The sequence below is a fragment of the Aeromonas sp. QDB20 genome (assembly GCF_027707805.1).
GTDB lineage: Bacteria > Pseudomonadota > Gammaproteobacteria > Enterobacterales > Aeromonadaceae > Aeromonas > Aeromonas dhakensis.
Genome location: NZ_JAPCJC010000011.1, coordinates 57,069 through 113,471, shown reverse-complemented (window position 1 = coordinate 113,471; position 56,403 = coordinate 57,069). Strand labels below are relative to the sequence as shown.

Genomic DNA, 56,403 nt, shown 5'->3' with positions numbered 1-56,403 from the left:
ACGTCTACACCAGCTGCCAGATCCAGACGCATCAGAGCGTCTACGGTCTTGTCAGTCGGCTCAACGATGTCTACCAGACGCTTGTGAGTGCGGATCTCGTACTGATCACGCGCGTCTTTGTTGACGTGCGGGGAGATCAGAACGGTGAAACGCTCTTTGCGAGTCGGCAGCGGGATAGGACCGCGAACCTGCGCGCCAGTGCGCTTAGCAGTTTCAACGATTTCCGCAGTGGATTGATCGATCAGGCGATGATCAAAAGCCTTCAGGCGGATACGGATTCTTTGGTTCTGCATTGACAGAGCTCCAATAGATAAAAGAACATAAATCAACACCGCCCGACCGAGATTACTCCCGCCAGAGGTGTGATTTTTCACGTTTCTCCCCATATCGGGGAGACTGTATGGCTGGCCTTCGCAAGCGAAAAACTCAGCAAGCAGACATATCGTCTGGCTTACCTCATGGGTAAGCGGAGGGGATTATACGGATTTTTTCAATTTGCGCAAGGGAAGGCGAACAGAATGTGCACAATTTTATGTGACGGATGGATCTCTGCCGCCGCCACATGATCCCCCGTCCGGCGCGGGTAACGACAATGTTGCAAACAGGCTGGTAGACTGTGCCACAGCCTTGATCACCGGAACGATTTCTCATGCTCAAAGATCAGAAAAAAGCCTATCAATATGGCCTCTGCGCCGTCGCCCTCTGGTCGACGGTGGCCAGCGCCTTCAAGATCTCTCTCACCTACTTCGAGCCGGTGCAGCTGTTGCTGGTCGCGGCCTGCACCTCGACCCTGACGCTGGGGGTGATCGTGGCCTGTCAGGGCAAGCTGCCGCTGCTGCTCAGCTACATCAAGGGCCGCCCCCTCTACTATCTGGCGCTGGGGGTGCTCAACCCCTTCCTCTATTACCTGCTGCTGTTCAAGGCGTATGATCTGCTGCCCGCCCAGCAGGCGCAGACCCTCAACTACACCTGGGCCATCACCCTCAGTCTGCTGGCCGTCCCCTTCCTCGGCCAGAAGCTGCGCCGCCGCGACGGGGTGGCCATCGTGCTGGGATACTTCGGTGCTCTGGTGATCGCGACCAGAGGGGATGTGTTCGGTCTGCAGTTCGACAGCCCCCTCGGCGTGACGCTGGCGCTGGTGTCAACCCTCATCTGGGCCGGCTACTGGATCCTCAACACCCGCAATCAGGGAGATCCCATCGTCAGCCTGCTGCTCGGCTTCATCATCAGCCTGCCGTTCATCGTCGTGGCGACCTGGCTGCTCTCCGATTTTGCCATGACCGCCTGGCAGGGGTGGGCCGGCGCCATCTACGTGGGGTTGTTCGAGATGGGCTTCGGCTTCGTGCTCTGGCTGATGGCGCTACGCCACGCCACCAACACGGCCCCCATCAGCAATCTAATCTTCATCTCGCCGTTTGCCTCGCTGGTGCTGCTCAACCTGTTGATCGGCGAGACAATTCACCCGGCCACCCCCATCGGGTTGGCGCTCATCGTCGCCGCCCTGCTGATCCAGCAGCTGAAATACGGCAAGCGTTACCGCAAGGCAACCGAGCCGCAGGCCTGACAATGCAGAAGGGCGCATCCACGGATGCGCCCTTCGTTCAATCAATCCACTCCAGCGGCTGGTTCTTGGGCAGCCGGATCTCCACCAGCAAGCCCCCCTGCTCGGCACGCCCCAGCCTGATGGTGCCGTGATGCTGGGAGACGATCTTGGCGACGATGGCCAGCCCCAGCCCACTGCCGCTGCCGGTACGCGCCTCGTTGCCCTGGGTGAAGGGCTTGAGTACCCGGTAATAATCCTGTTCCGGAATGCCGGGGCCGTCATCTGACAAGCGCAGCCGGACCCAGTGACCGTCATCCTTGAGCTCGGCCTGCAGCCGGCTCGCCCCGTAGCGCAACGAATTGCCCGACAGGTTGTTGAGGATGCGCCGGATACTGATGGGGTTGCAGGCGACCCGCACCGCCTCGGCTGGCAGCTCGAGCTCCACCTCCAGCCCCTGGTCGGTCTGCACCAGCAGCACATCGTGGATCAGCTGGGTCAGGTCCACCGGCTGGGTATCCAGCCCCTCGTCCGGGCGAATGTAATCGATGAACTGGTCGATGATGCCGTTCGATTCGTCGATGTCCGCGTTGATGCTCTCCTTGAGATACTCATCCCCTGAGGACATCATCTCGGTCGCCAGCCGGATACGGGTCAGCGGCGTACGCAGATCGTGGGAAACGCCCGCCATCATCATGTTTCGCTCTTCGATAAGGCTCTTGATGGAGCTCGACATGTGGTTGAAGGTGCGGGTCAGCCGGCGCACCTCCCGCGAGCCCTGCTCCCCCAGCGCATCGGGGAAGTTGCCGCGGGCAACCGCCACGGCCCCCGCCTCCAGCTCCTCCAGCGGCCGCACCAGCTGGCGGGCAAACCGCCAGGCCGCGAACAGGGTCACCACCAGCAGCACGCTCATGTAGAGGATCAGCGGCTCGATGTCGTCATCCTCGATCTCGGTCAGCGGGATGCGCACCCACACCTTGTTGGCCTGGGGCGGCTGGATCCAGATGATGTAGTGGTCCTGGATCTCGACCCGCACCTTGGTCTTGCCCCCCAGCTCGCGACTGATGCTCTCTTCCAGATAGGTGTAGGGTTTGGACTCCTTGAGCCCGTGCTGCTCCGCCTCGGTCTGGGTATAGATGTCGCTGCCGGTCGCCACGTAAACCAGCGCCTCGGCATCTTCACTGAGCGCCAGCTGGTTGCTCTCGACCGGGAAGATGAGCTTGACCTGATTGGCCAGCAGGTGGCTGATCTGTTTGACGGTCGGCGCCAGCAGATAGTTGTAGAAGGTGGCATAGGAGACAAACTGATAGACCACCAGCACGGCGGCCAAAAACCAGAGCATGCGGGAGAACATGCTGCTCACTTTCTTCATTCGCCGTCACCGTCCGGCACGAACACATAGCCCAGACCCCAGACGGTCTGCAGATAACGAGGCTGCGCCGGGTCCTGCTCCAGCAGGCGGCGCAGGCGGGAAACCTGCACATCGATGCTGCGCTCTGTGGCGGTATATTCGCGACCGCGGGCCAGGTTCATCAGCTTGTCGCGGGAGAGAGGCTCGCGCGGATGGCTCACCAGCACCTTGAGCACGGCGAATTCGCCGCTGGTCAGTGCCACCGGATCGCCATCGCGACTCAACTCACGGGTTGCCAGGTTGAGCTGGTAGCTGCCAAAGCTAACCACCTTCTCGGCGGTAGAGGGGGCGCCCGGCAACTCGACGGTGTGGCGGCGCAGCACGGCGCGGATCCGGGCCAGCAGCTCACGAGGATTGAACGGCTTGGGCAGGTAATCATCGGCTCCCATCTCGAGGCCGACGATGCGGTCCACCTCATCCCCCTTGGCGGTCAGCATCAGCACCGGGATCTGGTTGCCAGCCTCGCGCAGGCGGCGACAGATGGAGAGGCCGTCTTCCCCCGGCAGCATCAGGTCGAGCACCATCAGGCTGAAGTTCTCTCGGGTCAGCAGGCGGTCGGCCTGTTCGCCATTGGCGACGCCCCGAACCACGAACCCCTGTTCGGTCAGGTAGCGCTCCAGCAGGGAACGTAATTTCAAATCATCGTCGACGACCAGAACCTTGTATTGCTGACTCATTGCTTGCCTCTCCTCTCGATATGCTGCCAATACTAGAGCCCGGACTCGTAACGGCAAAGCATAAATATGTTACCGGTTATTGCCCGTGCTGCCGGCATGACGCCACTTTTCCCCTGCCCCCAGAGTCATCCGGCCCGCCAGTTTTTGCTCGACAGCAAGGCGACAGCGGATAAGATCTGCCGAGCCATAAGAGGCTCATCCGCCCCATCGACACAGGGACCCTCCATGAAGACCAAGTTGATCACCCGTGAAGGCTACAACAAGCTCAAGCAGGAGCTCGATTTCCTCTGGCGCGAGGAGCGCCCCGAGACCACCCGCAAAGTGGCCTGGGCGGCCAGCCTCGGCGATCGCAGCGAGAATGCGGATTACCAGTACAACAAGAAGCGGCTGCGGGAGATCGATCGGCGGGTCCGTTACCTGCGCAAGTGCCTCGAGGAGCTGGGGATCGTCGACTACTCCCCCGCCCAGGAGGGCAAGGTCTTCTTCGGCGCCTGGGTCGAGGTGGAAAACGAGGAGGGAGAGACCAAGCGTTTTCGCATCGTCGGCTATGACGAAATCTTCGAGCGCAAGGATTACATCTCCATCGACTCCCCCATGGCCCGCGCCCTGCTCAAGAAAGAGGTGGGTGACGAGGCCATAGTGCGTACGCCAGTCGGTGACGCCTGCTGGTACATCAATGAGATCAGCTATCCCAAATAAGCCGCTGTCACGCCACAGCCACCTGCCCTGCCAACCGGCTACCACAGCCAGCATGGGTTTGTTCCGCCTCTCATCCAGGGAGGACACCGCCCTCTCTACCAGGGCTGGCATCCCGCTGTCCTACCCCATATAGTGCTCACACCCGGCGCCTTGCGGCGCCAACCGGCCCGCGCGGCAGTGGCCTGGCTGATACCTTGAGTACCGCCCTGACAGCCTCTTGCCCGGCGACATCGCCCTCGCGCCAGCCCGTTGTTCTGGACCCGACCACAGAGACCCTCGATGCAAAGCCACGTAATAGAACATCAGATTGCCGGTGAGCTGAATGCCCGCCCGGAACAGGTGCAGGCCGCCGTTCGCCTGCTGGACGAAGGCGCCACCGTCCCCTTCATCGCCCGTTACCGCAAAGAGGTGACTGGCGGTCTGGACGACAGCCAGCTGCGCACCCTGGAGAGCCGGCTCGGTTACCTGCGCGAACTGGCGGATCGCCGCCAGGTGATCCTGCGCTCCATCGAAGAGCAGGGCAAGCTGACCCCCGAGCTGGCCCGCGAGCTGAACGAGGCCGACAGCAAGACCAGGCTGGAAGATCTCTACCTCCCCTACAAACCCAAGCGCCGCACCAAGGGGCAGATGGCCATCGAGGCGGGGCTGGAACCATTGGCAGACCTGCTGCTGAGCGACCCGATGAAAGATCCCGAACAGGAGGCGGCCCGTTTCCTCAACGCCGAGCAGGGGATCAGCGACAACAAGGCCGCCCTCGACGGTGCCCGCTACATCCTGATGGAGCGCTTCGCCGAGCAGGCGGATCTCCTTGAGAAGCTGCGGGACTATGTGTGGCAAAACGCCACCCTGCGCGCCCGCGTGGTGGCAGGCAAGGAGCAGGAAGGGGCCAAATTCAAGGACTACTTCGAGCACGACGAGCCGCTGCACAAGGCCCCCTCCCACCGGGTGCTGGCCATGCTGCGCGGCCGCAACGAGGGGATCCTCAACCTGGCGCTGGTCACCGGTGACGACGAGAGCGCCAGCCCCTGCGAGGGGATCATCGCCCATCACCTCAGACTGAACCTGCAGAGTCGCCCGGCCGACAAGTGGCTGCAGGGGGTGGTGAGCTGGACCTGGAAGATCAAGCTCTCCCTGCAGATGGAGACCGAGCTCATTGGCCGCATCCGCGAGTCGGCGGAAGAGGAGGCGATCAAGGTGTTCGCCATGAACCTCAAGGATCTGTTGATGGCGGCACCGGCGGGAATGCGATGCACTATGGGGCTGGATCCCGGCATCCGTACCGGGGTCAAGGTGGCCGTGGTGGATGCCACAGGCAAGCTGGTCGATACCGCGACCATCTATCCGTTCGAACCCAAGCGCCAGGTTGACCAGAGCCTCAAGACCCTGAGCGAGCTGTGCCAGAAGCACAAGGTCGAACTCATCAGCATCGGCAACGGCACCGCCTCGCGGGAAACCGACCGCCTGGTGAGCGATCTGTTCGAGCGCTACCCGGCCACCAAGGCCCAGAAGATCGTGGTGAGTGAAGCGGGGGCATCGGTCTACTCCGCTTCCGAGCTTGCCTCCCAGGAATTCCCGGATCTCGACGTCTCCCTGCGCGGCGCCGTCTCCATCGCCCGCCGCCTGCAGGATCCGCTGGCCGAGCTGGTCAAGATCGATCCCAAGAGCATCGGCGTCGGTCAGTATCAGCACGATGTCGGCCAGAGCCAGCTGGCCCGCCGGCTCGATGCGGTGGTCGAGGATTGCGTGAACGCGGTGGGGGTGGATGTGAATACCGCCTCGGTCGCCCTGCTCAACCGGGTCTCCGGCCTCTCCCAGACTCTGGCCCAGAACATCGTCGCCTACCGGGACGAACACGGCGCCTTCCAGCACCGCCAGCAACTGCTGAAAGTGAGCCGGCTCGGCCCCAAGGCATTCGAGCAGTGTGCCGGCTTCCTGCGCATTCGTGGCGGCAGCAACCCGCTGGACGGCTCGGCGGTACACCCGGAATCCTACCCTGTGGTGGAGCGGATCCTCGCCAAACTGGAGCAGACCGTGGACGGCCTGCTCGGCAACAGCAGCCTGCTGCGCACCCTCAAACCCGCCGACTACACCGATGAGCAGTTTGGCGTGCCCACCGTCACCGACATCATCGGCGAGCTGGACAAGCCGGGCCGCGACCCGCGCCCCGAGTTCAAGACCGCCACCTTCAAAGAAGGGGTGGAGAAAATCAGCGATCTGGTGCCCGAGATGGTGCTGGAAGGGGTGGTCACCAACGTCACCAACTTCGGTGCCTTCGTCGACATCGGCGTCCATCAGGACGGCCTGGTGCACATCTCCTCCTTGACCGATCGCTTCGTCAAGGATCCTCGCGAGGTGGTCAAGGCCGGCGACATCGTCCGGGTCAAGGTGCTGGAGGTGGACGTACCGCGCAAGCGCATCAGCCTGACCATGCGTCTGGATGAGAAGGCCGGCCAGCCGGCGCGCAAACCGGCCGAGCCGCGCCACCACACCGGCAACGCCAAGCCGAAACAGGCCGCCCGTCAGAGCGCCCCGACCGACGGCGCCATGGGCAACGCCTTTGCCGCCGCTCTCTCCAAACTGAAGAAATAAGCCCCCAGAATGCAAAAAGCCCCGCGAGGGGCTTTTTTGTGCCGGTGGTGCAGCCGCTTCACTCGGCCAGTGCGCTCAGAATGGCGTCGGCCTCCTGATGGGCCGCCAGCACCTCCCGCAGCCGGTTGAATGCCTTGCAGGCCTCTTGCGGATATTTGCCATAAGAGACGACGCCGGTATGACTCCACCCTGCCGCCAGCATCACCTTCTTCTTGAAATGGGTGCCTTCGGTACCGCCCCCACCGAGCTGCATCAAAAACTGCTCCATCTGGAGGTGCGGCGGAGGGACACGGGAGAAGTTGGCAAAATCTTCCGGTTTGACTTCATCAAAGTGCATGACGACTCCTGTGAGTGTGGATGGGATTACCCCTCAGAGTAGTTGCAAATAGTCGCTTGCGGGGGAAAAACAGGGGGAATTGCCAGGCTCAGACGCTCAGGTTGAAGCTCTGCGGAGTCGCTGGCTTGACCGCCTGCTGATAGCGCTGGGCGATGACCTGGTTGCGCTGCTCCATGTAGCCATTCAACACCCCGGTCTTGGCACTGCCATCGGCCTTCAAGGTGGAGTCCGGATCGGCAGAGATCAGCGCCTTGCGGGCCTGTGCCTCCTTGGCCGCGGCACTCCTTGCCACACTCAGGTCCTGGGAGGAGGGTTGTGCCGGCGCCAGTGCGGCGGCACGTACCTGCTGCATCTTGGCGACGGTGGCCCTGGGGTCGCCGGGAATGACGCTGATGTCGATGGAAACGCCGCCACCGGTGGCATAGCGTTTGCCATCCGGCCCCATGGCAAACTGATAGGTCGGGCTGCCGGCATACTGACCGCCGGTGCTCTGATGCGCCTGCTCGTGGGTTCGCACCTCCTGATCCCTGTCTGCCAGCTCCTTGACCTGCAGCTCCTGTTTCTGCTGCTGTTCTTGTTGTTTGGGATCCTGCTGCTTGTTGCGTTGGCCGTCTTCACCGGTGGCCTCGACGAAACGGTTGTCGACGGCAGCCTGCGGGTTGCCGGTCTGGGAGCCCTCCCGTGCCTGCTGGGAGGTCTGATTGGCGTTGGCCTGAGTGGATCTGGATTTGTCTTTCTGGGAGCCGACCTCGGGCTCGGCATTGAAGGCCTCGGTCTGGCGGCTCTGGGGGATGAGGGCTGCGCGGCGATTGTCAGTACGTGCCGATTCCGTCTGCGGTTGCAGCTGGTTGGGAATGATGGTTGGCAGACTGACATTGATGTTCATGTCACACCCGGATGTCGATCAGGGTTCCCATCATGTCGCTGGCGGTCTGGATCACCTTGGCGGAGGCACCGGCCTGCACCTCGGCACTCTTGAGGTTCACCAGTTCCTCGGGCAACTGCACCTTGTCACCGCTCGGGGTGTTGAGCCTGGCGATCTGATTGGATGCCTTGTCGGCGATCTGCTCCGCACGCTGGAACCCCTGTACACCGCTGTTCAATGCAGAATCTATACGCATGACAATTCTCCTCTGACACTGGATTAATTATCCGTCACCCCAGAGGATTAATGAAGCAAATTGGCTATTTTTCAACCTACAAAATGTTCAATGATTTCAATGAACTGCTGTGGATGAGAAATAAAGGGCGCGTGTGAGGCCTTTTCCAGCACCACACTGCGGCTGGCCGGGTAGCGCTCGTCCAGCAGAGGAATGGAGGCTTTGGGCACCAGCGAATCCAGCCGGCCGTAGACCCGCAGCCAGGGCAGGTTCAACTGCACCAGCTCATCGCGCAGATCGACATCGGCCAGCAAACCGAGCCCCGCCTCCAGCGCGGCCAGCTGTGGAGCAGGACGCTCCGCCAGCCAGTGGCGCAGCTGACGGATGTCGTCTCTGGCGTGTTCGCTGCCCATGGCCTGGATCGCCAGGAAGCGTTCAATGGTCTGCTTGAAGTCCCCCGCCAACATCTGGTTGAACCCGGTCAGCACCTTGGGGGCGATCCCCGGCCACTCGTCGCGGGCCATGAAACAGGGGGAACTGGCCACCGTGATCAAGGAGTGCAGTCGCTCGGGATGGTTCAAGGCCAATTGGCTGGCCACCAGACCACCGAGGGACCAACCCAACAAATGGCACTGCTCCGGCAGGATGGCAGCAACTTGTTCCGCCAGCCAGGGCAGACTGTACTCGGCCTCACCCGCCAGCGGGCTGTTGCCAAAGCCGGGCAGATCCACCAGATGGACGCGATAGCGAGCCGCCAGGGCCGGGACAATACCGTGCCAGACCGCGCCATTCATTCCCCATCCGTGCAACAGCACCAGATCGGGCCCCTGACCAAACCGCTCTACCGATACGCTCATCTAGACTCAAGATCCTGTTCACTCTGTTGGGGTCAGCATGTTAAAGCGGCTGCTCGCCAAAGCAAGTCCGATCCTCGGCAGTCATGCCGACTGGCAGGGCAGCTGCCTGCTCTGCCAGCAACCTTGCGATGCTGACCCCTTGCTGTGCAGCTGGTGCCGACAGGCCCTGCAGCAGGTTGACCACAGCTGCCGGTTGTGTGCTGCCCCCTTGCCGGCACGGGATGAAGCGCGCGAGCCGATCTGCGGTCGCTGCCAGCGCAGGCCGCCGCCCTGGGAGCGACTGCAGGTCATCGGTGACTACCGGCCACCCTACCCCATGCTGATCCCACGGCTGAAGTATTCCGGCCAGATCCTGCTGGCCCCGCTGCTCGCCAGGGTGCTGGCGGATCATCTGGATTGCCGCGAGCCGCCAGAGGCCATCATTCCGGTCCCCCTGCACTGGTGGCGCCAGTGGTGGCGTGGCTTCAACCAGGCGGAAGAGATAGCCCGCGCCCTCGGCGAGCTGACCGGCATCCCCTGCGATAATCGGCTGCTGCGCCGGGTCAGGGCAACGCCGCAGCAGACCAAGCTCAGTGCCGGCCAGCGGCGGCGCAATCTGCGCGGCGCCTTCCAGATCCGCCCCCACGCCTACCAGCACGTGGCGCTGCTCGACGATGTGGTCACCACGGGTGCGACCGCCGGCCATCTCACCCGTCTGCTGCATGAGAGCGGAGTCACAAAGGTGGAAGTGTGGGCCATCTGTCGCACCCTCAAGCACCTCAAGTAACCAACGGCACGCTACCCAAGCCTTGCCAACAGAGTTATCATGAATACCCTAGTCGTACACTCAGGTTTATGAGGATAGTGATGATCAGCATTTCCGACACCGCCCAGGCCCATTTCCGTAAATTGCTGGAAAAGCAGCCTGACGGCACCAATATCCGGGTGTTTGTGGTCAATCCGGGAACCCAGAATGCCGAGTGCGGCGTATCATATTGCCCACCCGACGCGGTCGATCCGGAAGATCAACACCTGCCCTTCAGCGGCTTCGACTGCCTGGTCGACCCCCTGAGCGCCCCCTTCCTGGTGGATGCCACCATCGACTTCGTCACCGATCAGATGGGCTCCCAGCTCACCCTGAAAGCTCCGAACGCCAAGATGCGCAAAGTGGCCGACGACGCTCCCCTGATCGACCGTATAGAGTACGTGTTGATGTCCGAGGTGAACCCCATGCTGGCCGGTCACGGTGGCAAGGTCACCCTGGTCGAGCTGACCGAGGACAAGCTGGCCATCCTGCAGTTCGGCGGTGGTTGCAACGGTTGCTCCATGGTCGATTACACCCTGAAAGAGGGGATCGAGAAGCAGCTGCTGGAGAAGTTCCCGGGCGAGCTCAACGGCGTCAAGGATGCCACCGAACACCAGCGCGGCGATCACTCCTACTACTGATTTGCTGCCCTTGTGGTAAAGACATGCTGCAAAGAAAAGGCCCCGCCAGCTGGCGAGGCCTTTTGCATTCTGCGGCAGGCAGATTATTCGTCCTTCTTGTCTCGCGACAGTAGGGCGATGGCCGCCTCTTTCGGATTCTTGCCTTCGTACAGCACCTTGAAGATCTGTTCGCAGATGGGCATCTCGACGCCACAGCGGGCCGCCAGCAGATGCACCTCCTTGGTGTTGCGATAGCCTTCCACCACCTGACCGATCTCGGCCATGGCGGTATCGACATCCTTGCCAGCCCCGAGGGCCAGTCCGAAGCGACGGTTGCGCGACTGGTTGTCGGTACAGGTCAGCACCAGGTCCCCGAGCCCCGCCATCCCCATGAAGGTCTTGGCATCGGCCCCGAGCGCGGCACCGAGGCGCTGCATCTCTACCAGACCGCGGGTGATGAGCGCGGTCCTGGCGTTGGCGCCAAAGCCCAGCCCGTCGGAGAGACCGGCGCCGATGGCGATGACGTTCTTGACCGCCCCGCCCAGCTGCAAACCGATGAAGTCCGGATTGGTATAGACCCGGAACGAACGGCCACAGTGCAGCAGCAGGGAGAGATCGTCGGCGAAATCGTCGTGGGTCGAGGCCACCGAGATGGCGGTCGGCAAACCGGCGGCCAGCTCCTTGGCGAAGGTAGGGCCGGAGATGACCGCCAGCGGCATCTCGTCACCCAGCACCTCGCGCGCCACGTCCTGCAACAGGCGGCCGCTGTCCGGCTCCAGCCCCTTGGTGGCCCAGGCGATACGGGTATCGGGGCGCAGGAAGGGCTTGACCCTGGCCAGCACCTGACCGAACACATGGCTCGGCACCACCAGCAGCAGTACGGGGGCAGCTTGCACAGCCTGTTGCAGATCCGCGGTCAGCTGCAGATCGGCGGGAAAGGGGACATCCGGCAAGAATGCCTTGTTGCAGCGGTCCTGTTCCAGCTCGGCGACATGGGCGGGATCGTGACCCCACAGCAGGGTCGGATGACCGTTGCGCGCCAGAGAAATGGCAAGGGCGGAGCCGTAAGACCCCGCCCCCAAGACCGAGATAGCGATCTGGTCGGCCATTATCAGGCTTCCGCAGTCGCCTGCTGGGCCTGAGCCTGTGCCATGTGCTGGGCAAACAGGGCATCGAAGTTGACCGGTGCCAGGTTCAACTGCGGGAAGGAACCCTTGCTCACCAGGTTGGCCACCGCTTCACGGGCGTACGGGAACAGGATGTTCGGGCAGAAGGCAGCCAGGCAGTGGGCCAGTTGCGGCTCCGGCAGGTTGCCGATGGTGAAGATACCGGCCTGCTGTACTTCGCACAGGAAGGCAGTTTCGGTTTCCAGCTTGCAGGTCACGGTCAGGGTCAGTACCACTTCATAGACGCTGTCGGCCAGGATGTTGGTCTTGGTGTCCATGTCCAGCTTGACGTCCGGCTGCCACTCTTTCTGGAAGATGTGCGGAGTGTTCGGCGCTTCGAAGGAGACGTCCTTGGTGTAGACGCGCTGGATGTGGAATTCCGGTTGTACTTCCTGGTTGTTGATCTCTTCAGCCATTTTGTTTGATTCCTTTTTATGAAAATAGGTGGGCGCAGGCCCTTAAATCAGCGTTTTTTGGTCACCGGCAGATTTTCTGCACGCCACTGGGCCATGCCACCGCTGAGCACATACACCTGCTTGAAGCCGGCTTTGCTCAGTTGGCGACCCGCGCCACCAGCGGTCATCCCCGACTCGCACACCACTATGATGGGGGCATCTTTATGCTTTTCAACCGGGCCCAGGTTATTGCTCTGGATCTGGCTGAGCGGCAGGTGCTGGGCCCCGGCCAGATGGCCCTTGGCAAACTCTTCCTGACTGCGAATGTCCACCACGGTGGCGTTTTCACGGTTGATCAGCAGGGTGGCGGTGTGGTTGTTCACCGACTTGACCGGAGAAAAACGGGCACGCACCGTGGTGTAAACCAGAGTGCCCGCCAGGCCGAACCAGGCTGCGGTCAGCAGCGGGTTGCGGGCCGCAAAATCCAAATACTCTTGCATCTTCTACTATCCAGGGACCAAGACAAGTGCCCGAGTATACATGGGGACCCAGCCAAGATCAGCCATCTTGGCGGCAAAGCGGGAGCCGGCTCCCATCGGCTGGAAACGGGATGCGACAGCAACATAAAAAGCGGTATCGGGCAGGCCTGACCGAGGATTCGTCGTGCAATGCGACAAGCCGGCGACAAAGGAGAAACAGCTCGGCAACAGGGTGCGGGCCCCGCCGGACGGGCTTGGCTATCAGGTGACTATTTCGGCAGATGTAGTAATATTACGCTAGTTTCACTTCCCGCAATTCATTCCTATCCGAGAGGACATAGCCTTATGTCAACAGCTAAGAAACCTTTGGTTCTGGTCATCATGGACGGTTGGGGCTACAGCACCAAGCAAGAGCACAACGCCGTCGCTGCCGCCAAGACCCCGAACCTCGACCGTCTCGCCCGTGACTACACCAGCACCCTGATCTCCGGCTCCGGCCTGGACGTGGGTCTGCCGGACGGTCAGATGGGGAACTCCGAAGTGGGCCACGTCAACATTGGCGCCGGTCGCATCGTCTATCAGGAACTGACCCGCATCTCCAAAGACATCCAGGACGGCCCCTTCTTCGAGAACGTTGAGCTGGCCAAGGCTGTTGACGCAGCAGTAAGCAAGGGCAAAGCCGTTCACATCATGGGCCTGATGTCCCCGGGTGGCGTACACAGCCACGAAGAGCACATCATGGGCATGATCGAGATGGCCGCCAAGCGTGGCGCCGAGCAGATCTACTTCCACGCCTTCCTGGATGGCCGCGACGTACCGCCGCGTTCCGCCCAGTCCTCCATCGAGCTGTTCGATGCCCTGTTCGCCCGCCTGGGCAAGGGTCGCTTCGCCTCCATGATCGGCCGTTACTACGCCATGGACCGTGACAACCGTTGGGATCGCGTACAGCAAGCCTATGACCTGATGACTCAGGGCAAGGGCGAGTTCACCGCCGACAGCGCCACCGAAGCCCTGGCCGCCGCCTATGCTCGCGACGAGAACGACGAGTTCGTCAAGGCGACCCGCATCGGTGCCGCCGCCCCCATGCAGGATGGCGATGCGCTGATCTTCATGAACTTCCGTGCCGACCGCGCCCGTGAAATCACCCGCGCCTTCGTCGACAGCGACTTCACCGGCTTCGCCCGCACCGCCACCCCGGCGCTGAACTTCGTGATGCTGACCGAGTACGCGGCCGACATCAAGACCGCCTGCGCCTACCCGCCGACCGCCCTGGTGAACACCCTGGGTGAGTGGCTGGCCAAGCAGGGCAAGACCCAGCTGCGCATCTCCGAAACCGAGAAGTACGCCCACGTCACCTTCTTCTTCAACGGCGGCGAAGAGGCCTGCTTCACTGGCGAGGATCGCGAGATCGTTGCCAGCCCGAAAGTGGCCACCTACGACCTGCAGCCGGAAATGAGCTCCGAAGAGCTGACCGACAAGCTGGTCGGCGCCATCAAGAGCGGCAAGTACGACGTCATCATCTGCAACTACCCGAACGGTGACATGGTCGGCCACACCGGCGTGTTCGATGCGGCCGTCAAAGCCTGTGAAGCGGTCGACCACTGCATCGGTCGCGTCACCGAGGCCCTGGCTGAAGTGGGTGGCGAGTGCCTGATCACCGCCGACCACGGCAACGCCGAGAAGATGATGGACGAAGAGACTGGTCAGGCCCACACCGCCCACACCAATCTGCCGGTTCCGCTCATCTACTTCGGTCGCAAGGCCGAGGTGCTGGAAGGCGGCAAACTGTCCGATCTGGCCCCCACCATGCTGACTCTGATGGGTCTGCCGGTACCGCCGGAAATGACTGGCAAGCCCCTGATGATTCTGAAATAATCCTTCCCCATGCGGGGATGCGAAGTGATTTCAACCAAAACCAGTCGCGTCGGCCTGTTGGCCGGCGCGCTGTTTTTTTGTCTGTCGTTCGGGCCGGGCAAGGCCTGGGCTGCCAACCAGCAGCTGGGCGCCATGCAGTCCCAGATCAAGGAACAGCAGCAGACCATCAAGCTCAGCAAGCAGGAGCTGGCCAAGCTCAACACCCAGCTCAAGGCCGATGAGCAGGCCATCTCGGCCGCCGCCGCCAAGCTCGACCAGACCAGACAGCAGCTCAGAGAGAACCAGCAGAAGCTGGTGGGGCTGCAACAGGACAAGCTGGACCTGGAACAGCAGGCCAGCCGCCAGAAGCAGTTGCTGGCCAAACAGGCGGAGAGCGCCTTTACCGCCGGCAACCACGATTACCTCAAACTGCTGCTCAACCAGCAGGATCCGGCCAAACTGAGCCGTTCCCTCGACTACTACGACTACCTCAACAAGGCCCGCATCGAGGCCATCGAAGCCCTGCGGGCCACCCGCACCAAGCTGGCCAAAAACCAGCAGGCCACCAAAGAGACCGAAAGCCGGCTGCAATCCCTGCTCACCGAACAGCAGCAACACCATCAAAGTCTGCTGGCCAGCCAGCAGAGCCGTGCCAAGGTGCGCAACCAGCTGCAGCAGTCGGTACAGGATGACGAACAGAAGCTGACCAAGCTGGTCAAGGCGGAGAAAGCGCTGAAGGCCCGGCTGGAAGAGTTGCGCCGCCAGCGGGAAGAGCAGGAGCGCCGCGAGCGGGAGCGCCTTGCCAAGCTGAAGGCGGAACAGGAGCGGCAACGCAAGCTGGCCGAACAGCGCCGCGCCGAACAGGAGCGGCTCGCCGCCCAGCAGAGCAAGGCGGCCCAGCAGCAGACCGCCAGCCGGGAGAGCACCACCAGCAAGCCTGAGCGGGGCTCCGGCATCAGCAGCGCCGGTTACTACAGCGGCCTCAAGACCAATGGCAGCCTGCGCTGGCCGGTGCAGGGGCCGATCCTCATCGCCTACGGCTCGCCGCGCACCGCCGAGCTGAAGTGGAAGGGCACCCTGATCGGCGCCAGCGAAGGGACCCAGGTCAAGGCGGTGGCGCCGGGCCAGGTGGTCTATGCCGACTGGCTGGACGGCTTCGGTATGCTGCTGGTGATCGATCACGGCCGCGGCTACATGAGCCTCTACGGTCACAACCAGTCGCTGCTGCGCCAGGTGGGCCAGAACGTGGAACAGGGTGAACCGGTGGCGCTGGTCGGTGACAGTGGCGGCCAGGACAGACCCGGCCTCTACTTCGAAATTCGCTACCAGGGCGAGGCGATCAACCCCACCAAGTGGCTGGCCAAGCGCTGACGCCGACTTGCCTCCTCCCCCGACAGCCTGCCTTGCGCAGGCTGTCGTTCCTCCGGCAGCGCGGCGACGCGCTACCTTTGGTGAAAAATTACCTCTTTTTCAGGCTGTTCAAGGGAAGACGACCAGCCCTATCTGCTCCAGCAAGGCCTGCTGCTGATCTTCGTTAATCTGCACCCCGTGCAGATTGACCCGCCGCAGATCCAGCCCGGGCAGATCGCACTGACGCAGATCGCAGCCCTGCAGGTTGATGCGGCTCCAGTCCAGTTGGCCAAACTCGGAACCGCTGAGATCCGAGCCCGCCAGCGAGGTGCCGAATAGGTTGGCCCCCTGCCAGCGATTGCCGCTCAATTCGCATTTTTCCAGCAGACAACCCTCAAAGTTGGCGTAGCTGAAGTTGTTGCCGGTGAGATGGGCTTCGCAGAAGTAGCTCTTGACGGTGATCTGGTTGGCAAAGCTGGCGCGGGAGAAGTTGATCCCCATCGCCTGGCAGTCGCGCAGCTCGAGCCCGAGGCACTGGCTGTGACTGAAGTCGGCCATGGTGAGATCGCAGCGCAGAAAACTCGCCTCACGCAGATTGCAGCCCTGCAGCAAACAGTTCTGTTCGCTCTCCCGATCGTAGAAGCTGCAGTCAACGAAACGGCTCTCGCCGAGATCTAGCCTGGAGAAGTTGCAGCCGATGAAACGGCATCCCTGAAACTGCTCCCCGGCCAGGTCCTGCTGCTCGAAGCGCACACCCTCAAAGCACTTGGCCTTGATCATCCTGAGATTCCCCTTGTTGACGGCGTCATATGCTGACTTTGTTACAAAAAAACGGTAATGTTACACGTAACATTTGTCCCGGATCCAGAGATGAACGATACCCGCAAGCGCCGCCCCACCCTGCAGGACATAGCCGACCTGACCGGGGTCACCAAGATGACCGTCAGCCGTTATCTGCGCGACCCGCAAGCCGTGGCCGAGGGCACCCGCGAGCGGATCGCCGCCGCGGTGGAAGAGCTCGGCTACATCCCCAACCGGGCGCCGGACATTCTCTCCAACGCCACCAGCAAGGCGATCGGCATCCTGATCCCCTCCCTCTCCAACCAGGTCTTCTCCGCCGTGGTGCACGGCATCGAGTCGGTGACCCGCCCCGCCGGTTACCAGACCCTGCTGGCCCACTACGGCTACAGCCCGGAGCGGGAAGAGGAGCAGGTCGCCTCCCTGCTCTCCTATCACGTGGATGGGTTGATCCTCTCCGACAGCCAGCACACCGAGCGCACCCGCAAGATGATCGCCACCGCCGGCATCCCGGTGGTGGAGACCATGGATCTGCCGCAGAGCCCCATCGACATGGTGGTCGGCATGGATCACCGGGCAGCCGCCCGGGCCATGGTAACAGAGATGCTGCGCCGGGGCCGACGCAAGCTGGTCTACCTCGGCGCACGGCTCGACGTGCGCACCCAGTTGCGGATGGAGGGCTACTACCAGGCAATGCAGGATTTCGGCCTGAGCGGCCAGCACCTGCTGACCGAGCAATCCTCCAGCTTCACCCTTGGCGGCCAGCTGCTGGAACAGGCGCTGGTACGCTATCCCGATCTGGACGGCCTGTTCTGCACCAACGATGACCTGGCGGTGGGTGCCCTGCTGCAGTGTCAGGCCAAGTGGATACCCGTCCCCCAGCAGATCGCCATCGCCGGCAGCAACGCCCTCGACATCGGCCACGCCATGACCCCCAAGCTGGCCAGTATCGTCACGCCGCGCAAGGAGATCGGCCGGGCGGCCGCCACCATGCTGCTGGCCCGCCTCAACGGCCAGCCGCTGGCCGACACCCGGCTCGACATGGGCTTCTCCCTCTACGAAGGTGACAGCCTGGGCTGACGACGCACATCCCCGCCATTCAGCCATAACGAGCAGGCCACCCGAGGGTGGCCTGCTTGCCTGGCAAACGGAAGGTCCGGCTCACGCCGGCGTCAAATCAGGATGCGACCAGGGCGACGGCTTCGCAGGAGAGGCGGGTCACCTCTTCCCAATTACCGTTCTTGACGGCCTCTGCGGGCAGCATCCAGGAGCCGCCGACGGTGGCGACGCACTTGAGCGCCAGGTAATCGGCCACGTTTTTCGGGCCGATACCGCCGGTGGGGCAGAACTTCACCTGGGGCAGCGGCGCGGCGATGGCGGCCAGCGCCTTGGTGCCGCCATTCGCCTCGGCCGGGAAGAATTTGAGGTGGTCGTAGCCCGCTTCCAGCGCCTGCATCACTTCGGACGGGGTGGCCACGCCCGGGATCAGCGGCGCCGTGCTCTTGGCCGCGTGGGCCAGCAGGGCCGGGGTCATCCCCGGGGAGATGACGAAGCGGGCACCGGCGGCCACGGCGGCGTCAAACTGCGCGCAGTTGAGCACGGTACCGGCACCGACCATGGCCTCCGGCATCGCCTTGGCGATGAGGGCGATCGCATCGAGTGCCACCGGGGTGCGCAGGGTGATTTCGAACACCGAGATGCCGCCGGCCAGCAGCGCCTTGGCCATCGGCAGGGCCTGATCCAGCTCATTGATGACCATCACGGGTACCAGCGGGGAGGCGGCAAACACCTCGGCCGGGGTCACTTTCCAGTTCTGCATAGCTCTTCCTTAGTCAAAGATGGTGGCGCCACACTCGGCGCTCGATACCGCGCGACGCATCACGCTGAACAGTTCACGGCCCCACCCCTCTTGTTCCAGGGTGAGGTCGATCTCGGCCTGGGTACGGCCGCTCAAATCGGTCAGGCAGTCGAGGCTGCCGGTTACCGCGTCCACCCGCAGCAGGTCGCCATCGGCAAGCAGGCCGATGGCCCCGCCGTGCAGCGCTTCCGGGGTGACGTGGATGGCGGCCGGGATCTTGCCGGAGGCACCGGAGAGGCGACCATCGGTGACCAGTGCCACCTTGTGACCCGCCTTCTGCAGGTTGCCGAGCACCGGCATCAGCTTGTGCAGCTCCGGCATGCCGTTGGCGGCCGGGCCATTGTGACGCACCACGATGACGGCATCCTGATTGAGATCCCCCGCCTTGTAGGCCGCTTCCACCGCATGCTGGGAGGAGAAGACCCGGGCCGGGGCTTCAATCACCCGATACTCGGGGGCCACGGCGGAGACCTTGACCACGGCGCGGCCCAGATTGCCGGAGAGCAGCTTGGTGCCGCCGGTGGCCTGGAACCGGCTACCGGAAGGCGACAATACACTCGCATCGCCGCTCTCGCCCACCGGCTGCCATACCAGCTTGCCATCCACCAGTGCCGGACGGCTGAGGTAATCCTGCATCTCGCCGAAGACCGGGGTGGCATCCAGGTGGATCAGCCCCTCTTGCGCCAGCCGGCGCATCAGGCCGGGCACGCCACCCGCCTGCTCGAAGGCGTTCACGTCGGCCGGGCCGTTCGGGTACATGCGTACCAACAGCGGCACCACGTCGGAGAGATCGCTGATGTCATCCCAGGTCAGCACCAGACCGGCGGCGCGGGCCAGCGCCACCATATGGATGCTGTGGTTGGTGCTGCCGCCGGAGGCAAGCAGAGCCACCAGCCCGTTGACCAGGGAGCGCTCGTCGATCACCGCACTCAGGGGGCGATAGGCTGGGGAACCCGGGATCATGGCGCTGATGCGGCGGGCCGCCTCCTCGGTGAGGGCGTGGCGCAGCTCGCTGTGCGGGTGCACGAAGGCGGAGCCCGGCAGCATCAGGCCCATGGCCTCGAACACCAGCTGGTTGGTGTTGGCGGTGCCGTAGAAGGTGCAGGTGCCCGCCGCATGGTAGGCGCCGCACTCCATCTTGAGCAGGGCATCGCGACCCACTTCGCCGGCGGCATACTGCTGGCGCACCTTCACCTTCTCGTCGTTGCTGATGCCACTCGCCATCGGGCCGGCCGGCACGAAGGCGGTGGGCAGATGAGCGTGGGAGAGCGCTCCCATGATCTGGCCCGGCGCTATCTTGTCGCAGATGCCGAGCAGCAGGGTGGCATCGAAGGTGTTGTGGGAGAGCGACAGCGCGGTCGCCTGGGCGATGAGATCGCGCGAAAACAGGGACATGTCCATCCCCGGCTGGCCCTGGGTCACGCCGTCGCACATGGCGGGCACGCCGCCGGCCACCTGGGCGCTGTGGCCGAGCTCGGCCAGCGCAGCCTTGATGATGTCCGGGTAGCCCTGATAGGGCTGATGGGCGCTCAGCATGTCGTTGTAGGCGGTGACGATGCCGACGTTGGCGCGGGTCATGTCGAGGATGCGCCCCTTCTCGTCACAGCTGGAGGCGGCCACGGCGTGGGCCAGGTTGCCACAGGCCAGCGCGGCGCGGGTCTTGCCCTGATCGGCCTGGCGCTGGATGCGGGCCAGGAAGGCCTGGCGACGGGCGGCACTGCGCTCGCGAATGCGGGCGGTGACGCTGGAAATAACCTGATGGATCATTGGGCTTGCTCCAATGCGGTGACGGCGCGATCAACCACCTGTTCGAAGGTGCCGTCGATATCGATGTGGAATACACCGGCTTCGCCGTCCGGGCGCTCCAGGGTATCGAACTGACTTTGTACCATGCTTTCGCGCATGAAGTGGCCCTTGCGGGCCCGCATCCGCTCGAGGATCAGCGGCTGGCTGCCGTCGAGGAAGAGGAAGCTGACCGACTCGTTGCCCTCGCGGATCTGGTCGCGATACTGCTTCTTGAGGGCCGAGCAGACGATGACGCCCACCTCGTTCTTCTGCTCCAGGCTGTAGGCCGCGTCGCGGATCCGCTCCAGCCAGGGGGCGCGATCCTCGTCGTTGAGAGGGTTGCCACCGGCCATCTTCTGGATGTTGGCCCTGGGGTGCAGATCATCACCGTCGATGAACTTGGCGCCCAGCACGCTGGCCACCTTGAGGCCCACGCTGGACTTGCCGCTACCACACACACCCATCACGATAATGCTCTTACCCGCCATTGTTTGACCTCTATCTCATTTTTCAAAAAACGTGCTGCCGATGGGTTCTAACTTAGCACGTTACCGGTAACATGTTACCGGTAACAACAAGAATTGTGAAGTCTGCCACAGACTGAGCGCACTCATAGTCACCTGGGCAATCGAGTTTGAGCCCTGACCATAAATCTAAATAAATCATAAAGATATGGTCTGCCGACGGATCGGCAGGGTGTCGATACTGAACTTGGAACAAGGAATGCACAACAATGTCTGACCTCTCCCTGATCATGACGGCCGCCGGCTCCATCGTGCTGCTGCTCTTTCTGGTGATGAAGGCCCGCCTGCACGCGGTCGTCTCCCTCATCCTGGTCTCCATGGTGGCGGGGCTCGCCGCCGGCATGAACCCGGCCGACATCGCCGCCACCATCCAGAAAGGGATGGGCGGCACCCTCGGCTTCGTCGCCGTGGTAGTGGCACTGGGTGCCATGTTCGGCAAGGTGATGGAAGTCACCGGCGCCCTCGACCGGGTGGCCCACACCCTGCTCGGCAAGTTCGGCGTCAAGCGCGCCAACTGGGCCATGGCGCTGACCGGCTTCGTCTGCGCACTACCACTGTTCTTCGACGTGGCCGTGGTGCTGCTGATCGGCGTCGCCTTCGCCATCGTCCGCCGCGGTGGCGGCAGCGTGGTGAAGATCGGCATCGCCCTGCTGGCGGGCATCGCCACCTGCCAGGCCTTCCTGATCCCGGCACCGGGCCCCATCCTGGTGGCCTCCCAGCTGGGGGCCGACTTCGGCTACATGATCCTGTTCGGCCTGATCGCCGCCGTTCCTGCCCTGATCCTGGCCGGCCCGCTGTTTGGCGAGCTGATCAGCAAGGTGGTGGACGTGCCGCTGCCGGCCGACGCCCAGAGCAGCGCCCACGACGACGGCCAGAACCTGCCCTCCTTCGGGCTGGCCATGGGCCTCATCGGCCTGCCGCTGCTGCTGATCGGTCTCAAGACCATAGTCGGCCGCTTCGTCGAGGCCGGCACGCCCCTGCACGGCTGGCTGGAGTTCATCGGCCACCCCTTCACCGCCATCATGGTCGCCTGCCTGGCCGCCTTCTACCTGCTGGGGATCCGCCGCGGCATGTCCCGTGACGAGGTGATGAGCGTCTGCAACAGCGCCATCCAGCCGGCCGGCGTCATCATCCTGGTGACCGGTGCCGGTGGCGTGTTCAAGCAGGTGCTGGTGGATTCCGGCGTCGGCGCCGCCCTCGGCAACATGCTGGCGGACTCCGGCCTGCCCATCGTTGCGCTGGCCTTCATCCTGGCGGCCGCGGTGCGGGTCATTCAGGGTTCAGCCACCGTCGCCATGCTGACCGCCTGCGGCCTGGTGCTGCCGATGCTGGAGCCGCTCGGCCTCAGCGGTGCCCAGCTGGCGGCGGTCACCATCGCCATCGGCGGCGGGGCCATAGTGCTCTCCCACGTCAATGACTCCGGCTTCTGGCTGGCCAACCGCTACCTCGGTCTCACCGAGAAGCAGACCCTGCAAACCTGGACCGTAATGGAAACCATCATAGGTACCACGGGCGGCGTGATGGCCATGCTGATCTACAGCTTCCTCTGATCGCGACCATGCAGAAAAAGGCCTCCGATGTGAGGCCTTTTTCATCTTTATGACGATTCTTTCTTTGGCTAACAGGGCGAGATTGCTAGAATCGCCTATCCATCGCTCCGAGTGGAACGCTTAACGCAGTGATTTCAGGTTTCTCTATGCATTCATCGGCACATTATCGACAGCTGCTGGCGCGCCTGCCCCAGATCGCCGTCGCCGCAGACCAGTTTGAAGTGCTCAGCAGCGCCAAGGACTTCAAGAGCCGGATCCTTTCGCTCATCGCCAGCGCGACTCGCCGCATCTATCTGGTGGCGCTCTATCTGCAGGATGACGAGGCGGGACGGGAGATCCTCTCTGCCCTCTATGCCGCCAAACAGCGCAACCCGGCCCTCGACGTCAAGGTGTTCGTCGACTTCCACCGTGCCCAGCGCGGCCTGATCGGCAAGGGCAAGCAGGGTGGCAACCACCTGATGTATCAGGAGATGGCCGCTCGCCACGAGCACCAGATCGCCATCTACGGCGTGCCGGTGAAAGGGCGTGAACTGCTCGGAGTGCTGCACCTCAAGGGGTTCATCTTCGATGACACCCTGCTCTACTCCGGTGCCAGCCTCAACGACATCTACCTGCACCAGCAGGATCGCTACCGTTTCGACCGTTATCACCAGATCACCAGCCCGGAGCTGACCCGCAGCATGGTCAACTACGTGGATGACCTGTTCCTGCGCAGCGAAGCGGTACAGCGACTGGATCGCACCGACATCCCCAGCGCCAAGCAGCTGAAGGGACCGATCCGCCGCTTCAAGCACAACCTGCGCCTCGGTCAGTACCGCTTCGACACCATGCCGGTCAACAGCCAGGAGGTGGCCATCACCCCGATGAGCGGCCTGGGCAAGCGCGGCAACCAGCTCAACAAGATGATCCGCACCCTGGTACGGGCCACCGAGCGGGAGATCTTCATCTGCACCCCTTACTTCAACCCGCCCAAGGAGTTGAACAAGGATATCGAGGCCCTGCTCAAGCGCGGCTGCAAGGTGACGATCGTGGTGGGCGACAAGACAGCCAACGACTTCTTCATTCCGCCGGAGGAGAAATTCTCCACCATCGGCGGTCTGCCCTATCTGTACGAGACCAACCTGCGCAAGTTCGCCGAGCGCAACCAGCATCATATCGATGCCGGCCGTCTCAACCTGATGCTCTGGTGCTGCGAGCGCAACTCCTACCACCTCAAGGGGATCTTCGTGGATGACGAGTGGGCCCTGCTCACCGGCAACAACCTCAATCCTCGCGCCTGGGCGCTGGACCTGGAGAACGGCCTGCTGGTCTATGATCGCCGCCACCTGCTGCGGCCCCAGTTCAATGCCGAGCGCGAGAACATCCTGACCAACACCAAGCGCATCAGCCACTTCGATCAGATCGAGCAGATCCAGGACTACCCGGATCAGGTGCGCAAGCTGCTGGCCCGGATCCACAGGGTCAAGGCGCACATCCTGCTCAAGCGCATCATCTGACCGCGCATCGCGACCTCGGGTATCCTCACAAGGGCCTGCCGCATCTCGGCAGGCCCTTGTCATTGGGGGCTCCGCTCCCCACCAGCCGAGCCCCAACCGCGCGACGCGGCTTGCGTCGGGACGGCAATAAACCCTATCATCTGGACATATTTACAGTGTTTTCGGGCATCTAATTGATGAAATTGGATAAAATCTCCCTCGACAGCCTCAAGGGCGTCGGCAGCAAGATGCAGGAAAAGCTCGAGCGGCTGGGGCTGGCCACGGTGCAGGATCTGCTGTTCCACCTCCCCCTGCGCTACGAGGACCGCACCCAGGTGTGGCCCATCGGCGATCTGCCGCCCGGCCTGCACGGCGCCGTCGAGGGGGAGATCCAGGAGACTCAGCTGGTGATGGAGCGCCGCCGCATGCTGGTCTGCCGCATCAGCGACGGCACCGGCACCCTCACCCTGCGCTTCTTCAACTTTACCGCCGCCCAGAAGAACAGCCTGAGTCCGGGCCGGCTGATGCGCTGCTTCGGCGAAGTGCGCCCCGGCAAGTACGGGCTGGAGATGGCCCACCCCGAGTACAAGCTGCTCGGCGAGGAGCAGGCCGGCCAGACCGAAGAGGCGCTCACCCCCGTCTACCCGACCACCGAGGGGCTGCGCCAGCTCACCCTGCGCAGCCTCACCGATCAGGCACTGGCCCAGCTCGACCTCTATGGCGTGGAGGAGCTGCTGCCCGCCGGCCTCTATCCCCAGCAGATCGATCTGGCCGCGGCCCTGAAGCTGCTGCACCGTCCGCCCCCCTCGGTGGCGCTGGCCCTGCTCGAGAGCGGCCAGCACCCGGCCCAGCAGCGGCTGGTGCTGGAGGAACTGCTGGCCCACAACCTCTCGGTCTTGAAGGTGCGGGCCCAGGCACAGACCCAGCTCGCCCGCGCCCTCAAGCCGGCGCCAGCGCTGGTGGAACAGCTGCTCGGCGCCCTGCCGTTCACCCCCACCGGTGCCCAGAACCGGGTGGTGGCCGAGATAGGCAAGGATCTGCAGCAGAGCCACCCCATGATGCGGCTGGTGCAGGGGGACGTGGGCTCCGGCAAGACCCTGGTCGCGGCGCTGACCGCCCTGCAGGCCATCGGCAACGGCTGTCAGGTGGGACTGATGGCGCCGACCGAGCTGCTGGCCGAACAGCACGCCATCAACTTCGCCAAGTGGCTGGAACCGCTCGGCATCGGGGTGGGCTGGCTGGCGGGCAAGCAGAAGGGCAAGGCGCGGGAGGAGGCGCTGGCTGCCATCGCCGACGGCAGCGTCAAGATGGTGGTGGGCACCCATGCCATCTTCCAGGAGCAGGTGGTGTTCCAGCGCCTCGCCCTGGTGATCATCGATGAACAGCACAGATTCGGCGTGCATCAGCGCCTCGCCCTGCGGGAAAAAGGAGAGCGGGAAGGGGTTCATCCCCACCAGCTCATCATGACCGCCACCCCCATCCCCCGCACCCTGGCGATGACCGCCTATGCCGACCTCGACACCTCCATCATCGACGAGCTGCCACCGGGCCGTACCCCCATCACCACGGTGGCGCTGCCGGACAGCCGCCGCCAGGACGTGATCGAACGGGTCAGACTGGCCTGCGAGGAGGGCAAGCAGGCCTACTGGGTCTGCACCCTGATCGAGGAGTCGGAGGTACTGGAGTGCCAGGCCGCCGAGGACACCGCCGCAGAGCTGCAGAACTTGCTGCCCGGCCTGCACATCGGGCTGGTACACGGCCGGATGCGACCGGTCGAGAAACAGCGGGTGATGGAGGAGTTCAAGGCAGGCATACTGCAACTGCTGGTCGCCACCACCGTCATCGAGGTGGGGGTGGACGTGCCCAACGCCAGCCTGATGATCATCGAAAACCCGGAGCGACTGGGGCTGGCGCAGCTGCACCAGCTGCGCGGCCGGGTCGGGCGTGGCTCGGTGGCCTCCCACTGCGTGCTGCTCTATCATGCTCCCTTGTCAAAGACGGCCCAGAGCCGGCTCGGGGTGCTGCGGGAGACCAACGATGGCTTCCTCATCGCCCAGCGGGATCTGGAGCTGCGCGGCCCGGGCGAACTGCTCGGCACCCGCCAGACCGGCCTGGCCGATCTCAAGATCGCCGATCTGGTGCGGGATCAACCGCTCATCCCGCAGGTGCAGAAGATGGCGCGCTTCTTGATGGACCGCCACCCAGATCATGTCGAACCCTTGATACGTCGCTGGCTCGGTCTGCGGGATCACTATTCCAATGCCTGACCTGCGGGATCACGCTGCCAACGCCTGATCACTCAACCAATACAGGAGGAAAGCGCTTATGAATTCCTGGCTGCGCGGCCTGCTCTACACCCTTGCCTTCCTGTTGCTGTTTGTCTGGGTCGGCCTCGGCCTGTTCGACGCCGAGCGGGCCAAGGGGCCCATCGCCGGCTGGCTCAGCCAGCAGACTGGCGTACCCGTCACCATAGGCCGACTGGTGTTCAACCCGCTTCACCCCTACACCCTGCTGGCGGAGCAGGTGAGTTACGGCAACGCCGTGACCCTCGACAAGATCTATCTCGAGATAGAGAGCATCGACTGGCTGAACCGGGACGTGCGCATCGCCCATCTCGACCTCATTCGCCCGGCCATCAAGCTGCCGCTGCCCAATCAGCTGCCGAGCCTGCCGGTGCACTCCCTCACCATCACCGACAGCACCATCGACCGGCTCAGCCTGGAGAGCGACGGGCTGACCCTGCGCGGCCTCAACGCCACCCTGAGCGACTGGCAGCTGCTCAATCCGGTGCGCCCGCCCCAGGCCAACCTGACCCTCAACATCACTGAGCTGGCGACCCCGGCCTGGGCCCTCTCCCGCCTCAACCTGGCCGGTCGGCTGGAGGGGCAGGTGCTGAGCACCGACAAGCTGACCGCCAACCTGTTCGACGGTCTGCTCGAGACCGGCATGGTGCTCGACTGGCCCGCCCGCAGCCTGCGGCTGAACAACCTCAAGAGCCAGGGCATGCGCATCGAGTGGGGCATCCTCGCCAAAGCCGAATCCCCCCTACGCCAGGTCAGCCTGGATCTCGGCCAGATCCGGGATCTCAGCTTCAACGACATCGAGCAGGAGCTGGCCCTCAACAACCTCAGCGGCCAGCTGACCGCCTTCAACTGGCAGGCTGGCAACACGCCCAGCGGCTACTTCTCGGGGACCCTCGGTGATCTCGGCCGTGGCCTGTTCCAGCTGGAGGCCATTCAGGGCAAGGTCGCCTTCTCGCCCCAGCAGCTGGATGCGGAGCTGCAGGGCAAGGCCTATGAAGGGGAGTTCAACCTGGAACTTTCCTTCGATCCCCTGCAGCAGAAGCTGACCCTGAAGGACATGGCGCTGAGCGGCATGGACATCAGCCTGCCGGAAGGGTGGTGGCAGGATTGGCAGAGCTGGCGCCCGCAGCAGATCGACATCCGCAAGCTGGCCTTCGACAAGCTCAAGGTGCTCTCCTTCGACGATACCCTGCCCCTGTCGCTGACCGGCTGGCAGCTCTATCTGACCGATCTCAGCCTGCGCGGAAATCAGCCTGGGGCGCTGCTGGGCCGGGCCCGCCTCGAGAGCGCCTGGTTCGAACTGGTGTGGGACGGCCTCAGCGCCCGCAGCGGCGAGCTGGATGGCGAGCTGAGTGCCGGCTCCTGGCAGCTCAACAAGCTCACCAGCTCGCTGCCGGATGAGGGCAGCCTCAGCCTGAGCGGCCAGTGGGGACGCGAGCCGGGCCAGACCAGCCGGTTGCAGCTCAAGGGCGAGAAGCTGGATCTGGTGCAATGGGGCAAGATCCTCCACTCTCCCGTTTCCTTCGCCGGCAAGCTGGACCTGAGCGCCGATCTGCAGGCGCTGCACGGCGGCACCCCGGGCGCCTGGCGCAGCTCCCTGCAGGGGAATTTTGCCCTCGATGCCACCGAACCGTTCTGGGACAAGGTGAAGATAGATCCGCTGCTGGATCAGTGGTTCAAGCAGGCGGCGGCGCCGACCCTCACCCCGGCCGAGCTCTGGCAGGCGATGCAGGAGGGCGACACCCCCTTCTACCGCATCAAGCTGCAGGGCAAGGTGGCCCAGGGCCAGCTGAAGATCGAGCAGGCCGGCGCTTCCACCATCACCCATCTGCTGGGGCTGCAGGGCAGCGTCGATCTGGTCAATGAGCAGTGGCAGCTGGATCTGGGCGTTCTCAACGGCCAGCACTGCGCCGAGCTGCTCGGTCAGTGGCGCGGGCCGCTCGCCGAGCCGACCCTCAGCTGGGGCTTCCAGCAGAAGCCGAACGGCTGTGGTTGGGAGACCGGCGTGCGCTACCCGCCCCAGGGCAACGGCAGCCCGCTCTGGCGACCGGCGCCGAAGGCCCAGGCCGCACAGGCCGCCAACGGCTAGCCGACAGAAAGCAACAAGGCCTCGTGATGAGGCCTTGTTGCTTGATGGGATCCCGCGCGGGGCTACTGACCCGGCCGCTTGACCGGCTGCACCACGTAGTGACCGAGGAACTCGGCTGCCAGCTTGTCGCCGCTGAACAGTTTGATCTTGAGGCTGAACTTGGCGGACTCACCGGCCTTGAGCGGCTCGAGCACGGCAGGCATGCCTTCGCGGGCCACCCGCGCCTCCGGCTCCTCCTTGACCGGCCGGTAGTACTTGATATTGCCCTCCGCCAGCACCGTATCCCCCACCAGCCCCGCCTCCTTGAGTTGCAGCCAGATCAGGCCCCAGCCCGCCAGCACGCACTGGCTGTAGATGCTGCCGGCGAACATGGTGTCATGCACGTTGAGGTTGGCCGCCAGATTGGCCTTGAGGTGGAAGGTCTGACCGTCGTAGTGGGTGATGTGCACCCCCATCTTCTCGCTGATGGGAATGCCCTGCGACCAGCGGGTGGTGAGATCCTGGCACCACTCGGGGCGGTACTGGATGGTCTGCAGCGGGCTCAGAGACTTGATCATCTGGCGGTGCGGGATGCGGCCGAAGGAGACGGGGCCTTCCCCCACCTCGAGAAAGCCGCACTTGCGGTAGAACTCCACCGCCTCCTGGCGGGCATTCATCACCAGTCGCTTCACCTTCTCGCTGCAGGCCAGCTGTTCGAGATCCTGCACCATGCGGGCACCCAGCCCCTGGCCGCGAAATTCGGGGCGCAGCGCCATGAAGCGGATCTGCGCCTCGTCACCGCCGACAAACAGCCGCCCCACCGCGATGGGTGTGCCGTCGGGGGCCAGCATCAGCCGGTGAATGGCGACGGTGTCGTATTCGTCCCGCTCGGAACCGAGAGGCAGATTGAAGGGTTTACGCAGTAGTTCCCAGCGCAACTGGTAGTAGGCATCCAGTTCGGCGTCGGTTTGAGGAGTGACTACCCGGTACATAAAGCGATCCTTGAGTTGGCGCCGACGGACAGAGTGAAGGGCTTGCGCACCCATGCCTCCCAGCTCAATTGGTAATGGGCATCCAGCTCGGCTGCCGTCTGGGGGGTGACCACCCGGTACATAGTTCCATCCTTGAGTTACACTGGTCGAAAACCATCTTGCCGTGCAAATTCATGGACTTCAATCTGCAAGCGTACCAAGCCGACCACTTATTGCACCTCAGCGCCAAGCCCCAGCGCCGGCTCACCGTGCAGGAAAATGCCCATCACCGCTGGCTGGAGATCGACGGCGTGGTGCAGTCGGCCATGTCCCTGGCCGAGCCCGCCACCCTCTGCCTGCCGCACCAACAGGTGATCGCCTACCTGCTGCCCGAACAGGCCGCCAGCATCCTCGAACTGGGGCTGGGGGGCGGCGATCTCACTCGCCATCTGCGTCGACGCTGGCCCGATGCCCGCCACGAGTGCGTCGACCTCGATGAAGAGGTGATCACTCTCTATCAACTGTTCTTTCAGCCCGAACAAGGCAGCCAGCGTACACCGACCCTGCACCAGGCCGATGCCCTCGCCTTTCTGGAGCAGAGCGAGGCGCAGTACGACCTCATCCTGCTCGATCTGTTCAGCCAGGACGGCAATCCGCCGCTGCTGTTCCAGGAGCGCATCTATCAGGCACTGGCCCCCCGCCTCAACGGCGAGCTCATCATTAACCTGCTGCCGCGCACCCGCCTCGAGCTGACCCGGGTGCTGATGCTGCTGGAGCAGTGGGTCGGCCCCACCACCCCCTACCCTGTACCTGGGCTGCGCAACATACTGCTGCACACCAGCCCGCGCGATCTGCTGGCGTCAGACCTGTAGCCAGAAGGTAACCGGACCATCGTTGACCAGCGCCACCTTCATGTCGGCGGCGAAGCGGCCGGTTGCGGTCGGTATGCCGCTGGCGGTAGCCTGCGCCACGAAGTAGTCGTACAGCCGCTCGGCCTCGACCGGATGAGCGCCGCCGGAGAAGCTGGGTCTCATCCCCTTGTTGGTATCCGCAGCCAGGGTGAACTGGGAGACCACCAGCAGACTGCCACCGGCCTGGCTCACGTTGAGGTTCATCTTGCCATTCTCATCGGAGAAGATGCGGTAACCGCTCACCTTGTGCAGCAACTTGTCGGCCTTGGCCTCGTCATCCCCCTGCTCCACCCCGAGCAGCACCAGCAGACCCTGACCGATAGCCCCAGTCACCTCGCCCTCTACCGTTACGCTGGCCTCGCTGACCCGCTGAATCAGTGCAATCACATCCCTCTCCTCTCAAAACGAAACGACCGCCCCCATCTGCTGACGGGGGCGGTCGTCGATGCTAACAGCAAGGGGGCGGGTCAGGCCAACTCATCGGCACCCGGTCGCTCATATTCGCCGAGACAGGCGGTGGTCTCGGCACCCAGCAGCACCACCAGCCAGCTCAGGTAGACCCATACAAACAGGATGGGGATGGTCGCCAGCGCACCATAGATGGCCTGATAGGAGGGGAAGTTGGTGATATAGATGGCAAAACCACGCTTGGCCAGCTCGAACAGGGTGGCCGCCACCAGGGCGCCGATGAAGGCGTGCATCAGCCGCACCTTGCAGTTGGGCACCACGGTATAGACCAGCAGGAAAGTGAGCACAGAGAACAGGAATGGCAGGCCGCGCAGCAGCAGGTAACCGATGCCGAACAGGCTCTCGGCCCCGAACAGCCGCAGCGAGAAGATATAGGAGGAGATGGCGATACTGGCCCCGATAAGTACGGGGCCCAGGGTCAGGATCATCCAGTACATGGCGAAAGCCTGGGCCAGCGGCCGGCTCCGGGTCGAACGCCAGATGTAGTTGAGGTTCTTGTCGATGGCCGAGATCAGCATCAGCGCCACCACGATCAGGGCGCCGATGCCGACCGCCGTGGTGTTGGTGGCGTTGGCCACGAAGCCGTCGATGTACTCCTTGAGCATCTCGCCGGCGGTGGGCACGAAGTTGTGATAGACGAACTGCTCCATCGCCTGCTTCAGGCTCTGAAACACCGGAAAGGCCGACATCATGCCGAACACCACGGCGATCATGGGCACCAGGGAGAGCAGGGTGACATAGGCCAGATAGCCGGCGGTGACCGTCAGCCTGTCCTGCTGGAAACGGCCCCAGACGAACTGGGCGAAATGGCGCCCATCATGGCGCAAGAAAGAGAGGGCGTGACCGAGACGGCCACCGGATTTCAGCTGCATTGTGCTTCCCGATGTCTTCATCATGTCGACATTGTGTCAGATCCCGTCACCGTTTGACCACCCGCGAGCCGGCCGGATGCGACTCGTCCGGGCGCGACTGTGGCCCCTTCTGCGGGAAACGACCATAAAAAAAGAGGCCCGCAGGCCTCTTTTCATCGCTGATGCAGCGGATCAAGCACGACCGGCGCGCTTGCGGTCCAGCTCGGTCAGCAGCTTCTTGCGGATACGGATGCTCTTCGGAGTGACTTCAACCAGTTCGTCGTTGTCGATGAACTCCAGAGCCTGTTCCAGCGACATGCGGATCGGCGGAGTCAGCACCTGGGCTTCGTCGGTACCGGAGGCACGCATGTTGGTCAGCTGTTTGCCCTTCAGGCAGTTGACGGTCAGGTCGTTGGAACGGGAGTGAATACCGATCACCTGGCCTTCGTACACTTCGGTCGCGTGACCGATGAACAGACGACCACGGTCTTGCAGACCGAACAGGGCATAGGTCAGCGCCTTGCCGGTAGCGTTGGAGATCAGCACGCCGTTTTGACGCTCACCGATGCTGCCACCCTTGTGCGGACCGTAGTGGTCGAAGGTGTGGTACAGCAGACCGGTACCTGAGGTCAGGGTCATGAACTCGGTCTGGAAGCCGATCAGGCCACGGCTCGGGATCATGAAGTCGAGGCGAACACGGCCTTTGCCATCCGGAGTCATGTTGGTCATCTCGCCCTTACGCAGGCCGAGTTGCTCCATAACGGAACCCTGGTGTGCTTCTTCCACGTCCACGGTTACGGTTTCGAACGGTTCCTGCAGAACGCCGTCTACGGTGCGCAGGATAACTTCCGGACGGGATACCGCCAGCTCGTAGCCTTCGCGACGCATGTTTTCGATCAGGATGGAGAGGTGCAGTTCACCACGGCCGGAGACACGGAACTTGTCCGGATCGTCGGTCTCTTCCACACGCAGGGCCACGTTGTGGACCAGCTCCTGGTTCAGACGCTCCAGGATGTTGCGGGAGGTCACGAACTTGCCCTCTTTACCGGCGAACGGAGAGGTGTTGACCTGGAAGGTCATGTTCACGGTCGGTTCGTCAACGGAGAGCGGCGGCAGCGCTTCAACGGCACCGTTGTCGCAGATGGTGTCGGAGATCTTCAGCTCGCCCAGACCGGTGATGGCGATGATGTCGCCAGCTTGCGCATCGGCCACTTCGGTACGGGACAGACCCAGGTAGCCCAGTACCTGGCCAACTTTGCCGGTACGGGTCTTGCCATCGGCACCCACCACGGTCACCTGCTGGTTGGTCTTGACGCGACCACGGGTGATGCGGCCGATACCGATAACGCCCACGTAGGAGTTGTAGTCCAGCTGGGAGATCTGCATCTGGAAGGCACCGTCGGTGTCCGCGGCAGGCGCTTCCACGTTGTCGACGATGGCCTGGAACAGGGGTTCCATGTTCTCGGACTCGACGTCTTGATCCAGGGTGGCCCAACCGTTCAGTGCAGAGGCGTAAACAACCTTGAAGTCCAGTTGCTCATCGGTGGCGCCCAGGTTGTCGAACAGATCGAAGACCTGATCCATTACCCAGTCAGGACGAGCACCCGGACGGTCGATCTTGTTGATGACCACGATCGGCTTCAGACCCTGGGCGAACGCCTTCTGGGTCACGAAACGGGTCTGCGGCATCGGGCCGTCAACGGCGTCAACCAGCAGCAGTACGGAGTCAACCATGGAGAGCACACGCTCAACTTCACCACCGAAGTCGGCGTGACCCGGGGTATCCACGATGTTGATGCGGTAGTCGTTCCAGCGGATCGCAGTGTTCTTGGCGAGAATGGTGATGCCACGTTCCCGTTCCAGATCATTGGAGTCCATGATCCGTTCCTGACCTTCGCTGGTGCGATCCAGAGTGCCGGATTGCTGCAGCAGCTTGTCCACCAGCGTGGTTTTGCCGTGGTCAACGTGCGCAATAATCGCAATATTGCGTAAATTCTCTAACATTCTCGCCTCAAATCACCGGGTAAAATTGGGCGCTAATTGTACTCTCGCCTTTGTGATCTGCCTAGCAGAATTGCAGTACATTCGCGCATAACAGGGGATCAGGATCATAGACCTTCTCATCAAAGCCTGCTTAGATAGGGGCCGACCGTATACCACGCACCATTTTAGTGCACCAAAACGATCCAAGGTTGCACTACTTTGAGGCGTAACGCGCTGAGATAGCGAGTCTCGGGGCAGGCCCGTAGTCGCAAATGCCCTGAAATCAAGCTGTCACAAACTTGGCACGATACTGGCTTATGTGAATGTGATGACGCATTCACCCTAAGAGTTTTAACACCGGAGGTTACTTAGCATGTCAGCCCAGAACGTTTTGGCCCTGATCCAGGAACACGAAGTCAAGTTTGTCGACCTGCGCTTTACCGATACCAAGGGTAAAGAGCAGCACGTATCCATCCCTGCCCACCAGGTCGACGAAGATTTCTTCGAAGACGGCAAGATGTTCGACGGCTCCTCCATCGGCGGCTGGAAAGGCATCAACGAATCCGACATGGTGCTGATGCCGGATCCTGCCTCTGCCAAGCTGGACCCGTTCACCGAAGAGACCACCCTGAACATCGTCTGTGACGTGCTGGAACCCGCTACCATGCAGGGTTACGACCGCGATCCGCGCTCCATCGCCAAACGTGCCGAAGACTTCCTGAAAGCCAGCGGTATCGCCGACACCGTGCTGTTCGGGCCGGAGCCGGAATTCTTCATGTTCGACAACATCACCTTCTCGAACACCATGGGTCACAGCTTCGTGAAGATCGAATCCGAAGAAGCCGCCTGGAACTCCGGTACCAACTACGAGCACGGCAACAAAGGCCACCGTCCGTTCGTGAAGGGCGGTTACTTCCCAGTTGCCCCGGTCGACTCCTCTCAGGACATCCGCGCCGCCATGTGTCTGGTGCTGGAAGAGATGGGCCAGGTCGTTGAGGCTCACCACCACGAAGTGGCCACTGCCGGTCAGAACGAGATCGCCACCCGCTTCAACACCCTCACCCTGAAGGCTGACGAAGTACAGGTACTGAAGTACGTGATCCACAATGTGGCCCACGCCTACAACAAGACCGTCACCTTCATGCCGAAACCCATGTTCGGTGACAACGGCTCTGGCATGCACTGCCACCAGTCTCTGGCCAAGAACGGCGTCAACCTGTTCGCCGGCGACCTGTACGGCGGTCTGTCCGAGATGGCGCTGCACTACATCGGCGGCATCATCAAGCACGCCAAGGCCATCAACGCCTTCGCCAACCCGACCACCAACTCCTACAAGCGTCTGGTTCCGGGTTATGAAGCACCGGTCATGCTGGCCTACTCCGCCCGCAACCGCTCTGCCTCCATCCGTATCCCGGTGGTACCGAGCCCGAAAGCGCGCCGCATTGAAGTCCGCTTCCCGGATCCGGCTGCCAACCCGTACCTGGCTTTCGCTGCCCAGTTGATGGCCGGTCTGGACGGCATCATCAACAAGATCCATCCGGGCGATGCCATGGACAAGAACCTGTATGATCTGCCGCCGGAAGAAGCAGCCGAAGTGCCGACCGTGGCCGGCTCTCTGGACGAAGCCCTGGCCGCGCTGGATGCGGATCGCGAGTTCCTGACCCGCGGTGGCGTGTTCAGCGACGACTTCATCAACTCCTACCTGGAGCTGAAGCAGCAGGACGTTGACCGTGTGCGCATGACCCCGCACCCGCTGGAATTTGAACTGTACTACTCCGTTTAATCCGGATCCCAGCTCAGAACTTGACCAAACCCGCCGACAGGCGGGTTTTTTCTCTGATAGGATTAAGCAGAATCCCGTCAAGGAGAGATGGATGAAAACCGCCTACCCAGTATGGATGCTGAGCCTGTTGCTGCTGGCCACCAGTGCCGCCCAGGCCGCCAAGGTATACTCCTGGACCGACAACCAGGGGGTCGTCCACTACACGGATGCACCGCCCCCGGGACAGAAGGCCAAGGAGGTCGATCTGCGCGTCGCCCCCTTCATCGGTACTGCCCCCCGCTCGGTCCAGGTGGACAATTTCAACAGCCTGACCGGTGTAGATGCCAAAAAAGAGAAGGAAGCGGCCAAGCTGGTGATCGAACTGCTCTCCCCGGAACAGGGCAGCACCCTGCGCGACAACACAGGCAACGTGGTGTTCCAGGGCCAGGTCAGGCCCCAGCCCCCCACCCAGTATGACGTGCGCCTGACCCTGGACGGCAAGGCGGCCCCTCTCGTCAACAATGCCCTCGCCATCCGGGTCGAAAACCTGGATCGCGGTGCCCACGAGGCCCAGCTCGAGCTGCTCGCCAAAGACGGTACGATCCTTGCTAAATCCAAGGCAGTCACCTTCTACCTGCACCGGGCCAACATCAATTCAGCCCCCAAAGCGACCCCGCTCAACAACAAGGGGTGATCCTGTGCCTCGATACGGGTAGACTAAATGCACCACATTGGTGCATAGCTGGTGTATAGCACCGTTTTAGGGAGAAACCAGTGCCAACCCGCCCGGATCAAGCCAGGATACTGCTCGACAACCTGCTGACTGCCGTCATCCTGATGGATGAACGGCTCTGCATCCAATTCGTCAACCCCGCTGCCGAGCAGCTGCTCTCCCTCAGTCAGCGCCGATTGATCGGCATCGAGCTGCCCCATCTGCTGGAACATATCTCCCTCGATCTGCAGCGTCTCAAGCAGTGCCTCAGTTCGGGGCAGGGCTTCACCGACAGCGAAGTCACCCTGGTGGTGGAGGGGGAGCCCAGGCTGGTGGAGATGAGCGTCAGTCCACTGGCCGACCACGAACAGCGGCTGATGGTGGTGGAGCTGCGCAAGATAGACCAGCAGAAGAAGATCAGTCAGGAGTTGCAGCAGCATGCCCAGCAACAGGCGGCCAAGGAGCTGGTACGCGGCCTGGCCCACGAGATCAAGAATCCCCTCGGCGGTCTGCGCGGCGCGGCCCAGCTGCTGCAAAAGGAGCTGCCCGACCCCGCCCTGCGCGAGTACACCGGCATCATCATCGAGCAGGCCGACCGGCTGCGGGTACTGGTCGATCGGCTGCTAGGCCCCCAGCGGCCCGGTCGCCACCAGATGCACAACGTGCACTCGGTGCTGGAGCAGGTGCGCCGGCTGGTGGAGCTGGAGCTACCGCCGACGGTGCGTATCGAGCGGGATTACGATCCCAGTATCCCGGAGTTCGAGATGGAGCCGGACCAGCTGCAGCAGGCCTTTCTCAACATGGTGCGCAACGCCGCCGAGGCCATCGGCGAGCAGACCGGCCTCATCCGCATCAAAACCCGCACAGCGTTCCAGATCACCATCCACGGCCAGCGCTACCGGCTGGCGGCCGAGATCAAGATCATCGACAACGGCCCCGGCATCCCGGATGCCATCCGCGACACCCTCTTCTATCCGATGATCACCGGCAAGGAGGGAGGCACCGGGCTCGGCCTCTCCATCGCCCAGAATCTGATCGACCAGCACAAGGGGCGGATCGACTGTATCAGCTGGCCCGGCCATACCGAATTCACCATCTTTCTACCGCTTCGCAAATAAGGGAACGTCATGACAGCAAAAGTGTGGATCGTCGATGACGACAGTTCTATCCGCTGGGTGCTGGAGCGCACCCTCGGCAGTGAAGGCTTCGAGTGCGAAAGCTTCGCCGATGGCGAGGCGCTGCTGAGCTCGCTGGAAATGCGCTCGCCGGACGTGATCCTCTCCGACATCCGCATGCCCGGCATCGACGGCCTCAGCCTGCTTGAGCAGATCCATCGCCGCCAGGCCGACCTGCCCATCATCATCATGACCGCCCACTCGGATCTCGACAGCGCAGTCAACGCCTACCAGCGCGGCGCCTTCGAATACCTGCCAAAGCCGTTCGACATCGACGAGGCGGTCACCCTGGTGCGCCGCGCCGAGAATCACCTCAAGGAGCAGCGCACCAAGCGCAAGGCTCGCCAGCAGGATCCGGCCAGCAGCCCGGAGATCATCGGCGAGGCGCCGGCCATGCAGGAGGTATTCCGCGCCATCGGCCGGCTGTCGCGCTCCAGCATCTCGGTGCTGATCAACGGCCAGAGCGGCACCGGCAAGGAGCTGGTCGCCCACGCCCTGCACAAGCACAGCCCACGCGCCCACAAGAACTTCATCGCCCTCAACATGGCGGCCATCCCGAAAGATCTCATCGAGTCGGAACTGTTCGGCCATGAGAAGGGGGCCTTCACCGGTGCCAACAACATCCGCCACGGCCGCTTCGAGCAGGCCGACGGCGGCACCCTGTTTCTCGACGAGATCGGCGACATGCCGCTCGACGTGCAGACCCGGCTGCTGCGGGTGCTGGCCGACGGCCAGTTCTACCGGGTCGGTGGCCATCAGCCGGTGCAGGTGGATGTGCGGATCATCGCCGCCACCCACCAGAACCTGGAGAAGCGGGTGGCCGACGGCGAGTTTCGGGAAGACCTGTTCCACCGCCTCAACGTCATCCGCATCCACATTCCCGCCCTCAAGGAGCGGCGCGAAGACATTCCCCAACTGGCCCGTCACTTTCTGCTGCGGGCAGCCAAGGAGCTGAACGTCGAGGCCAAGAGCCTGCATCCGGATACCCAGGCCTATATCAGCCGTCTGCCCTGGCCCGGCAACGTGCGCCAGCTGGAGAACGTCTGCCGCTGGCTCACCGTGATGGCCTCGGGGCAGGAGGTGCTGGTGAGCGACCTGCCCACCGAGCTGCTGACCCCCATCACCAGCACCGCTGAGCCGGGCCAGCCGGCGCTGTCCGGCGGCTGGCAACAGCAGTTGCAGGATTGGGTCGCCGCCAAGCTGGCACTGGGGGAGACCGACATCCTGGCCGATGCCCTGCCCCAGTTCGAGCGGATCATGCTGGAAACCGCGCTGGACCATACCCATGGCCACAAACAGGAGGCGGCACGCCTGCTCGGTTGGGGACGCAATACCCTCACCCGCAAGCTGAAGGAACTCGACCTCTCCTGAGTCCCGAGGAAAAACGATTCCCATCACGCCTTGGCAAATCGCCGACCAATAAGACCCCGTTTGATTTCAAACGGGGTATCTTTTTTGGAAGCCCCGCCTAGAATGGCAGGCTTTCCAACCCGACTCGAAGAAGGCGCCATCATGATTGACAGATCTCTTCCCCTGACCGACCTGCACCGCCATCTGGACGGCAACATCCGTCCGCAGACCATCCTCGAGCTGGGACGTCAGCACAATATCCAGCTGCCGGCAGACGAACTCGAAGCGCTGCGCCCGCATGTGCAGATCGTCGAGAACGAGCCGAGCCTGGTCGCCTTCCTGAAGAAACTGGACTGGGGCGTAGCTGTGCTGGCCGACTACGATGCCTGCCGCCGGGTGGCCTACGAGAACGTGGAAGACTTGCTGCGCGCCGGCATCGACTATGCCGAGCTGCGTTTCAGCCCGGCCTACATGGCGATGGCCCACAAGCTGCACCCGCAGGGCGTGGTCGAAGCCATCATCGACGGCGTAGCGGCCGGTAGCCGCGACTTCGGCATCAAGACCAACCTGATCGGCATCATGAGCCGTACCTTCGGCACCGAGCAGTGCAAGCAGGAGCTGGATGCCTGCCTGGCTCATCGCGACAAGCTGGTTGCCATCGATCTGGCCGGCGACGAGCTGGGCTTCCCGGGCGAGCTGTTCACCGAGCACTTCCGCCGGGTGCGCGATGCGGGCATGCGCGTCACCGTGCACGCCGGTGAAGCCGCCGGCCCCGAAAGCATGTGGCAGGCCATTCGCGAGCTGAGGGCCGAACGTATCGGCCACGGCGTCAAGGCGATTCAGGATCCAGCCCTGATGGCCTATCTGGCCGAGCACCGCATCGGCATCGAATCCTGCCTCACCTCCAACATTCAAACCACCACGGTGGCGAGCCTGAGCGAGCACCCGATCCGCCAGTTCCTGGCCGCCGGCGTGCTGGCCTGTCTCAACACCGACGACCCGGCGGTAGAGGGGATCGACCTGCCCCACGAATACGAGGTGGCGGCCCCGGCTGCCGGCATGACGATGAGCGAGATCCGCACCGCCCAGCAGAATGGCCTGACCCTGGCCTTCCTGAGCGAGAGCGAAAAGGCTGAGCTGAGCGCCCGCGCAGCCCAGCGCTGAGTACTGCCAGGCCCAATAAAAAAACCGCCGAGAGGCGGTTTTTTTATTTTCCAACAGCATCGACCGGCTTAGATCACCCGGGAAAACTGCTGCTGGCGCGCCTTGCTCCGCAGGTAAACATCGAAACACATGCAGATGTTGCGGATCAGCAGCTGACCGGTAGAGACTACCTCCAGCCCCTCTTCGGTCATGTGCACCAAGCCGTCATCGATGAAGGTCTGCAGCAGCTTGAGATCCTCGGCAAAGTACTCCTTGAACACCAGACCATGGGCCTGCTCGACGGCGGCAAAGTTCAGGGAAAAATCGCAGATGAGGCGCTTGATCACCTCGCGGCGGATCAGGTCGTCCCGATTGAGGGAACACCCCTTCCACTGGGCGTGCCCCAGCGTTTCCACCTGGGCGTAGTAGGCCTTGAGCTCTTTCTGGTTCTGGGAATAGGCGTCACCAATCATGCTGATGGAGGAGACCCCCAGCCCCAGCAGGTCGCAATCCCCCTGGGTGGTATAGCCCTGGAAGTTGCGATGCAGCTTGCCCTCACGCTGGGCCACCGCCAGTTCGTCGTCCGGCTTGGCGAAGTGATCCATGCCGATGAACTGGTAACCCTGACCGGTCAGGAAGGCGATGGTGTCCTGTAGCATGGCCAGCTTCTCCTGCGGCGCCGGCATGTCCGCCTCCTTCAGCTTGTGCTGGGCGGCAAAGCGGCTCGGCAGGTGGGCATAGTTGAAGATGGAGAGGCGCGCCGGGTCGGTCTTGAGCACCTCTTCCAGGGTGTGGTGGAAGCTCTCACGGTTCTGATGTGGCAGGCCGTAGATGAGATCCAGGTTGGTGGAACGAAAACCCAGTTTGCGGGCCCGCTCCAGCATGGCGCGGATGAAGTCGTTGTCCTGCTCGCGGTTGACCGCGACCTGGACCTCCTTGTTGAAATCCTGCACGCCGAGGCTGATGCGGTTGAAGCCGATCTCCCGCAGCACGTCCAGCATGGAGAGCGCGATCTCGCGCGGATCCACCTCGATGCTGATCTCCCCCTCTTCGGCGAAATGGAAGTGCTCCCGCAACATGGTCATCAGTCGGCGGGTCTGGGGTTCATCCAGATAGGTGGGCGTGCCGCCGCCCCAGTGCAGCTGAGTCACCAGCCGCTCCTTGAACAGCGGGGCCTGCGCCCTGATCTCCTGTTCGAGGAAATCGAGGTACTGGTCAGCCTTGTGACGGTGACGGGTGATCACCTTGTTGCAGCCGCAGTAGTAGCAGAGCTTGTGACAGAAGGGGATGTGCACGTAAAGCGACAGGTTGCGCGCCGGATACTGGCTCGCGGCCTGGACGAAGTCCGGATAACCGAAGCCCTCGTTGAACTCCAGCGCAGTGGGATAGGAGGTATAACGCGGGCCGCTGTAATTATATTTTTCGATCAGGGCCTGATCCCACACAATCTGTTCTGCTTGCACGCTTGCTTCCTCTTGTTGTTATTGGCTCACCGGCTTAACTGAAAATCCTTCAGTCGGGCCACATCCTTGAGGATCTGCGCCTCCAGCTCGGCCTCATAGCCACTGCGTTCGAGATCCATCTTCATGATTTCATTGCGCTTGAGGGCCCGCCTCGCCTCATGGGTCGGCATCTCTTTCACCTTCTCATAGAGACCGTACAGACCCGGAAATTCACCAGAAAAGGCACGACCGCCCTTGATCTGCAGTGCATCGAGCAGGTTGGTCAGCCGGATGGCACCTTCGGAGTAGTCGCACTGGCCGTCTCGTACCGCGTGGGCGATGACCCTGACGCTCTCGAGAATACGCTCATTGCGAGCTGCGATGGCCTGCTGCTGGCTATCGTGCTGGCGCTTGAGACGGGCCAGCAGGGAACCGGCATAGAAGGCCAGCCCCAACAAAATCAGGCCGCCCAACAGGGCGGCCAGCATCCATCCACTCATCACTTTTTCTTCGGCTCAGGCTTGGGCTCCGGCTGATAGTCAACCTGAGTGAAACGATCCCACAGCTCCTCTTCGGAGGCAGGCTGGCTTGGCTCGTCAAAGTCGGCATCATCAAAGTCCATGTCGTCTTCGTCATCATCGTTGTCGATGATGCCAAGCTCGTCCATCAGCTCCTGATAGCGATCGACCCGCTGATCGACCCAGGCTTGCTCGGTCGCTTCCAGGGTTTCACCGGCATCCAGACGATCCAGCAGGTCATTGAGGCGATCATCATTCTCGATGGAGGCCAGCTCCTGCTCGGGGGTCATCACCAGCTTCTTCTCTTTGGCGGGTTTAGGCGCCACCGGCTTGCCACCCTTCTCTTCCACGATCAGGGCAACCGGCTTGCGGGAACCGATACGCGGGTCCTTGGCCTGCTTGGTACCGCCTTTCTTGCCGCTCTGCTCGACTTGCTGGCGGGATCCGGCCTTCAAGCCCTTGCGCTTGGCGGCGCGCTTGCGCTCACGGCCTTCCTGGGCACTGGCCTCTGATTCTTTGCGCTTACCGGCGGGCTTGCGATTGGGTTGTTTAGCCGACATGAATGACTGACTCCGACAAATAACTGGATTGAAACCCGTTCCCGGCCTGATGTGGGCCGGGGAGGATGCTGATACCAGGAGTGATGGACGAGAAACAAAAAAGTGGGATCCCGCCCCCATCCGGCCATGAATGACCGCCAAATACCGCAGGATCGGCATCCTCTGGGCATGTTGCTGGTATTTTGACACAGAATGACCGGGCGGGTTAATGACCCAAAAGAAAAAAGGCAGCCGAAGCTGCCTTGATATGTTTATGCGAGTCCCATCCCTGGCTGCAAATCACCCTGTCCGTGGTGATACGTCTGCGCATCATATCTTTGTGTGTGGTCGTCCTGACCTTAATTGGTCGATCCTGAATGTGCGTGTGCTTGCCTGACCCATGCCGACGACGTCCGGTCATCTTCTGGGGTGGTTGCGTCCCGCAGCCCCGCTCTTCCTGAACGGTCACCATCCTGGTTTTTCAATCCTTTGCCTGCCACTTGCATGGCTCCGTGGCGTCCTGCCGCCTCGACATCCTGTCTTTCACGTCATCCCTGTCGTGAACTGCCCTGCGGGCCACTCCATGCATCCACTGTATCAACTTAATAAAGTGGCTCAATCCACCAGGAACGTTTTCAAACGGAAATAATCCATCTATTGTCATTTAACATATTGAAATTAATGAATTACTAAGCATTATTCCCGAATTTTTTAAGCCCTGGCCAGGCTCATGAATGGGAGATCTCTTACAACAATGTGAGAAAAAATTGGCCAAATGGTGTTAAAGGCCAAAAAGAAACGAGGAGCCACTGGCTCCTCGTCAATATCAACGGGCTGGATAAACGACCGCAATCAGTGCAGACCCGCCACATATTTGGACAGCACTTCGATATCCTGATCGGTCAGCTTCTTGGCCACGTCCCGCATCATGCCGTTCGGATCATTGTCACGAGCGGCAGCCCTGAAGGCGGTGAGCTGGGCCTTGATGTAGGCTGGGTGCTGGCCGGAGAGGCTTGGATACTTGGCCTGCTCGACCCCGGAACCACGAGGACCATGACAGGCGGTACAGGCAGCCAGACCGCGGCTCATGTCGCCCCCCATGTAGAGCGCCTTGCCTGCCGCCACAGCATCATCGGGCACGGCGATCGGCGTCACCTTCTGGCTGGAGAAGTAGGCAGCCAGGTCCTCCATGTCCTGCTCGGACAGGGGAAGCGCCATCGGCCCCATGATGGGAGCAACCCGACCAGTTTGGCCGGAAGCTGCAGCCTTCAGTTCAACTAACTGCTTTTTGATATATGATGCGTGCTGACCAGCAATCTTGGGATACATGTCGACAAGGCTGTTTCCGTCCGGTCCGTGACAGGCCGCGCAAACGGCAGCCTTGGTTTGTCCCGCAGCGGCATCGCCCTTGGCTTGTGCCATCCCCGTTACGCCAACCATCAGAGCAAGAGTAATGACTAGGTTCTTCATGGCGTTCCAACTTCTCGTTATTAGGCTTCCAGATCCCATGCCGCTGAAGGCATGTTAAAATAAACGCGTTTAAGCGACGCCATTTTACACGATTTCACAAAAAAGTAACTCTATAACCCTCTATCTCTATGGGGAATTTACGTTGGATACACAAACTCTGAATTTCAATAAGGTGCATTTTGTGACCAGCGCACCCGACATCCGTCACCTGCCAAATGATGGGGGTGTCGAGATTGCGTTTGCCGGCCGTTCCAATGCCGGTAAGTCATCTGCATTGAATACCTTGACCAAGCACAAGAACCTGGCGCGTACCAGTAAGACCCCGGGTCGCACCCAGTTGATCAACCTGTTCGAGCTGGAGCCGGGCAAGCGTCTGGTCGACCTGCCGGGTTACGGTTATGCGCAAGTTCCGCTGGAAATGAAGCTTAAGTGGCAAAAGTCCCTGGCTGAATATCTGCAGCGTCGCGAGTCCTTGAAAGGGCTGGTGATCCTGATGGACATCCGTCACCCGCTCAAAGATACCGACATGAACATGCTGGAGTGGAGCGCCCACCGCGCACTGCCTGTCATGCTGCTGCTGACCAAGGCCGACAAGCTGAGCCCGGGCCCGCGCAACAATCAGGTCATCAAGGTACGCCAGGCCGTGGCGGCACTGGGCCCGCATATCCAGGTGGAAGCCTTCTCCTCGCTGAACAACATCGGGGTGGAAAAGCTGGCCCAGACGCTAACCGGCTGGTATCAGGCTGGCGCTGATGAGGTGATTGACGACGAACAAGAGTCGATCGAGGAATAACTCCCCTCTTGTTGACGCGGCAAGCAACCATGCAATTGGCGGAGCGGCTCCTCCGCTGATTGAAAGGCTTTCAGCCTGTGAGCCCCCTTCTCTGCCCTCCATCCACGCTTGGCTTACCTCCCTCCAAAAATCTGAATAACCATATTGATCAATGGGATAAATAGTTAATTTTATATAACAATTAACTTTTCATCCCATTGGCAACGTTTTCAAATTCATGCAGAGGAAAAGCGGCGATATCGCTTAATAAGTACCAAAATGAAATTTAATTACATTTTCTGTGGCGGAGGGATAAAAATGAGGCCGGTGCTGCAGATGCAGTACCGGCCTTAAACAATCAGTTCAAAAATTGGGAAGAAGCTAAATCTTGAGAACAAAGACGACTGGTTTTTCCTCAAGAAGCCCTTTCATTCTAACAAATATTCACCAACATTAAAGCATTTACTCTAAACGCAACCCATAAAAAAACGCCCCGATGATGACTCACCGGGGCTGCTATTCAGCCACATTCAATTACGTGAAATAAAAGGTCTGAAAGATAGAACATCTTACCTCTGTACCCTACGTTGCTAACTGTATAGCAAAGCAGCAGAAAGTGAAAGTAATTTATGTAATTTAGTTTCACGGAAAATGAATTACATAAATTTTCTTACTTTTCATGCAGATAAAAAAATCCCCAGTACGAATACCGGGGCGTTATAAAGGTGACTAGCTAGCACTTCCTCAACTATCTAGTTAGTCCACGTCTCTTGGTACAAGTTCCGCTGCTTTGAGAAAAAACTCGTAAAAATCACAGATAGATTGCACCATCCTCTGCAAACTCTTGTTCTTCAATGAGTTTTTCAGCCATCTCTTCGATGTCAAAACGTACGCTTTCGAAGGCCCGCAGTATGTCCTCCTCCCTGGCCAGGGAGAGACCGGTCATTTTTTCCAGTCGCCGGCGGCTGATGTAGCAGTCGACCAGTGCACCCATCTGCTGGGCGGGAAAATGGATGCGCTGTTCATGCGGTTGCCAGTCCGCCAGCTCGGGAAACAGGATGCCTTGATTCATAGGGTCCCCAGATTGCGTTGCAGTTCTCTCAATACCTGTTTAGTCCCTGGCCGGATTCCGCGCCACACGGTAAACGCTTCGGCCGCCTGTTCCACCAGCATGCCCAGCCCGTCCATGGTCTGGCTGGCACCATGTTGTCTGGCCCAGCCAATGAAGGGGGTATCCGTCGCACCATACATCATGTCGTAGATGGCGATGCCGGCATGGATCAGGGCAGGATCCAGCGGCGGGAGCTCTCCCTGCAGGCTGGCGGAGGTGGAGTTGATGATCAGATCGAAAGGACCGGCCAGCTGTGGGTAAGTCTGGGCACTGACGGACCCCAGATCAGCAAACTCGGCTGCCAGCTGCTCGGCCCGGGCGTGGGTCCGGTTGGCGATCACCACTTCGGTCGGCAGTTCGGCCAGCAAGGGCGCCAGCGCACCGCGCGCCGCACCACCCGCTCCCAGCAGCAGGATCCTGCTGCCGGCCAAATTCATCCCGTGGGACTTGAGGTCAGCCACCAGCCCGGCCCCATCGGTATTGTCCCCCAGCAATACGCCGTCATCGGTCAACTTGATGGTATTGACCGCCCCCGCCCGTTTGGCCCTGGTGCTCAGCCGGTCGACCAGGGCAAATGCCTGCTCCTTGAAGGGGACAGTGACGTTGCACCCTTTGCCGCCCTGGGCAAAGAAGGCACGCAATGCGGTGGCGAACTCCTCGACTGCCGGCTCGGCCAGACCATATTCCAGTTCTTGCTGGGTCTGCCGGGCAAAGAGGGTATGAATGAAGGGGGATTTGCTGTGGCGCACCGGGTGGCCAAAAACCAGATAACGATCCATCAAGGCGTTCCTTTAGAGGGCAATCTCCCGATTTAACGGGTTTTCCCCCGCGGGAACAAGTCGAATATCGGCAACAAGAAGGGGCCGCGATGGCCCCTTGCTTCACAGCCACTCACGCGGCTTGAGATAGTCGGTGTAGAGCTGCGCCTCCGGGCTGCCAGCCGCCGGTTGCCAGTCATACTCCCAGCGGGCCAGTGGCGGCATCGACATCAGGATCGACTCGGTGCGCCCCCCCGTCTGCAGACCGAACAGGGTACCGCGGTCGTACACCAGATTGAACTCCACGTAGCGACCGCGGCGATATAGCTGGAACTCCCGCTCCCGCTCGCCATAGGCATCTCCTTTGCGTCGCTCGACAATCGGCAGATAGGCGGCGAGGTAGCCTTCACCCACCGCTCGCATGAAGGCAAAGCTGTCGGCAAACGGCCAGCGATTGAGATCGTCGAAGAAGAGACCACCGACACCCCGTGTCTCGCCTCTATGCTTGAGGAAGAAGTAGCGATCGCACCAGGCTTTGAACTCGGGATAGATGTCGTCGCCAAACGGCTGGCAGAGATCGTGGGAGACCTGATGCCAGTGCCGAACGTCTTCTTCGAACGGATAGAACGGCGTCAGATCGAAGCCCCCTCCGAACCACCAGATGGGCGCCTCCCCCTCTTTTTCGGCGATGAAGAAACGCACGTTGGCATGGCTGGTTGGCACGTAGGGGTTGTGCGGATGGATCACCAGCGACACCCCCATGGCCTCGAACCTGCGGCCGGCCAACTCGGGGCGATGGGCCGTAGCGGAAGCTGGCATGGCATCGCCATAAACATGGGAGAAGTTGACTCCCCCCTGTTCGATCACGGCGCCATGGCGCAGCACCCGGGTACGGCCACCGCCGCCCCCCTCACGCTGCCAGGCATCCTCCACAAAGTGCCCGGCACCGTCAGCCTGCTCCAGTCCGCGACAGATGTCGTCCTGCAACTGCAGCAGGAAGGCCTTGACCTGGGCCACATCCGGTTTGCTCATCTTGTCTCCAGTCAGCCAGGATCGTCGCCTGACCCTATTATTGTGATGTCCTCGAACCGGCTTTCCGCCCGTCCGCATAGCCACCAGACCTGGTCACCAACGCCGCTCAGGAGGGGCGAATGACGGCACCGGTTCTGGCATCCTTGATCTCGGATGGGTTGGCCTGCCCACCCACCTCACCGGGCAGGATATAGGCCAGCTGGCTGGCCAGCAATTCGCCGATGTCGGCCAGCCGGCGGGCGGGTTCCTCACCAGTCAGGTTGGCACTGGTGGAGACCAGTGGCTTGCCGAAGGCGCGGCACAGCGCCTGTACCTGTGGATGGGCCGTGACGCGCACGGCCAGGGTGTCAAATTGCCCGGTCAGCCAGGCCGGGGTATCGGGACGAGCCGGCATGATCCAGGTAAAGGGACCGGGCCAGCTGGCCTCCACCCTGGCCAGCTGCTCGCTGGTAAGCTGGTCCAAATCGATGTAATCCTGCAGCTGGGCCAGGTCGGCGGCAATCAGGATCAACCCTTTCTCTACCGGTCGTTGCTTGATCGCCAGCAGGCGTTGTACCGCCGCTTCGGAATCGGGGTCACATCCCAGGCCAAATACCGCTTCGGTAGCGTAGGCAATCACCCCATCGTGCTGGAGTGCGGCAACAGCAAGTTCAAATTCTTTGGACATAAAAAATGCGACAGCCGGGCTGTCGCCTCATCATCAATTAAGGTTGACCCCGCAGGGTGGCAACCACCGTAGCCCCCTTCATCACCCTGCCAACAACAGAGCGAAGCTGACCGTGGTTGCCGTCTCGGGGCTTACTTGAGTTGAGCCTGCAGGGCGGCATCCTTGGCCAGCACCTCGTCGGCATTCTTCTGGCGCTCGGCCCGAACCTTGGCCGCCAGTTCATCATCGGCCACCGCCAGCATCTGGGCTGCCAGATAGCCGGCATTTTTGGCACCGGCTTTACCGATAGCCACGGTTGCCACCGGCACACCACCCGGCATCTGCACGGTGGAGAGCAGGGCATCCAACCCCTTGAGCGGGCCACCATCGATGGGCACGCCGATCACGGGACGCGTAGTGATGCCAGCCACGGCACCAGCCAGGTGAGCGGCCAGACCGGCGGCGCAGATAAATACCTTGCAGCCACGGGCTTCGGCATCGGTTACGTACTGGTGGGTCGCCGCCGGGGTACGGTGTGCGGAAGTCACCTTCACTTCCACCGCGATGTCGAACGACTTGAGAACCTCAAGAGTGGTCTGCATCACGGGAAAATCGGAATCAGAGCCCATCAATACGGCAACGAAAGGTTTAGTCATGGCGGGAATTTCCTTACTCCAAGTGGGGGGTGGAAGGTTGCCGAAAACGTTTCAATTCGCTCAAGGCGGCGCGATTATACCCGCTCGCTCTGGTGGCCGCATTTCTTTTGCGGACAGATCCAGCGCACGCTCCCCCGCACCTTTTTCTCCACCATGATGCCCCAGCCGCACTGCGGGCAAGGCATGGCAACCGGCTTGTCATTGACGACGTATTTGCAGTGGGGGTAGCCGTCGCAGGAGTAGAACTGCTTGCCATAACGCGAGGTGCGACTGATCAAATGACCCTTGCCGCACTCGGGACAGAGCACCTGGGTATCGTCACTCTCCTGCAGGGATTCGATGTGCTGGCAGGCCGGATATTGGGTACAGCCCACGAACAACCCATAGCGCCCCTTCTTGATCGCCAGCGGTTGACCACAGTCCGGACAGGCAGAACCCTCGAGCACTTTCTCGATGTCACGGCCGGAGGGGGTCAGGGAGCGAATGAAGTCGCAGGCAGGGTAGGCGGAACAGCCCAGAAAAGGGCCGTGCTTGCCCTGACGGATCACCAGCTCGGCACCACACTGCGGGCATGGCTCACGTTCAAGCGCATGCTCGTGGGCAGAAAAGAGGTGGTGATCGATCTTTGACATGGGCCGCGCCTTGAAATCCAGATGATCCGGATTCTACCAGCGCGGCTGCGGGCTGTCAGTGGATGACGCCATCTGACTCGTCAAACACCAGCTCTTCCATCTGCTGGTAGGCGTTTTCACTGCCAGGAACGTTGAAGAGCACCATCATGACCACCCACTTCAGGTCATCCAGCTCGATATCCGGCTTGTCCAGCTCGAGCAGACGCTCGATGCAGATTTCGCGGGTTTCGGCGTTGAGCACCTGGGCCTGCTCCAGAAACAGTAGGAAGCCGCGGCACTCGGTGCTTAGACGGGCCAGTTCTTGTGGGGCATAGATGCGCATCGAGCCTTGCGTGCTGGCGGCCACGTAGACCTCCCGCTCGCTGTCGTGCAGATTGGCCAGTCTTTCCAGCCAGTCGAGTGCCTTCTCGATCTCCTCCTTGTCAAAACCGGCGCGGCTCAGTTCATCGGTGAGTTCGTTTTGTTCGACCGTCACATCTGCATCGCTGTGGATGTAGGTCTCGAAAAGGTACATCAATACATCAAACATGATTCGCCCTCCTCGCTCTGACGTATCCACCGGCTACCGCCATCACTGCTCCGGCCAGCTCCAGCTCAACCAACCTGCCCAATACCACTTCGACAGGAAGCTGGGTCCGCTCGGCAACGGTATCCACGCTCGTGGTCTCGTAATCTACGTTATCCAACAAATCGGCATAAGGCAATTCGCTATTATGCTGCTGCTCAGACATATCCGTCCCTTGATGGCTCAGGGCACAGAATCCCGGCAGCTCTTCCACTATATCGGCCGCGCTCAACACAAGTTTGGCCCCCTGCTGGATTAATTTGTTGCAGCCCAGCGCCTGCCCGTTCTGCGGTGCCCCCGGCACGGCGAAGACATCCCGCCCCTGTTCGAGCGCGTAACGGGCAGTGATGAGCGAACCGCTCTGCTCGGCCGCCTCCACCACCAGGGTTCCCAGCGACAGGCCGCTGATGATGCGATTGCGCCGTGGAAAGTGTTCCGCCAGCGGCCCCTTGTCGGGTACCAGTTCGGAGATGAGCACACCATCCTGCGCCAGGATCTGCTCTGCCAGCCCCTGATGGCGCTTTGGGTAGAGGCTGTCGAGCCCGGAACCCAGCACTGCCAGGGTGATCCCCCCGTTTGTCAGCGCCTGTTGATGACAAATCCCGTCGATGCCAAGCGCCAGACCGGAGGTAATGGCCAATCCGCACCCGACCAGCTCGCTGCAGAGGCGGGCCGCATTGTCCTTGCCGGCATAGGTCGGGTGGCGCGTGCCGACCATCGCCAGCTGGGGAACAGACAGTGCTGCCAGATTGCCGCGGCAGTAGAGCAACAGAGGGGCGGCTGGGATCTCCTTGAGCAGAGGTGGATAGGCGGGATCGTCGGGGCAGAGAAGATGATTGCCGGGCTCGGCTGCCCAGCTCAGCCCCTGTTCAACCACCGGCAGAGGCCATCGCATCTGCCGGATCTGGGCACTTTGCAGACCCAGTTCTCGCAAGGTGCCATCTTCCGAGTCGAACAGGGCGGCGATGTCGCCGCCGAAATGGGCGAGCAGACGAGCGGCAGTGACCGGGCCGATACCGGTGACGGCATCCAGCGTCAGCCACAGCGCGAGTCGCCCGGATGGAAGCGTCACGTCAGAAGTTGCTGACCTGATAGCCGGTGCCGACCATGTTCTGGCTTTGCAGGATCAGCCCGTAGCTCAACTTGTCATACACCTTGAACAGCATGACCCGCGCCACCGCCTCCGAGGGGAGCGGTGGTTTGCCGGCAGAATAGAAGGCCTTGTCATAGACAGGAGAGTACTCCCGATAGGCGACCTTGCCATTCTTGCTCACCAGTCGGGTCCCGGGTCGCAGGATCTCCAATACATCGCCGGGCGCCACCTGATCCCGCAGACCCTTGTTGATGAGCACGACATCGAACTTGCCGCCGCCCCGGGCCTTGCTCGGAAGATCGACGATATAGCCGGGCGAGATGACGGGGGCCGCCTTGGGTGTAAACACGGCGGAGAGGCTCTCCTGCGGCGGGAATGGCATCAGCTTGTCTCCCTGATACACTTCCCGCTTGCTGTGGCTGAGGGTGACCCGGGTACGGCCATCCGGCAGCAGGGCCTCCGCTCTGGCCGTACCGACGAAGACCGCCTCCTGCCCAAGTTGCTCGCCGGTTTTCCGATCTTTGTAGATGGCGCCAGGGTGGTAGATGCCGTAATCCTGGCCCGGGATCAGCGAACCCTGCACGTAGAGGGTATCGCCCTCCAGCATGCCGATATGGGCCTCATCATTACCAAGCACGTAGGGCAACTGCTTCGCCTGCTGGCTGTTTGCCAGAATATGGTCGGTCTGCAGGAAGGGGCCGATCTCGCTGAGCGGCAGGGTCGGAATAGGATTGGCCTTGTTCTCGTAGCGGCTCTTGGGAGAGAGGCGGATCACCTGCTTGCCGCCCTGGGTTGCCTTGCCGAGCCGTGGCTCGCCGTTGACCCAGCTCAGGTGCAGCACGTCGCCCGGGTAGATCCAGTGGGGATTGACAATCTGCGGGTTGATGTTCCAGAGCCTTGGCCAGAGCCAGGGCTCTGCCAGATACTGGCCGGAAATATCCCAGAGGGTGTCGCCTTTTTGCACCACATAGGTCTCGGGATAGCCTGCCTTCAGTTTGAGCTGGTCGGCCTGAGCTCCCTGGCTCAACGTGGCCAACAGGCAGGCGAGGATGGTTTGCTTCAGATACATAACACTCCCTGTTACTTCTGCGCGCAAAGTGTTGCTGTTTTTTGTCGGCGTAAATGACTAGAATTACGCCAATATTGACTGCATTTATACGAAACTAAAGAAAAAACTATGGCCATTCTAGATGTATTGCGTTTCCCCGATGAGCGTCTGCGTACCGTCGCAGCCCCTGTCGAGACCTTTACACCCGAGTTACAACACATTGTAGATGATATGTTCGAAACCATGTACGCGGAGGAAGGCATCGGCCTTGCCGCCACTCAGGTCGACATTCATCAGCGCATCATAGTGATCGATGTCTCTGAAAACCGTGAAGATCCTCTGGTATTGATCAACCCCGAGATCATCGAGCAGGCCGGCAGCACCGGCATCGAGGAAGGGTGTCTCTCCGTGCCCGGCAGCCGTGCCCTGGTGCCCCGCGCCGAGTGGGTCAAGGTGCGCGCACTGGATCGCCACGGCAAGGCATTCGAGCTGGAAGCAGACGATCTGCTCGCCATCTGCATCCAGCATGAGATGGACCATCTGGTCGGCAAGCTGTTTGTTGATTACCTCTCCCCGCTCAAGCGCCAGCGCATTCGCCAGAAGCTGGAAAAGATGGCCCGTGAAGATCGCAAAGTCCTCTGAGGATCTGCCCCATTGAATAAGCTGAAACTGATTTTTGCCGGTACTCCCGACTTCGCCGCCCGTCACCTGGCGGCGTTGTTGTCTTCCGACCACGAGGTCGTCGCCGTTTATACCCAGCCGGACAAGCCCGCCGGCCGCGGCCAGAAGCTCACCGCCAGCCCGGTCAAGGAGCTGGCGCTGGCCCACGATCTGCCGGTTTATCAACCGGCTAGCCTGCGCAAGGAAGAGGCCCAGACCGAACTGGCTGCCCTTGGCGCCGACCTGATGGTGGTGGTGGCCTACGGCCTGATCCTGCCCAAGGTGGTGCTCGATACCCCACGTCTGGGCTGCATCAACGTGCACGGCTCCCTGCTGCCGCGCTGGCGCGGCGCCGCCCCGATCCAGCGTTCCATCTGGGCGGGCGATGCCGAAACCGGCGTCACCATCATGCAGATGGATGTGGGGCTGGATACCGGCGCCATGATCCGCAAGATGAGCTGCCCCATCGCCGCCGACGAGACCTCCGCCAGCCTCTATGACAAGCTGGCCGAGCTGGGCCCGCAGGCGCTGGTCGACACCATCGATGCCATGGCCGCCGGCAACATCGCCGCCGAGGCGCAGGACGATGCGCTGGCCAACTACGCCGAGAAGCTCTCCAAGGAAGAGGCCCGCATCGACTGGTCGATGGAGGCCGTCGCCATCGAGCGCTGCATCCGCGCCTTCAACCCCTGGCCCATCAGCTGGTTCGAGGTGGCTGACCAGACCGTCAAGGTATGGCAGGCCGAGGTCATCACACAGGATCACGGCCAGCGCGCCGGCACCCTGCTCAAGGCCGACAAGCAGGGGATCGATGTCGCCACCGGCAAGGGGGTACTGCGCCTGCTGACCCTGCAGCCGCCCGGCAAGAAGGCGATGTCCGTGACGGATCTGCTCAACTCTCGCCGCGACTGGTTTGAACCCGGCACGCAATTGAATTGAACTGAATTGACACAAGGCGGGGCCCAGGCCCCGACTTGCGCATCTAAGGTAACACTATGAAAACACGCGCACAGGCTGCTCTCGTCATTCAACAGGTGCTGGATCAGGGCCAGTCCCTCTCAGCCGTTCTGCCTGCTGCCCAGGAGAAGGTTGCGCCCCGCGATCGCGCCCTCCTGCAAGAACTCTGCTACGGCACCCTGCGCTGGCTGCCCCGCCTCGATGCGGCGGTCGGCGAGATGATGGACAAGCCGCTCAAGAACAAGAGCCGCATCTTCCACTACCTCATCCTGGTCGGTCTCTATCAGCTCATCTACACCCGCATTCCGGCTCACGCCGCGGTGGCCGAGACCGTCAACGCCGTCAAGCTGCTCAAAGGTACCTCTCTGCGCGGCCTCATCAACGGCGTGCTGCGCAACTTCCAGCGCAGCGCCGAAGTCATTCTGCTGCGTATCGACCGCGTACCGAGCGTGCGCCTCGGCCACCCCGAGTGGCTCACCAAGCGTCTGCGTCAGGCCTATCCGGATGAGTGGGAGTTCATCATGGATGCCAACAACCAGCGCCCGCCCATGTGGATCCGCAACAACAGCCAGCGCCAGAGCCGCGAGCAGATGCTGGCCCGCATGGCTGACGCCGGCATCAATGCGGTGGCCGGTGAAGAGGGCGAGGATTGCATCCTGCTGGAGCGTCCCTGCGACGTGACCAAGCTGCCCGGCTTCGAGGTCGGCGACTGCTCGGTACAGGATGGTGCCGCCCAGCAGGCGGCCGCCCTGCTCGACCCGCAGCCGGGCGAGTGGGTACTGGATGCCTGCGCCGCCCCCGGTGGCAAGACAGCTCACCTGCTGGAGCGCCAGCCCAAGCTGGCCGGCGTGGTCGCCGTCGATGCCGACGAGAACCGCCTCAAGCGGGTGCAGGAGAACCTGGATCGCATCGGCCTCAGCGCCAAGGTGATCCACGGCGATGCCAGCACGCCGGATCAGTGGTGGCCAGAGGGGCAGTTCGACCGCATCCTGCTGGATGCCCCCTGCTCCGCCACCGGCGTCATCCGCCGCCACCCCGACATCAAGTGGCTGCGCCGGGATCAGGACATTCGCGAGCTGGCTGAACTGCAGCGCCGCATCCTCGGTGCCCTCTGGTCGAAACTGAAAAGCGGCGGTACTCTGCTCTACGCCACCTGTTCCGTGCTGCCGGAAGAGAACCGCGATCAGATCCGCGCCTTCCTCGCGGCCACGCCGGATGCCACCCTGGTGCCCCTGCACGCAGAGGACACACCGGAGTGCCCGGGGCGCCAGTTCCTGCCGGGCGAGGCCGAGATGGACGGCTTCTACTACGCCAGGCTGAGCAAGCGCTAAGCAGGGCCGCAAGTACGGGGGTGCCGCTGGTCGGCACCCGTTACTGCCCAATATCGAGCACGTTTTCCCTATGAGATTCATGATGTTGATGACTGTCCCCGCGCACACAGGCAGAGCTGGCAAGGGTGACGTCCATGAGGCGGTTCTATGAAGATCATCATTCTGGGCGCCGGTCAGGTCGGCGGCACCCTGGCCGAGAACCTGGCCGGCGAGAACAACGACATCACCATCGTCGATACCGACAGCGATCGGCTGCGCGAACTGCAGGACAAGTTTGACCTGCGGGTGGTGAACGGCCACGGCGCCCATCCTAAGGTGCTGCGCGAAGCAGGCGCCCAGGATGCCGACATGCTGGTGGCGGTCACCAACAGCGACGAGACCAACATGATCGCCTGCCAGGTGGCCTACTCCCTGTTCAACACCCCGAACAAGGTGGCGCGGATTCGCTCGCCGGCCTATCTGGTGGAGCGGGATCGGCTGTTCCTGCCCGAATCCGTGCCGGTGGATCACCTGATCGCCCCCGAGCAGCTGGTGACCGACTACGTGCGCCGCCTGATCGAATACCCGGGCGCCTTGCAGGTGGTTGACTTCGCCGGCGGCAAGGTGGGACTGGTGGCAGTCAAGGCCTACTATGGCGGTCCGCTGGTGGGCAACGCCCTCTCCACCCTGCGCGATCACATGCCCAACATCGAGACCCGGGTGGCGGCCATCTTCCGTCAGGGCCGCTCCATCCGTCCGCAGGGGACCACCATCATAGAAGCGGATGACGAGGTGTTCTTCGTGGCGGCAGCGGGCCATATCCGCGCCGTAATGTCGGAGCTGCAGCGCCTCGAGAGCCCCTACCGGCGCATCATGATCGTCGGCGGCGGCAACATAGGCGCCGGCCTCGCCCGTCAGCTGGAGAAGCGCTACAGCGTGAAGCTGATCGAGCGTAGCCAGAAGCGGGCGGAGCAGCTCTCCGAGGTGCTGGAGCACACCATCGTCTTCTGCGGCGATGCGGCGGATCAGGAGTTGCTGGCGGAGGAGCACATCGACCAGATCGACGTCTTCATCGCGGTGACCAACGAGGACGAGGCCAACATCATGTCGGCCCTGCTCGCCAAGAAGATGGGCGCCAAGAAGACCATGGTGCTGATCCAGCGCAGCGCCTACGTGGATCTGGTGCAGGGCGGCTCCATCGACATCGCCATCTCGCCCCAGCAGGCCACCATCTCGGCCCTGCTGACCCATGTGCGCCGGGCCGACATCGCCAACGTCTACAGCCTGCGTCGCGGTGCCGCCGAGGCCATCGAGGCCATCGCCCACGGTGACGAGAACACCTCCAAGGTGGTCGGCAAGACGGTGGGCGAACTCAAGCTGCCGCCCGGTACCACCATAGGTGCCGTGGTTCGGGGGGATGAAGTACTGATCGCCCACGACCGTACCCAGATCCAGCAGGACGACCACGTGGTGATGTTCCTGGTGGACAAGAAGTACATTCCGGAAGTGGAACGCTTGTTCCAGCCAAGTCCCTTCTTCCTGTAACCTGCCCATGTACCCAGGCAGCGCAAAGCAGACCCGGCACCGCCTCTCCAGGGGGTTGTCCGGGTCTTTTGTCAATCAACGACCAGGTTATCTTGCATGATCAA

55 protein-coding genes (2 of these 55 running past the window's edge) are annotated in these 56,403 nt (G+C 62.0%); 24 read left to right on the top strand and 31 right to left on the bottom strand.

Annotated elements, in window-relative coordinates:
* Window positions 1-293: the 5' portion of a 30S ribosomal protein S10 gene (gene rpsJ, locus PG897_RS14390; RefSeq protein WP_005307944.1), read on the bottom strand. The gene continues 19 nt to the left of window position 1, outside the view; only the first 293 of its 312 coding nucleotides appear in the window; the start codon lies at window positions 291-293; the stop codon falls past the left edge of the window.
* Between the two features lie 356 nt (window positions 294-649).
* Between rpsJ and PG897_RS14385 the strand changes: the two genes are divergently transcribed.
* Complete coding sequence (locus PG897_RS14385; RefSeq protein ID WP_010635418.1) at window positions 650-1,564, top strand: DMT family transporter; 915 nt, start codon at window positions 650-652, stop codon at window positions 1,562-1,564.
* 37 nt (window positions 1,565-1,601) lie between these two features.
* Here PG897_RS14385 and envZ read toward each other — a convergent pair whose 3' ends face one another.
* A complete protein-coding gene (gene envZ / locus PG897_RS14380; RefSeq protein ID WP_010635419.1) occupies window positions 1,602-2,912 on the bottom strand; it encodes a two-component system sensor histidine kinase EnvZ in 1,311 nt (436 codons plus the stop codon).
* The gene (gene ompR, locus PG897_RS14375) at window positions 2,909-3,628 is read right to left on the bottom strand and encodes an osmolarity response regulator transcription factor OmpR (protein ID WP_005307934.1); all 720 of its coding nucleotides are present in this window, start codon (window positions 3,626-3,628) and stop codon (window positions 2,909-2,911) included. The genes envZ and ompR overlap by 4 nt, the downstream gene beginning before the upstream one ends.
* Window positions 3,629-3,853: 225 nt before the next feature.
* Here ompR and greB point away from each other — a divergent pair, with 225 nt between their 5' ends.
* Window positions 3,854-4,327 carry a transcription elongation factor GreB gene (gene greB, locus PG897_RS14370; protein ID WP_011704309.1) on the top strand — a complete coding sequence of 158 codons (474 nt, stop codon included), beginning with the start codon at window positions 3,854-3,856 and terminating at the stop codon, window positions 4,325-4,327.
* 279 nt (window positions 4,328-4,606) lie between these two features.
* Complete coding sequence (locus PG897_RS14365) at window positions 4,607-6,916, top strand: Tex family protein (protein ID WP_201882176.1); 2,310 nt, start codon at window positions 4,607-4,609, stop codon at window positions 6,914-6,916.
* Between the two features lie 58 nt (window positions 6,917-6,974).
* Here PG897_RS14365 and PG897_RS14360 read toward each other — a convergent pair whose 3' ends face one another.
* The 4 genes from PG897_RS14360 to bioH all read right to left on the bottom strand — a co-directional run bounded on the left by PG897_RS14360 (window position 6,975) and on the right by bioH (window position 9,210).
* The gene (locus PG897_RS14360; RefSeq protein WP_270829148.1) at window positions 6,975-7,253 is read right to left on the bottom strand and encodes a hypothetical protein; all 279 of its coding nucleotides are present in this window, start codon (window positions 7,251-7,253) and stop codon (window positions 6,975-6,977) included.
* An 88-nt stretch (window positions 7,254-7,341) separates the two neighbouring features.
* On the bottom strand, window positions 7,342-8,139 hold the full coding sequence (locus PG897_RS14355) for a putative metalloprotease CJM1_0395 family protein (protein WP_270829147.1): 798 nt from the start codon (window positions 8,137-8,139) through the stop codon (window positions 7,342-7,344).
* 1 nt (window position 8,140) lies between these two features.
* Window positions 8,141-8,374, bottom strand: a complete 234-nt coding sequence (locus tag PG897_RS14350) for a flagellar basal body rod C-terminal domain-containing protein (RefSeq protein WP_005307918.1) — start codon at window positions 8,372-8,374, stop codon at window positions 8,141-8,143.
* Between the two features lie 71 nt (window positions 8,375-8,445).
* Window positions 8,446-9,210, bottom strand: coding sequence for a pimeloyl-ACP methyl ester esterase BioH (gene bioH, locus PG897_RS14345; RefSeq protein ID WP_043172000.1), 765 nt, complete (start codon window positions 9,208-9,210; stop codon window positions 8,446-8,448).
* Window positions 9,211-9,247: 37 nt separating this feature from the next.
* Between bioH and PG897_RS14340 the strand changes: the two genes are divergently transcribed.
* Together PG897_RS14340 and nfuA are read left to right on the top strand one after the other, a co-directional pair.
* Window positions 9,248-9,976, top strand: coding sequence for a ComF family protein (locus PG897_RS14340; protein WP_201882178.1), 729 nt, complete (start codon window positions 9,248-9,250; stop codon window positions 9,974-9,976).
* 80 nt (window positions 9,977-10,056) lie between these two features.
* Window positions 10,057-10,635: a Fe-S biogenesis protein NfuA gene (nfuA, locus tag PG897_RS14335; protein WP_011704302.1), complete on the top strand. Its 579-nt coding sequence runs from the start codon at window positions 10,057-10,059 to the stop codon at window positions 10,633-10,635.
* An 83-nt stretch (window positions 10,636-10,718) separates the two neighbouring features.
* On the opposite strand, the gene gpsA is transcribed toward nfuA, so the two are convergent.
* The 3 genes from gpsA to PG897_RS14320 are packed head-to-tail and all read right to left on the bottom strand — an operon-like array spanning window position 10,719 to window position 12,675.
* Entirely contained in the window at window positions 10,719-11,723 is a 1,005-nt protein-coding gene (gene gpsA, locus PG897_RS14330; RefSeq protein WP_201882179.1) for an NAD(P)H-dependent glycerol-3-phosphate dehydrogenase, read from the bottom strand.
* Between the two features lie 2 nt (window positions 11,724-11,725).
* Entirely contained in the window at window positions 11,726-12,196 is a 471-nt protein-coding gene (gene secB / locus PG897_RS14325; protein ID WP_005307878.1) for a protein-export chaperone SecB, read from the bottom strand.
* A 47-nt stretch (window positions 12,197-12,243) separates the two neighbouring features.
* Entirely contained in the window at window positions 12,244-12,675 is a 432-nt protein-coding gene (locus tag PG897_RS14320; RefSeq protein ID WP_005307875.1) for a rhodanese-like domain-containing protein, read from the bottom strand.
* Between the two features lie 324 nt (window positions 12,676-12,999).
* Here PG897_RS14320 and gpmM point away from each other — a divergent pair, with 324 nt between their 5' ends.
* The gene (gpmM, locus tag PG897_RS14315; protein WP_201882181.1) at window positions 13,000-14,529 is read left to right on the top strand and encodes a 2,3-bisphosphoglycerate-independent phosphoglycerate mutase; all 1,530 of its coding nucleotides are present in this window, start codon (window positions 13,000-13,002) and stop codon (window positions 14,527-14,529) included.
* A gap of 9 nt (window positions 14,530-14,538) precedes the next feature.
* Window positions 14,539-15,879, top strand: coding sequence for a peptidoglycan DD-metalloendopeptidase family protein (locus tag PG897_RS14310; protein ID WP_139430983.1), 1,341 nt, complete (start codon window positions 14,539-14,541; stop codon window positions 15,877-15,879).
* A 108-nt stretch (window positions 15,880-15,987) separates the two neighbouring features.
* Here the strand turns inward: PG897_RS14310 and PG897_RS14305 are convergent, their stop codons facing one another.
* Window positions 15,988-16,638 carry a Qnr family pentapeptide repeat protein gene (locus PG897_RS14305; RefSeq protein WP_201882183.1) on the bottom strand — a complete coding sequence of 217 codons (651 nt, stop codon included), beginning with the start codon at window positions 16,636-16,638 and terminating at the stop codon, window positions 15,988-15,990.
* Window positions 16,639-16,728: 90 nt separating this feature from the next.
* On the opposite strand from PG897_RS14305, the gene PG897_RS14300 reads away from it, so the two are divergent.
* Window positions 16,729-17,736, top strand: a complete 1,008-nt coding sequence (locus PG897_RS14300) for a substrate-binding domain-containing protein (RefSeq protein ID WP_005307868.1) — start codon at window positions 16,729-16,731, stop codon at window positions 17,734-17,736.
* A 97-nt stretch (window positions 17,737-17,833) separates the two neighbouring features.
* Here PG897_RS14300 and PG897_RS14295 read toward each other — a convergent pair whose 3' ends face one another.
* Genes PG897_RS14295 through PG897_RS14285 form a run of 3 tightly spaced genes read right to left on the bottom strand, consistent with a single transcriptional unit; the run spans window position 17,834 to window position 20,787 of the window.
* The gene (locus PG897_RS14295; protein ID WP_201882185.1) at window positions 17,834-18,475 is read right to left on the bottom strand and encodes a bifunctional 4-hydroxy-2-oxoglutarate aldolase/2-dehydro-3-deoxy-phosphogluconate aldolase; all 642 of its coding nucleotides are present in this window, start codon (window positions 18,473-18,475) and stop codon (window positions 17,834-17,836) included.
* Window positions 18,476-18,484: 9 nt separating this feature from the next.
* Window positions 18,485-20,281 (bottom strand): phosphogluconate dehydratase, encoded by a 1,797-nt coding sequence (gene edd, locus PG897_RS14290; RefSeq protein ID WP_201882187.1) that lies wholly within the window; start codon window positions 20,279-20,281, stop codon window positions 18,485-18,487.
* A complete protein-coding gene (locus tag PG897_RS14285; protein WP_005307862.1) occupies window positions 20,278-20,787 on the bottom strand; it encodes a gluconokinase in 510 nt (169 codons plus the stop codon). The genes edd and PG897_RS14285 overlap by 4 nt, the downstream gene beginning before the upstream one ends.
* Window positions 20,788-21,032: 245 nt before the next feature.
* Between PG897_RS14285 and gntU the strand changes: the two genes are divergently transcribed.
* From gntU to PG897_RS14265, 4 genes are all read left to right on the top strand, one after another.
* On the top strand, window positions 21,033-22,373 hold the full coding sequence (gene gntU, locus PG897_RS14280; RefSeq protein ID WP_019840070.1) for a gluconate transporter: 1,341 nt from the start codon (window positions 21,033-21,035) through the stop codon (window positions 22,371-22,373).
* A 146-nt stretch (window positions 22,374-22,519) separates the two neighbouring features.
* The gene (gene pssA, locus PG897_RS14275) at window positions 22,520-23,869 is read left to right on the top strand and encodes a CDP-diacylglycerol--serine O-phosphatidyltransferase (RefSeq protein ID WP_026139269.1); all 1,350 of its coding nucleotides are present in this window, start codon (window positions 22,520-22,522) and stop codon (window positions 23,867-23,869) included.
* A gap of 176 nt (window positions 23,870-24,045) precedes the next feature.
* A complete protein-coding gene (recG, locus tag PG897_RS14270) occupies window positions 24,046-26,115 on the top strand; it encodes an ATP-dependent DNA helicase RecG (RefSeq protein ID WP_270829140.1) in 2,070 nt (689 codons plus the stop codon).
* A 58-nt stretch (window positions 26,116-26,173) separates the two neighbouring features.
* Window positions 26,174-28,240, top strand: coding sequence for an AsmA-like C-terminal region-containing protein (locus PG897_RS14265; RefSeq protein WP_043171994.1), 2,067 nt, complete (start codon window positions 26,174-26,176; stop codon window positions 28,238-28,240).
* A 62-nt stretch (window positions 28,241-28,302) separates the two neighbouring features.
* On the opposite strand, the gene PG897_RS14260 is transcribed toward PG897_RS14265, so the two are convergent.
* Window positions 28,303-29,211: a bifunctional GNAT family N-acetyltransferase/hotdog fold thioesterase gene (locus PG897_RS14260; protein WP_005307835.1), complete on the bottom strand. Its 909-nt coding sequence runs from the start codon at window positions 29,209-29,211 to the stop codon at window positions 28,303-28,305.
* Window positions 29,212-29,384: 173 nt separating this feature from the next.
* Here PG897_RS14260 and PG897_RS14255 point away from each other — a divergent pair, with 173 nt between their 5' ends.
* Window positions 29,385-30,062 (top strand): spermidine synthase, encoded by a 678-nt coding sequence (locus PG897_RS14255; protein ID WP_201882191.1) that lies wholly within the window; start codon window positions 29,385-29,387, stop codon window positions 30,060-30,062.
* On the opposite strand, the gene dtd is transcribed toward PG897_RS14255, so the two are convergent.
* The 3 genes from dtd to typA form a co-directional block, all read right to left on the bottom strand.
* Complete coding sequence (gene dtd / locus PG897_RS14250) at window positions 30,051-30,488, bottom strand: D-aminoacyl-tRNA deacylase (protein WP_017788643.1); 438 nt, start codon at window positions 30,486-30,488, stop codon at window positions 30,051-30,053. The genes PG897_RS14255 and dtd overlap by 12 nt on opposite strands.
* 80 nt (window positions 30,489-30,568) lie before the next feature.
* The gene (locus tag PG897_RS14245) at window positions 30,569-31,441 is read right to left on the bottom strand and encodes a virulence factor BrkB family protein (protein ID WP_017766237.1); all 873 of its coding nucleotides are present in this window, start codon (window positions 31,439-31,441) and stop codon (window positions 30,569-30,571) included.
* Window positions 31,442-31,612: 171 nt separating this feature from the next.
* The gene (typA, locus tag PG897_RS14240; RefSeq protein ID WP_005307808.1) at window positions 31,613-33,424 is read right to left on the bottom strand and encodes a translational GTPase TypA; all 1,812 of its coding nucleotides are present in this window, start codon (window positions 33,422-33,424) and stop codon (window positions 31,613-31,615) included.
* 352 nt (window positions 33,425-33,776) lie between these two features.
* Between typA and glnA the strand changes: the two genes are divergently transcribed.
* The 5 genes from glnA to add all read left to right on the top strand — a co-directional run bounded on the left by glnA (window position 33,777) and on the right by add (window position 39,566).
* Window positions 33,777-35,186 (top strand): glutamate--ammonia ligase, encoded by a 1,410-nt coding sequence (gene glnA, locus PG897_RS14235; RefSeq protein WP_005307807.1) that lies wholly within the window; start codon window positions 33,777-33,779, stop codon window positions 35,184-35,186.
* A 91-nt stretch (window positions 35,187-35,277) separates the two neighbouring features.
* A complete protein-coding gene (locus PG897_RS14230) occupies window positions 35,278-35,859 on the top strand; it encodes a DUF4124 domain-containing protein (protein ID WP_201882193.1) in 582 nt (193 codons plus the stop codon).
* A gap of 80 nt (window positions 35,860-35,939) precedes the next feature.
* The gene (gene glnL / locus PG897_RS14225; protein ID WP_005307805.1) at window positions 35,940-36,995 is read left to right on the top strand and encodes a nitrogen regulation protein NR(II); all 1,056 of its coding nucleotides are present in this window, start codon (window positions 35,940-35,942) and stop codon (window positions 36,993-36,995) included.
* 9 nt (window positions 36,996-37,004) lie between these two features.
* Complete coding sequence (glnG, locus tag PG897_RS14220; protein WP_005307804.1) at window positions 37,005-38,423, top strand: nitrogen regulation protein NR(I); 1,419 nt, start codon at window positions 37,005-37,007, stop codon at window positions 38,421-38,423.
* A 141-nt stretch (window positions 38,424-38,564) separates the two neighbouring features.
* The gene (add, locus tag PG897_RS14215; RefSeq protein WP_201882195.1) at window positions 38,565-39,566 is read left to right on the top strand and encodes an adenosine deaminase; all 1,002 of its coding nucleotides are present in this window, start codon (window positions 38,565-38,567) and stop codon (window positions 39,564-39,566) included.
* Window positions 39,567-39,634: 68 nt separating this feature from the next.
* On the opposite strand, the gene hemN is transcribed toward add, so the two are convergent.
* The 4 genes from hemN to PG897_RS14195 all read right to left on the bottom strand — a co-directional run bounded on the left by hemN (window position 39,635) and on the right by PG897_RS14195 (window position 43,514).
* Entirely contained in the window at window positions 39,635-41,008 is a 1,374-nt protein-coding gene (gene hemN, locus PG897_RS14210) for an oxygen-independent coproporphyrinogen III oxidase (protein ID WP_201882197.1), read from the bottom strand.
* Window positions 41,009-41,034: 26 nt separating this feature from the next.
* Entirely contained in the window at window positions 41,035-41,475 is a 441-nt protein-coding gene (locus PG897_RS14205) for a DUF2489 domain-containing protein (RefSeq protein ID WP_017783305.1), read from the bottom strand.
* 11 nt (window positions 41,476-41,486) lie between these two features.
* Entirely contained in the window at window positions 41,487-42,065 is a 579-nt protein-coding gene (gene yihI, locus PG897_RS14200; RefSeq protein WP_026141129.1) for a Der GTPase-activating protein YihI, read from the bottom strand.
* Window positions 42,066-42,896: 831 nt separating this feature from the next.
* Window positions 42,897-43,514, bottom strand: coding sequence for a c-type cytochrome (locus PG897_RS14195; RefSeq protein ID WP_005307797.1), 618 nt, complete (start codon window positions 43,512-43,514; stop codon window positions 42,897-42,899).
* 142 nt (window positions 43,515-43,656) lie between these two features.
* Here PG897_RS14195 and yihA point away from each other — a divergent pair, with 142 nt between their 5' ends.
* A complete protein-coding gene (gene yihA / locus PG897_RS14190; RefSeq protein WP_005307794.1) occupies window positions 43,657-44,307 on the top strand; it encodes a ribosome biogenesis GTP-binding protein YihA/YsxC in 651 nt (216 codons plus the stop codon).
* Between the two features lie 790 nt (window positions 44,308-45,097).
* Here the strand turns inward: yihA and PG897_RS14185 are convergent.
* The 9 genes from PG897_RS14185 to PG897_RS14145 form a co-directional block, all read right to left on the bottom strand.
* The gene (locus PG897_RS14185) at window positions 45,098-45,358 is read right to left on the bottom strand and encodes a DUF1488 domain-containing protein (RefSeq protein WP_005307791.1); all 261 of its coding nucleotides are present in this window, start codon (window positions 45,356-45,358) and stop codon (window positions 45,098-45,100) included.
* Window positions 45,355-46,176: a shikimate dehydrogenase gene (gene aroE, locus PG897_RS14180; RefSeq protein WP_201882200.1), complete on the bottom strand. Its 822-nt coding sequence runs from the start codon at window positions 46,174-46,176 to the stop codon at window positions 45,355-45,357. The genes PG897_RS14185 and aroE overlap by 4 nt, the downstream gene beginning before the upstream one ends.
* A 102-nt stretch (window positions 46,177-46,278) precedes the next feature.
* Window positions 46,279-47,187 carry an oxygen-dependent coproporphyrinogen oxidase gene (gene hemF / locus PG897_RS14175; protein ID WP_117405660.1) on the bottom strand — a complete coding sequence of 303 codons (909 nt, stop codon included), beginning with the start codon at window positions 47,185-47,187 and terminating at the stop codon, window positions 46,279-46,281.
* Between the two features lie 106 nt (window positions 47,188-47,293).
* Complete coding sequence (locus PG897_RS14170) at window positions 47,294-47,854, bottom strand: Sua5/YciO/YrdC/YwlC family protein (protein ID WP_005307782.1); 561 nt, start codon at window positions 47,852-47,854, stop codon at window positions 47,294-47,296.
* Between the two features lie 131 nt (window positions 47,855-47,985).
* The gene (gene purE, locus PG897_RS14165; protein WP_005307779.1) at window positions 47,986-48,489 is read right to left on the bottom strand and encodes a 5-(carboxyamino)imidazole ribonucleotide mutase; all 504 of its coding nucleotides are present in this window, start codon (window positions 48,487-48,489) and stop codon (window positions 47,986-47,988) included.
* A gap of 74 nt (window positions 48,490-48,563) precedes the next feature.
* Window positions 48,564-49,121, bottom strand: coding sequence for a DNA topoisomerase family protein (locus tag PG897_RS14160; RefSeq protein WP_005307777.1), 558 nt, complete (start codon window positions 49,119-49,121; stop codon window positions 48,564-48,566).
* Window positions 49,122-49,176: 55 nt separating this feature from the next.
* Window positions 49,177-49,650, bottom strand: a complete 474-nt coding sequence (locus tag PG897_RS14155; protein WP_005307774.1) for a DUF494 family protein — start codon at window positions 49,648-49,650, stop codon at window positions 49,177-49,179.
* Window positions 49,643-50,758: a DNA-processing protein DprA gene (gene dprA / locus PG897_RS14150; protein ID WP_201882202.1), complete on the bottom strand. Its 1,116-nt coding sequence runs from the start codon at window positions 50,756-50,758 to the stop codon at window positions 49,643-49,645. The genes PG897_RS14155 and dprA overlap by 8 nt, the downstream gene beginning before the upstream one ends.
* A gap of 1 nt (window position 50,759) precedes the next feature.
* On the bottom strand, window positions 50,760-51,848 hold the full coding sequence (locus tag PG897_RS14145) for a LysM peptidoglycan-binding domain-containing protein (protein WP_201882204.1): 1,089 nt from the start codon (window positions 51,846-51,848) through the stop codon (window positions 50,760-50,762).
* A gap of 108 nt (window positions 51,849-51,956) precedes the next feature.
* Here PG897_RS14145 and def point away from each other — a divergent pair, with 108 nt between their 5' ends.
* The 5 genes from def to PG897_RS14120 form a co-directional block, all read left to right on the top strand.
* Complete coding sequence (gene def / locus PG897_RS14140) at window positions 51,957-52,469, top strand: peptide deformylase (protein WP_011704266.1); 513 nt, start codon at window positions 51,957-51,959, stop codon at window positions 52,467-52,469.
* Between the two features lie 12 nt (window positions 52,470-52,481).
* Window positions 52,482-53,426: a methionyl-tRNA formyltransferase gene (fmt, locus tag PG897_RS14135; protein WP_201882206.1), complete on the top strand. Its 945-nt coding sequence runs from the start codon at window positions 52,482-52,484 to the stop codon at window positions 53,424-53,426.
* Between the two features lie 56 nt (window positions 53,427-53,482).
* Window positions 53,483-54,775, top strand: coding sequence for a 16S rRNA (cytosine(967)-C(5))-methyltransferase RsmB (gene rsmB, locus PG897_RS14130; protein WP_201885362.1), 1,293 nt, complete (start codon window positions 53,483-53,485; stop codon window positions 54,773-54,775).
* Window positions 54,776-54,922: 147 nt separating this feature from the next.
* Window positions 54,923-56,299, top strand: coding sequence for a Trk system potassium transporter TrkA (gene trkA, locus PG897_RS14125; RefSeq protein WP_005307752.1), 1,377 nt, complete (start codon window positions 54,923-54,925; stop codon window positions 56,297-56,299).
* Window positions 56,300-56,395: 96 nt separating this feature from the next.
* A protein-coding gene (locus tag PG897_RS14120) for a TrkH family potassium uptake protein (protein WP_005307750.1) crosses the window boundary here: on the top strand, window positions 56,396-56,403 show its start. 1,435 nt of this gene lie beyond the right edge of the window; the window shows 8 of its 1,443 coding nt (coding positions 1-8); it begins with the start codon at window positions 56,396-56,398; its stop codon lies beyond the right edge, outside the window.

Bases quoted from the DNA above. Each gene is read 5' to 3' on its own strand.
- def (WP_011704266.1), top strand. From the start codon at position 51,957: ATGGCCATTCTAGATGTATTGCGTTTCCCCGATGAGCGTCTGCGTACC.
- PG897_RS14145 (WP_201882204.1), bottom strand. From the start codon at position 51,848: ATGTATCTGAAGCAAACCATCCTCGCCTGCCTGTTGGCCACGTTGAGC.
- PG897_RS14230 (WP_201882193.1), top strand. From the start codon at position 35,278: ATGAAAACCGCCTACCCAGTATGGATGCTGAGCCTGTTGCTGCTGGCC.
- PG897_RS14245 (WP_017766237.1), bottom strand. From the start codon at position 31,441: ATGCAGCTGAAATCCGGTGGCCGTCTCGGTCACGCCCTCTCTTTCTTG.
- yihI (WP_026141129.1), bottom strand. From the start codon at position 42,065: ATGTCGGCTAAACAACCCAATCGCAAGCCCGCCGGTAAGCGCAAAGAA.
- hemF (WP_117405660.1), bottom strand. From the start codon at position 47,187: ATGAGCAAACCGGATGTGGCCCAGGTCAAGGCCTTCCTGCTGCAGTTG.
- PG897_RS14285 (WP_005307862.1), bottom strand. From the start codon at position 20,787: ATGGCGGGTAAGAGCATTATCGTGATGGGTGTGTGTGGTAGCGGCAAG.
- edd (WP_201882187.1), bottom strand. From the start codon at position 20,281: ATGATCCATCAGGTTATTTCCAGCGTCACCGCCCGCATTCGCGAGCGC.
- gntU (WP_019840070.1), top strand. From the start codon at position 21,033: ATGTCTGACCTCTCCCTGATCATGACGGCCGCCGGCTCCATCGTGCTG.
- secB (WP_005307878.1), bottom strand. From the start codon at position 12,196: ATGGCTGAAGAGATCAACAACCAGGAAGTACAACCGGAATTCCACATC.
- PG897_RS14295 (WP_201882185.1), bottom strand. From the start codon at position 18,475: ATGCAGAACTGGAAAGTGACCCCGGCCGAGGTGTTTGCCGCCTCCCCG.
- typA (WP_005307808.1), bottom strand. From the start codon at position 33,424: ATGTTAGAGAATTTACGCAATATTGCGATTATTGCGCACGTTGACCAC.
- pssA (WP_026139269.1), top strand. From the start codon at position 22,520: ATGCATTCATCGGCACATTATCGACAGCTGCTGGCGCGCCTGCCCCAG.
- gpsA (WP_201882179.1), bottom strand. From the start codon at position 11,723: ATGGCCGACCAGATCGCTATCTCGGTCTTGGGGGCGGGGTCTTACGGC.
- ompR (WP_005307934.1), bottom strand. From the start codon at position 3,628: ATGAGTCAGCAATACAAGGTTCTGGTCGTCGACGATGATTTGAAATTA.
- recG (WP_270829140.1), top strand. From the start codon at position 24,046: ATGAAATTGGATAAAATCTCCCTCGACAGCCTCAAGGGCGTCGGCAGC.
- PG897_RS14205 (WP_017783305.1), bottom strand. From the start codon at position 41,475: ATGCTGGCCGCCCTGTTGGGCGGCCTGATTTTGTTGGGGCTGGCCTTC.
- PG897_RS14355 (WP_270829147.1), bottom strand. From the start codon at position 8,139: ATGAACATCAATGTCAGTCTGCCAACCATCATTCCCAACCAGCTGCAA.
- envZ (WP_010635419.1), bottom strand. From the start codon at position 2,912: ATGAAGAAAGTGAGCAGCATGTTCTCCCGCATGCTCTGGTTTTTGGCC.
- glnG (WP_005307804.1), top strand. From the start codon at position 37,005: ATGACAGCAAAAGTGTGGATCGTCGATGACGACAGTTCTATCCGCTGG.
- add (WP_201882195.1), top strand. From the start codon at position 38,565: ATGATTGACAGATCTCTTCCCCTGACCGACCTGCACCGCCATCTGGAC.
- PG897_RS14385 (WP_010635418.1), top strand. From the start codon at position 650: ATGCTCAAAGATCAGAAAAAAGCCTATCAATATGGCCTCTGCGCCGTC.
- PG897_RS14340 (WP_201882178.1), top strand. From the start codon at position 9,248: ATGTTAAAGCGGCTGCTCGCCAAAGCAAGTCCGATCCTCGGCAGTCAT.
- PG897_RS14195 (WP_005307797.1), bottom strand. From the start codon at position 43,514: ATGAAGAACCTAGTCATTACTCTTGCTCTGATGGTTGGCGTAACGGGG.
- PG897_RS14255 (WP_201882191.1), top strand. From the start codon at position 29,385: ATGGACTTCAATCTGCAAGCGTACCAAGCCGACCACTTATTGCACCTC.
- PG897_RS14265 (WP_043171994.1), top strand. From the start codon at position 26,174: ATGAATTCCTGGCTGCGCGGCCTGCTCTACACCCTTGCCTTCCTGTTG.
- PG897_RS14310 (WP_139430983.1), top strand. From the start codon at position 14,539: ATGCGGGGATGCGAAGTGATTTCAACCAAAACCAGTCGCGTCGGCCTG.
- nfuA (WP_011704302.1), top strand. From the start codon at position 10,057: ATGATCAGCATTTCCGACACCGCCCAGGCCCATTTCCGTAAATTGCTG.
- trkA (WP_005307752.1), top strand. From the start codon at position 54,923: ATGAAGATCATCATTCTGGGCGCCGGTCAGGTCGGCGGCACCCTGGCC.
- rsmB (WP_201885362.1), top strand. From the start codon at position 53,483: ATGAAAACACGCGCACAGGCTGCTCTCGTCATTCAACAGGTGCTGGAT.
- purE (WP_005307779.1), bottom strand. From the start codon at position 48,489: ATGACTAAACCTTTCGTTGCCGTATTGATGGGCTCTGATTCCGATTTT.
- PG897_RS14170 (WP_005307782.1), bottom strand. From the start codon at position 47,854: ATGTCCAAAGAATTTGAACTTGCTGTTGCCGCACTCCAGCACGATGGG.
- PG897_RS14365 (WP_201882176.1), top strand. From the start codon at position 4,607: ATGCAAAGCCACGTAATAGAACATCAGATTGCCGGTGAGCTGAATGCC.
- PG897_RS14320 (WP_005307875.1), bottom strand. From the start codon at position 12,675: ATGCAAGAGTATTTGGATTTTGCGGCCCGCAACCCGCTGCTGACCGCA.
- PG897_RS14185 (WP_005307791.1), bottom strand. From the start codon at position 45,358: ATGAATCAAGGCATCCTGTTTCCCGAGCTGGCGGACTGGCAACCGCAT.
- bioH (WP_043172000.1), bottom strand. From the start codon at position 9,210: ATGAGCGTATCGGTAGAGCGGTTTGGTCAGGGGCCCGATCTGGTGCTG.
- gpmM (WP_201882181.1), top strand. From the start codon at position 13,000: ATGTCAACAGCTAAGAAACCTTTGGTTCTGGTCATCATGGACGGTTGG.
- PG897_RS14260 (WP_005307835.1), bottom strand. From the start codon at position 29,211: ATGTACCGGGTAGTCACTCCTCAAACCGACGCCGAACTGGATGCCTAC.
- PG897_RS14155 (WP_005307774.1), bottom strand. From the start codon at position 49,650: ATGTTTGATGTATTGATGTACCTTTTCGAGACCTACATCCACAGCGAT.
- PG897_RS14160 (WP_005307777.1), bottom strand. From the start codon at position 49,121: ATGTCAAAGATCGATCACCACCTCTTTTCTGCCCACGAGCATGCGCTT.
- aroE (WP_201882200.1), bottom strand. From the start codon at position 46,176: ATGGATCGTTATCTGGTTTTTGGCCACCCGGTGCGCCACAGCAAATCC.
- greB (WP_011704309.1), top strand. From the start codon at position 3,854: ATGAAGACCAAGTTGATCACCCGTGAAGGCTACAACAAGCTCAAGCAG.
- PG897_RS14360 (WP_270829148.1), bottom strand. From the start codon at position 7,253: ATGCACTTTGATGAAGTCAAACCGGAAGATTTTGCCAACTTCTCCCGT.
- glnA (WP_005307807.1), top strand. From the start codon at position 33,777: ATGTCAGCCCAGAACGTTTTGGCCCTGATCCAGGAACACGAAGTCAAG.
- PG897_RS14305 (WP_201882183.1), bottom strand. From the start codon at position 16,638: ATGATCAAGGCCAAGTGCTTTGAGGGTGTGCGCTTCGAGCAGCAGGAC.
- PG897_RS14300 (WP_005307868.1), top strand. From the start codon at position 16,729: ATGAACGATACCCGCAAGCGCCGCCCCACCCTGCAGGACATAGCCGAC.
- PG897_RS14350 (WP_005307918.1), bottom strand. From the start codon at position 8,374: ATGCGTATAGATTCTGCATTGAACAGCGGTGTACAGGGGTTCCAGCGT.